Below are 45278 nucleotides of genomic sequence, written 5' to 3' on the forward strand. Positions count from 1 at the left end.
GCGAAAACTTCTCTTTGGCCATCGCTGGTTCCCTGACGCCTGTGCGTGAGATGAGGCTGAATGCGCGGCCCCGATACAGCTCTTTGCTCAGCTCTTCAAGAGCCACCGCGCGCGCGCTCTCCATCGAACCGCTCGCAGGAGCCGCCTTGGCGGACGGGACAGGTCCGCGCCTCTGGTGTATGGCAGAAGCCCATCCAGCCCACCGAGGCCCACGCCGACCCGATGCGACCGACCGCTCTCGCCCTCGTAGGCCTCGTCCTCGCAGCGACCTCCGCGGCCGCCCAGGAGGCGCCGTGCCGCGCGCTCGTCCATGAAGCCGTCGAGTTCCACGTCTGCACCGCCGACCTGCACCGGGACCGGGTGCGGACGTTCTGGCAGGGACCGGACGGCCAGCCCTACGGCACCCTCCCCCGCCTGCCCTCGCGGGACGGCGGCGCCCTCGCCTTCGCGGTGAACGGCGGCATGTATGACGGGCATGCCGCGCCCGTCGGGCTCTACGTGGAGGAGGGCCGCGAGCTCAAGGCGGCGAGCCAGGCCAACGGGCCGGGCAACTTCCACATGAAGCCGAACGGCGTGTTCTACGTCGCCGGACGGACCGCAGGCGTCATGGAGACCGGGCGTTTCGTCGCCTCGCGCATCAAGGCGGACTTCGCCACCCAGTCCGGGCCGATGCTCGTGCTCGACGGGCGCATCCACCCGCGCATCCGTGCCGACGGCACCTCGCGCAAGCTGCGCAACGGCGTAGGCATCCGCGACGGGAACACGATCGTGTTCGCCAACTCGGAGCGCCCCGTCACCTTCCACCACTTCGCAACCCTGTTTCGCGACGTGCTCGGCTGCCGCAACGCGCTCTTCCTCGATGGGGGCACCGCGTCGAGCCTGCTTGCCCCAAGCCTCGCGCGTGCCGACGGCCTGGTGCCGCTGGGGCCGATGATCGGTGTCTATCGCCGGGACCGCTGAGGGGCGCGGCGGTCCGCTCGCGGACCGCGAAGGACTCGGAGCTTCGCGTTAACCGGCTCTCAGGACCATTCTGCGAGGGTGGCCGGATTGCAGGGCCGCTCATGTTTCGCGAAATCCACGACGACAGAATCGAGCAGCGCGCGGCCGCGCCCGAGATCCGGGTGCTGCTCGAAGCCTATCGTGCGTCTCATGCGCGGCACGGCTTCGCGCGCTACGCGGATCTCGGCCCCGAGGCGCGCCCCGATCTTGCCGGCGACCTCGTCGTCCTGCGCCCGATCAACCGCACGAACTTCCGCTACGAGGCTTATGGCGAACGCATCGCCGCCGTGACGGGGATCAGCCTCACCGGGCAGACCCTCGATTGCCTCGGAGGCGAGCTGCGGCGCTTCTACCGCGAGACCTACCACCGCGCCATGCGGTCCGGGCTGCCGCTCTACACGATGCACCGGTCGACCTACGCGCTCAACGTCTATGCCTGGGAGCGCCTCGTCGTCCCGGTGATGGACGAGGCCGGGCAGCGTCTCGTGGTCGTGCTCAACAAGCCGCAGGAGCTGCGCGACAACCTGCTCAGCGCCGTGCTCGCCGCCTCCCGCGACGGCATCCTGGCGATGCGCACCAAGCGCGACGAGGCCGGCGAGATCGTCGATTGCGAGATCGTCACGGCCAACACGCGTGCCGCGGAGATCTGCGGAAGACCCTGCGACGCCCTGGTGGGATCGTCCCTGCTCACGGCCTTTCCGGGGCTCGTCGAGGCGGGCTTCTGGGATCTCTACAAGCGCGTGATCGTCGAGCGTACCACCGAGCAGTTCGAGGCTCCTTATGCCAGCGACGGGATCGACGGCTATTTCCGCGTCACGGCGGTGCCCCTCGACGACGGCTTGACGCTTTCCCTCACCGACATCACGGAGCTGAAATCCGCCCTCCACGTCGCGGAGGAGCGCAACGGGGAGCTCGAACGCGCCGTCGCGGCGCTGGAGGCCGCGCGGGTCGAGCTCGCCCTCGAGGTCAGGGCCCGTCGCACGGCGGAGGGCGAGCTGCGCCGCATCGCGACCCTCGACCACCTGACGGGCATCCTCAACCGGCGCGGCTTCGACCGCCGGGTGCGCGACGAGACGGAGCGTTGCCGCAGGACCGAGTGCGCGCTCAGCGTCATCGCGATGGACCTCGACCACTTCAAGTCCGTGAACGACCGGCGCGGCCACGCAGCCGGCGATGCGGTCCTCGTCCAGGTGGCGGAGATTGTAGGCGAGGCCCTGCGGCCGGACCTCGACGCCTTCGGACGGGTCGGCGGCGAGGAGTTCATGATCCTGCTCGCCGGCACGGGCCCGCAGGCCGCCGCGGCCCTCGCCGAGCGCCTGCGCCAGCACCTTGCGGCAACCCCGGTGCAGGTGGGCTCGGAGCGCTTCACGATCACGGCGAGCTTCGGGGTCGCCTCGCTGGGAGGGGGCTTCGACGCGGAGCGGATGCTCCTCGATGCCGACGGAGCGCTCTACAAGGCCAAGCGCGCCGGCCGCGACCGTGTCGTGACCGCCGAAGCCGCCGGCCGGCAAGCAGCCGCCGTCGCCTGAACCACAGCCGTCCTCAACCGGGCACGTCCCACGCCGAACGGCCCGCCGCGGAGGCGATCCTCCGGGGCGGGCAGGTCGAAGCAGACGCGGCGTCGGCCGCGGGTCGTGTCAGGCCTTCGCAGAGGCCCTGGCGCGCCGGGGCTTCGCCTCGGTGTCGGATCCCGTGGCCGACGCGGCGCGGGAGCGGCCCGCCCGAGCCGGGGCGGCATCCTCGCTCGAGGCGGGCGCACGGCCGCGCTTCGGCTTCTCGGCCGGGGTCTCGCTCTCCTGCGCCGGCGCGGCGGCGGCGCCTCGCCCGCGCCTAGCCTTCGGAGCCGCGCCCTCGGCCGACGGAGCCTCCTCGGCGGTGCGCTTGCGGGAGGGCTTGCGGCCTGTCGTCGCGCTCGTGTCGGCATTGCCGCCCACTTCGGCCGCAGCCTCCGTCCCCTCGTCGGCGGACAGCTCGCGCTCAGCCTGCGCCCAATGGTCTGGGGCGCGTCCCTCGGGGCGGCCCTCGGCCTCCCAGATGGCCTTGGCCCGCGCCCGGATCATTTCTTCACGTGACGTCGTCATCTATGACTCCTCGCCCGCCGGCGGTCCCCACGATCTTTGGCGGGTTACTCGACCCCGGACGGACGCCCAACAACACGGCCAAGCCTGAATCGTTCCCTGCCACAGCGCAGCAAACCGTAAGTGGGCGATATCGTCCTTAACAAGCCTTGGTCAAGCTGCCGGGCCGGATCGCGCCCGGGTTTCGCGCGCCCGGGCCGAGCTGCGCATGGCGCGCCGGCGCTCGTCGAGGTCGGCGGCCCCGGGCAGGCGCCAGCCGCGGTGGGGCGGATCGTCGGACGGCTTGACGCGCGCCACCTCCCGCCAATCCGGCAGCCGCCACCGCCCCCAGGCGAAGACCTCGTCGCGCGGATGGGCATGATCGAAGACGGACGAAAGCGCCTCGTCCTCCGGAATGGCCTCGCCCACGTCCTCGAACACCACGACCCCGAACAGGTCCGTCGCCACCGGCCGGTCGAGGGGCGGCGGATCGCCGAGCGGCACGGGATAGCGGCGCTTGCGTCTTTCCGCCTGGCGCAGTGCCTCCTGCGGATCGGCCGCGCGCTCGGCCTTGCGCTGCCGGCGCGCCTCGGGCTCAGCGTAGCGGGCGGCCTCCTCGATCTCCGGCCAGGCGGCGCGCAGGCGCTCGAAACCCCGGAACGGGATCCGCCAGGCCTTCGCGTCGGCGTCCCAGCGGGCGAACGGCACCGTGCGCAGAAGATCGACCACCCGGCGGGAGTAGGGCGTGCGGACGGTGAGCTCCTCGCCCACCTCCAGGTAGGGGCTCGCCAGGGGCTCGAAGCTGAAGGCGTCGCGGCCCTTGTCGTCGGCGTGTCGGTCGAGGTCGGAGAGCTCGCGCGAGACCCACACGTCGAGCCGCGCCGCCGCCGTGGTGCCCGGCACGAACCAGCGCTCCTCCGACCTCCGCCACCGCGCCCGCGGGAAGGCCTCGCGGAAGCGGTCGAGAAGGCTGCGATCGAAAGGGAAGCGCACGAAGGCGCCTGGCCTCTCGCCGTCGGACGTCTCGATCTCGAACCCGGAAACCGCCTCCATGCCCGGCCTGCTCCGTTCACCGCCATCCACAAGGGGAATCCCTCAGGTGCGATTTCGATCCCGGCCGTCGTCCGGCGGCTCGCCCAGGCGCCGGACCTCGTCGGGGGTGCGCCCCGGACGCGGACGGTAGCGCGGCAGCGACCAGGCGCGCCGCAGCGCCGCGCCGCGCAGCAGCATGGCGGCCGTGAACCCGAGACCCGCCGCAAGCTCCCGCGGAGCGCCTGCCTGGAGGGCGAGCACGAAGGCCGCCGCCCCGAGCAGCGCCGCCGTCACGTAGATCTCGCGGCTGAGCACCACGGGGCTCTCGCCGCCCAGCACGTCCCGGATCACGCCGCCGAACGTGGCCGTGACCACGCCCATCGCCACCGCGACGACCGCCCCCGCCCCGACTTCGAGCGCCGTCGCGGCCCCGCTCACCGCGAAGAGGGCAAGCCCGACCGCATCGGCCCACAGGAGCACGCGGTAGCGCGATTGCGGGATGTGGGCGGTGGCGAAGACGAGGCAGGAGACGGCAACGCAGGTCACCAGCGATCCGGGCGCGCGCACCCAGAACACGGGCAATTGCCCGAGCAGCACGTCGCGCACGGTTCCACCGCCGATCCCCGTGGCCGTGCCCAGGAGCACGAAGCCTACCACGTCCATCTGCTTTCGCGAGGCGACGAGGGCGCCCGAGATCGCGAACACGACGATCCCGCACCAGTCGAGGACGGTGAGAACGGTCTGGACGAGCATGGGACGGCTCCGGCGCCGCCGGGACGCGTCAGAGAACCCGCCCCGGGTTGAGCAGCCCCCGCGGATCGAGCGCCTGCTTGATCGTCGCCATGAGGGCGAGCTCGGGCTCGGTGCGGCTGATATGGAGATAGGGCCGCTTGTTGCGCCCGATGCCGTGCTCAGCCGAGATCGAGCCGCCGAGCTCCGCCACGATGTCGTAGACCACGCCCTCGATCGACCGATAGGTCGCCGCGTCCATGCCCTGGCGGGCGACCGTGACGTGGATGTTGCTGTCGGCGATATGGCCGAAGGCGACATGGACGGCGTCCGGCCAGCGCTCGGGAATCCGCTGGCGCAGCGCCTCGATCGCCTCGGGCATGCGCGCGAGCGGGATGCTCACGTCGAAGCCGATGAGCTTCGGGAGATAGCGGCCGTACTCGTAGGGTGATTCGCGATAGGCCCAGAACTTCGCCCGGTCGGCCTCCGACTGCGCGACGAGCGCGTCCTCCACCGCGCCGCTCTCGTAGACCTCGGAGAGGAAGCCCGCGAAGGCGTCCGGCCCGTCCTCGCCCATGGCGACCTCGATCAGGAGGCAGAGATCGTGATCGGCCGCGAAGGGCCGCGCCAGGCCGCCGGGGCCCGTGGCGACGTCCATGAATTCGCGCCACATGCCCTCGAAGACGAGCAGGCGCCCGGGGAAGCGCCGCTCAAGGGCGCGCAGGACCTTCAGCGCCGCCGGGAAGCCGTTGACGGCGCACAGGGCCGTCTGGATCCCTTGAGGCCTGGGGTGCAGGCCGAGCACCACCCGCGTCACCACGCCGAGCGTGCCCTCCGAGCCGATGAAGAGCTGCGTCCAGTCGTAGCCCGCGTTGTTCTTGAGCATCTTGTTGAGCGAGCGCACCACGCGGCCGTCGGCGAGCACGACCTCGAGGCCGAGCACGTTGCGCCTGGCCATGCCGTAGCGCAGGACCTGGTTGCCGCCCGCGTTGGTCGCGATGTTGCCGCCGATCGTGCAGCTGCCCCGGGCGCCGAGATCGATCCCGCACATCAGCCCCGCCTCCTCGGCGGCCTTCTGGATCACGGCGAGCGGGGTGCCGGCGAGCGCGGTCAGCGTGCCGCTCGCCTCGTCGATCTCCTCGACGCCGGTCATGCGCTCAAGCGAAAGGGCGATCTCGCCCGTCTGCGGATGAGCCCCGCCGGCGAGACCCGTCATCCCGCCCTGCGTCACCACGGGCTGCCCGTGCTCGTGACAGATCCGTAGCGCGGCGGCGACATCGTCGGTCGTGCGCGGCAGGAGCAGGGCCTGCGGCGGAGTGGGCGTGAGGCCGCTCGCGTCGGCGTGGTTGCGGACGGGAATGTCGGAGCCCACCCGCACCCGGTCGGGGCCGAGGGCGGCAAGAAGGGCGCTGGTCACGTCGCTCATGGCAGGCTCCGCATCGCGCGCCGAAACGCCTGGCGCGCGATGCGTCGTAGCGGAGCGCGAGGGCGCCCCGCAAGCATACGATCAGGAATGGCCGCGCTGCTGGCCCGGGGTCGGATTGCCGGCCTGACCCTGGCCCTGGCCCTTGGCACCGCCGCCACCGGCATCGGCCTTCTGATGGCCGGCGTGCTCGCCGCCCTGGCTGTGGTCGGGCGTGTGCCCTTTGCGCTTCTCGCTGCGATTGTTGTGGTCGCGGGTGGTCATGGATGTCCTCCGCGCCGCGGATTGCGGCTTCAGCCGGACAAACACCGCCGGACCCGGGGCTGTTCCGACGGCCGAGCCTGCCCCATGGGCTCGCGCAAGGTCACTCGGGCTTGATTTCCCGGTCCATTGTCGTGAATTGATCGGGATCGGGGAACCGGCGCCGCGCGGGCGACTTGCCGCCACGCCGTTCCCGGCGGGACCGGCACGAGAGACAGGAACGCAGGGATGTTTCCGCAGCGATTGAACCAGGGATACCGGACCTTCCTCGACGGCCGTTTCGCCGACGAGCGCGCCCGCTATCAGAGCCTCGCGGAGACGGGCCAGCAACCCGAGATCATGGTCATCGGCTGCGTCGATTCGCGGGTCTCGCCTGAGGTGATCTTCAACGCGGCGCCGGGGGAGCTCCTCGTGGTGCGCAACGTCTCCAACCTTGTGCCCGCCTACGAACCCCACGGCAACAGCCAGCATGGCACCAGCGCGGCGCTGGAGTTCGGCGTCCAGGCGCTCAAGGTGAAGCACATCGTGGTCCTCGGGCACGAGCATTGCGGCGGCATCCGCGCCTTCGCGGACGAGCAGGAGCCCCTCTCGCCCGGCGACTTCATCGGCCGCTGGATGTCCCAGATCGCGCCCGCCGCCGAGAGCCTCGGGCCCCGCAACAACGGAGACAAGGAAGCCTATTTGCGCCGGCTCGAATTCGCCTCCGTCGAGCTCAGCCTCCGAAACCTCATGACGTTTCCCTGCGTGCGCATCCTCGTGGAGCGCGGCAGACTCGCCCTGCACGGCGCCTATTTCGGCGTGGCGAACGGGCGGCTTCTCGTGCGGGATCCGGGCACGGGACAATTCGAGCCGGTGGTCGCCGACGCGCCCGCGCGGCGCTCGATGATCCATTGCCGGTAGGAGCGCAGGCGATGGCGAGGCGGCGGTCGTCCCTGGGACTGTTCGGGATCTTCGGACGCTCGGCCGACCTGCGAGCGCTCGACGCTGCGCTCCACGCCGTCGACCTCCACCCGCGCGTGGTTCCCGAGGCGATCAAGCTCACGGCCGTGAACCTCCTGAAGGATCACGCGATCGGAGACGAGCCGGCCCCGCAGGCCTACCGGGCGGCGGCCGAGATCGTGGCCTATTGCATGCTCGGGCCCGAGCTGTTCGCCCGCGCCAACGGGCCCGACCTCTCCGGGCTCACGGAGCGCCGGATCGAGGCGGCGCTGGAGACCGGCGACAGTCTCGACGCTCAGCTCGTCCTCCTCACCATGCATGCCGGCACCATCCAGCCGGACGTCGTGGCGCGGTTCGACCTTCGGACCGGCGACGAAACGGCCGCTCCCTAAAGGCGGGTTTCTGCGCTAGACGGGGCCGGCATCCAGCCCCGGGCCGCCGAATGCGCAACGCGCCGCGCTGCTTCAGGCCTCCAGGCGCATTTTTCGTGCGCCACGACACATGACGAAATCACCGTGAAACAATCCCGTCGTACCAAAGCCTCGCCAAGGGAGGCCTGAGATGCTCGTCGCGCAACGTTCCCGATCGCTGATGGATGCGGCCCCGCGGCCGAACGCGTCCCCGCGTGGGCGTCTCGCCGCCATCCTCGTGGCCGACGTCCAGGGCTTCTGCAACCTCATCCGCTCGGACATCAACGGCACGGTCGCGCGCATCCAGGGCATGCGCGACACGGTGGAGCCGATCCTCACCGAGCATGGCGGCCGGCTCGTGAAGTCCACGGGCGATGGCTTCATCGCCGAGTTCACGAGCGCGTCGGAGGCCGTAATGGCGGCGCGCGCGATCCAGGCGGCGCTCGGCGGCGCGGCGGGGCCGGCGCTGGCGCTGCGCATCGGCGTCAGCCTCGGCGAGGTGATCGTCGATGCCGACGGCGAGATCTTCGGCGACGCGGTGAACCTTGCGGCGCGGATCGAGCCGTTCGCGGGCGCGGGCGGCATCGTCGCGACGCAAGCCGTGTGCGACCAGCTCGCGGGCCGCCCCGACCTCACCTTCGAGGATATGGGGCCGCACCGGCTCAAGGGCTTCGAGCAGCCCATGAGCCTGTTCCGCCTCGCCGACGGGAGCGCCGTTCGCGCGCTGCCGCAGGCCGACGCGGCGCCTCGCCTCTCCGCCCTCGCCGTGCTGCCTTTCCGCGCGATCTCGTCCGATCCCTCGGCCGCGCTCCTCGCGGACGCGGTGACCGAGGACCTCACGACCTGCCTTGCCCGCACGCCGGGCCTCACCGTCATCGCGCGCTTCTCCGCCGCGGCCTATGGCGGCGCGGGCCATGATCCCGTGCGCGCCGCGTCCGCGCTCGGCGTGCGCTATCTCGTCGAGGGCGCCATCCGGGGTCTCGGCGACCGGGTCCACGTGAATGCCCGTCTCGTCGACGTGCGGGCGGGCGCGACGCAGGCGTGGTCGGGTGCCTTCGAGTTCGCGGTGCCCGAGCACGGCGGCGTGGAGCCCGAGATCGCCCGGCGCATCGGCGCCCGCATCGGCGTCGAGGCCATGCTCGCCGAGATCCGCGGCGCCCAGGAGGCTGGCCCCGTCGACCGCGATCCCTGGCACCGGGTGCGCAGCGCCTACGCCACCCTCCTGCAGCAGGGCTGGAGCGCCGGCACCCTGCAGGGGGCGGCCGATCATTGCCGGGCGGCACTCGACCTCGACCCCGCCCTCTCGCTCCCTCGCGCGATCCTTGCCCTCAGCCTCGCGCTCGGCCGCCGCTTCGGCGTCGAAGCCGACCAGGCCGGAGCGCCCGACGCCGCCTGCGAGGCCCGCGCCGCCGTCATGGCCGGCCCGCGCGACGCCGAGACCTTGAGCTTCGCGGGCTTCGCGCTGACCGAGCTCGGCCACGACGACGAGGGCGCCGCGATCCTGCGCCGGGCGGCCGATCTCGACCCGGGCAACGCGCAGGCCTTCGTGGCGCTCGGCGCCCACCTCTTCGCCCGCGGCGAGTGGGAAGCGGGGCAGGCCTGCCTGCGCCGGGGGCTCGACATGAGCCCGCAAGATCCCCGCCTCGCCGTCTGGCGCAGCCTGCTCGCGAGCCGGCTCCTCATGGCCGAGCGGGACGACGAGGCCCTCGTCGAGGCCCATGCCGCCATCGAGGCGGATCCCGGCTTCGCGCCCGCCTGGCTCGTCCTCGCCGCCGCCTGGCGCGGGCTCGACGACGACGCGGCGGCGGGCGCCGCCCTCGCCCAGGCCCTTCGCCTGCAACCGACCATGACGCCCGACCAGGCCGAGATCTGGGGCGGACGGCAGGCCGCCGACCTTCTCGGCAGGCGCTGACGCGAGCGGGCACCGGACGAACCATCGCATGAGGATCAGATCGCGAGTCGCCCTGGTGGGCGGCATTCCCATCACGGTCGCGGCGGCCATCGCCGTCGTCGCCTGGCTTCTGCTCGGCGAGGCCGACCGCGCCCGCAGCGGCGCGGCCCATGCGGGCTCCATCTACCGCGACCTTCTGGGCACCATCACGGAGCGCAACACCTTCATCGGCGCGGTTCCGGCAAGCCGCTCGCAGAACTCCCTGCGCTTCGAGGCCTTCGCGGCGAGCGCCTCGATCCGCCTGCGGGCGCTCCAGGAGATCGCCCGCGACACGTCGAACCGCGCCGTGGCCGAAGCGACCGACGTCGCCCTGGTGCGCTATCGCGAGCAGATGCGGACGCTGGCCGACGTCACGGCCGGCAACGACCGGCTGATCGCCGAGATGGCGAACCGCGCCGAGGCGCTCATCCGCCTCACGGATCAGGCCCGCGAACGCCAGCACGCCTCGAACAGCGACATCATCGCCTCGCTGGCGGAGGGCGACCGCAAGCTGCGCATCGCGCGCGACGTGGTGGACCATGCCCACGAGCTGCGCGCGGCCATCGGCGCCGTGGCCCTCGACGACAAGACCGTGGAGGGCGCGGCGCCGGGCGACGCGCGCCGGACGGTCGAGCGCCAGCTCACCTTCTCGGTGGCCCGCATGCGCAACAGCGCCGGCGAGCTCGTGAGCCTCTTGCGCAACGACGGGCGTGAGACGGCGGCCGATACGCTCGAGGGTCTCATCAAGGCTTACGAGGGCGAGATCGCCCGGTGGATGGGGGACGAGCGCGCGCCGCACGACCGCGGCCCCCAGCAGCGTCTCGCCGACTGGGCCGAGCGCACGATCAAGATCAACGCCACCGAGTACCGCGCCCTGCACGAGGAGGTCGCGCAGCTCCTCACCTATTCGGTGTCGGCGGCCGAGACCGAGCAGGCGACGCAGAATATCGCCATCGGCAGCCTGAAGCTCAGCCGGCGCAGCGCCGAGGCGCTGGCGGGACGCGACGTCGCCTCCGTACAGGCGATCCTCGACGAGAGCCGCACGCTGTCTGGCACCGTCTCGGCCCTGCCGATCTCGCCCCTGATCCAAACCGCCATGGTCGACGCCATCGCGAGCTGGCGCGACGGGCTCGCCACCACGGGCGAGGGGCTGCGGCGGCAGAACGGCATCATCAGCGAGATGGACTCCATCGCCGTCGACATGATCGACCGCGCGAGCCGGCTCAACGACATCTTCGCCCACGACGCCGACCGGATCGGCCAGTTCGTGCGCAAGATGCTGGCCTTCGGCGCCGCGGTCGGCCTCCTGCTCGGCGCCTTCACGGCCTTCCTCGTCGCCCGGTCCATCACGGAGCCCCTGAAGCGGCTGCAGGAGCGGATGCTGCGCCTCGCCGAGGATCCCGCCGCCGGCCCGATTCCGGAGGCCTCGCGCCGCGACGAGCTCGGCGCTATGGCCCGGGCCGCGAACTTCTTCGTGCTGGAGCTCGGGCGGCGCGAGAACGAGCTGCGCAAGGCGAAGAACCGCGCCGACGCCACGCTGCTGGAGCTGCGCGAGACGCAGGCGAGCCTCATCCAGGCCGAGAAGCTCGGCTCCCTGGGCCAGCTCGTGGCGGGCGTGGCGCACGAGATCAACACGCCCCTGGGGCTCGCGCTCACCATGTCGACCTCGGTCGACGGCGAGGTGCAGCGCTTCGCCGAGCGCAGCCGCGACGGCCGGCTCACCCGCTCGGACCTGAACCGCCTCGTCCAGCGTCTCACGGAGGGGTCGAAGCTCCTGCTGGGCAACCTCGTGCGCGCCATCGACCTCGTGCAGAGCTTCAAGCAGGTGGCGGCCGACCAGGCGAGCGGCGAGGCGCGGCGCTTCGAGATCGCGGCGTGGCTCGGCGAGATCCTCACGAGCCTCGGGCCGGCGCTGCGCAAGACCCCGCACCAGGTCTCGGTGTCCTGCCCACCCGACATCGTTCTCGAGACCTATCCGGGCGCCCTCGCGCAGGTGGTCACGAACCTCATCATGAACGCCGTGACGCACGCCTTCCCGGGCGACCGGGCGGGCTTCATCGAGATCAAGGTCACGCCCCTGCGCGAGGGAATGGTGCGGATGACGTTCCGGGACGACGGGGTGGGCGTCAGCCCCGCGAACCGGGCTCGCCTCTTCGACCCGTTCTTCACCACGCGGCGGGACAAGGGCAGCACGGGGCTCGGGCTCCACATCGTCTACAACCTCGTGACGGCGAGCCTCCAGGGCTCCATCGCCGTCGAGAGCGAGCCCGGTCGCGGCACCACCTTCATCATCGACCTGCCGCTGCGGGTGAAGTCGTCGGAGCCCGACGGCGCGCGCGCCGGGGAACCGGTCGCCGAGGGAGTCTGAACCATGAGCATGTCCCACCTGCGCAAGGCCGCGCTCGGCCTCCTGTGCGCGCTCTCCATCGGCCCGCTCCAGGCCAAGACGCTTGTGTTCTGCTCGGAAGGCAGCCCGGAATCCCTCAACCCGCAACTCGTCACGACGACGACGGGGATGAACGCGGCCCGGCCGATGTTCAACAACCTCGTCGAGTTCCGGCCCGGCTCCACGGAGCTGACGCCGGGGCTCGCCGAGACCTGGAGCGTGTCGCCGGACGGGCTGGAATACACCTTCCGCCTGCGCGCGGGCGTGCGCTTCCAGGAGAACGCCGCCTTCAAGCCCACCCGGGCGATGAACGCCGACGACGTGATGTTCTCGTTCCTGCGGCAGTGGAAGGAGGATCACCCCTACCACCGGGTCTCGGGCGGGGGTTACGACTACTTCAAGGACCTCGGCATGCCATCCGTGGTGGCAGGGGTCGAGAAGGTGGACGAGCGCACCGTGCGCTTTCGCCTGACGCGCCCCAACGCCCCGTTCCTCGCCAGCATGGCGATGCCCTTCAACGTGGTGCACTCGGCCGAGTACGCCGACGCCATGATGCGGGCCGGCACGCCCGAGCAGGTCGACCTCGCTCCGATCGGCACTGGCCCGTTCGCCTTCGTAAGCCTGCAGCGCGACGTCATGGTGCGCTTTCGCGCCTTCGCGGACCATTGGGCCGGGCGGCCGCCGGTCGACCAGCTCGTCTTCTCGGTCACCCCGAACCCTGCCGTCCGGCTCACGAAGCTGCGGGCGGGCGAGTGCCATGTAATGGCGTTCCCCAACCCCGCGGACGCAGCGCGCATCAAGGGCGATCCCGCGCTCCGTCTCCTCCAGCAGGAGGGGCTCAACATCGGCTACATGTCGCTCAACGTGACCATGAGGCCCTTCGACGACCCGCGGGTGCGCCGGGCGATCAGCATGGCGGTCGACAAGGCGGCGATCGTGGAGGCGGTCTATGCGGGCGCGGGCGTTCCCGCCAAGAACCCGATCCCCCCGACCCTGTGGTCCTACAACGACGAGATCCGGGACTACCCCTACGATCTCGCGGCGGCCCAGCGGCTCCTCGTCGAGGCGGGCTACCCGGAAGGGTTCGAGACGGATCTCTGGTACATGCCCGTGAGCCGGCCCTACAACCCGAACGGCCGGCGCATCGCCGAGATGATCCAGTCGGATCTCGCCAAGATCGGCGTGCGCCTCCGCCTCGTCACGGAGGAATGGGGCACCTACCGGACGAAGCTCCAGGAGGGCGCCGCGCCGATGGCCCTGTTCGGCTGGACCGGGGACAACGGCGACCCCGACAACTTCCTCAACATCCTGCTCGGCTGCACCTCGGCCCGGCCCGGCGGCAACAACATCCCCAAATGGTGCGACCCCGCCTATGACGGCCTGATCACCCGCGCCGAGGCGAGCCTCGACCAGGCGGAGCGCCGCGCCCTCTATCGCGAGGCGCAGGTCATCGCCAAGAACCAGGCGCCCTGGGTGCCCATCGCCCATTCCGTGGTGTTCATGGCGACACGCAAGGAGGTGACGGGCTTCGTCATGGACCCGCTCGGCCGCCACATCTTCACGGGCGTCGACCTCGCGCCTTGAGACGCCGTCTCGACAGAGGACTCACCCACCAACATCGTCCTGAGGTGCCCTGCGTAAGCCCGGCCTCGAAGGGCGCTCCAGCGATCTCCGGACGGCTGTGGCAAGGGGGTGCGTGCTTCGAGGCTCGCCGTCGGCTCGCGCCTCAGCATGAGGGGGAGATCACACGTGCTCCAAGCCGGACCTCTCGACTCGTGAGTTCACGGATCGTTCACCCTGAGCGGCGACTCTCGGGGCCGACGACGAACGATTCTCGGGGCGGATCATGACGGAGCGGACGACGAACGGCATCCTCCTGGCGGGGCGCCTCATCCTGGCGGGATGCCTCCTGCCCACCGCGATCGCGCGGGTGCTCAACCCGTCGGGCTTCGCCGTGACGCTCGCGACGGAGGGCCTGCCCTTCGCGACGGAGGTCGCGGCGGGTGCCGTCGTGATCGGGGCTGTGGGGCCGCTGGCGCTCGCGGTCGGCGTCCTGCCCCGCGCGACGGCTCTCGTGATGGCGGGCCACACCCTGCTCACCACCCTGCTGCTCCACCGCTTCTGGGAGTTCGGCGGCGTGTTCCGCCAAGCCGAGCACGCGGCCTTCCTCGCCGACCTCACGATCGTCGGCGCGATGCTGTTCTACATGCAGGCGGGACCGGGCGACTGGAGCTGGTCCGGCCTGCGCCGCCGCCTTTTTTCCGAGGGCGGCGGAGCTGAGCGCAAGCGGCCCGCGCCCCGCGGCGGCGGGCGGGCGCTCAAGGCCGCCTGACCCGGAGCGGCTTCAGCGCGGGCGCCGCACCACCGGCGCCGGCAGCCCCTCGATCATCACGTTGACGCAAGCCGGCTTGCCGCTCGCAAGCGCGCGCTCCAGGGCGGGCGCGAGGTCCGCCTCGCGCTCCACCAGCTCCCCATGCCCGCCCAGCGCGGCGACGATGGCATCGTAGCGCGTCGGCAGGAGCGTGCAGCCATGGGTGCGCTCCGCCCCATAGGAGCGCAGCTGGATCTGATGCTCGGCGTTCCAGCACGCGTCGTTGCCCACGACGACGACCATCGGCAGGCCGCAGCGCAGGGCCGTGTCGAACTCCATGACATGGAAGCCGAAGGCCCCATCGCCCATGATGGCGACGACGGGAGCGGACGGGTCCGCCCGCCGCGCCGCAATCGCAAAGGGAACGCCGGCTCCGATGGAGCCCGCGACACCATTGATCACGCGGCGGCGCGCCGAGGCGAGGCTCTGCCCCCATTGCCCGATCTCGCCGCCGTCGCAGATCAGGGCGGCACCGGGGTGGCGTTCCAGCACCCCGGCGACCGCCCGGCACATCGCGGCCGGATGCACGCCGCGCTGTGACGCGACACCGGCCCATTCCGGCGGACGGTACGCGACCGCATCCGCGACCTCGTGGCGCCATGCCGCGTCGCCGAACGGCGCTCCGGCCCGGGCGCACAGCTCACGGGCCGCGGGCGCGGCATCGGCGAGCGCGCCGAGCACCAGGCGCTCGCCGCGCTCCCGGGCGGCGCGGGCGATCAGCGCGGGATCCGGATCGAGCACCACGAGGCGGCAGGCGGGATCGACGGCGGGCGCCTCCGTGAACCGGATCGTGAAATCGTGCGGCTTGCCGAGCAGGACGAGGAGGTCGGCGCGCGCTAGCACCTCCGCGAAGGCGCCAAGGCCTGGATCGTTGATCCCGCGGGGGCTCTCCATAGCGAGCACCGGCACGCCGAGCACCCCGCGCAAGTCGTCGAGGAGCCCAAGCTGCGGCGTGTGGCACAGCATGGGCCCGGCGAGGATCAGCGGACGCGCGGCGGCCCGCATGGCGGCGAGCGCCGCGTCGGCTGCGAAGGCGCCGAGCGGCTGGACGGCCGGGGCGAAGGCTGCGGCGTCGGGCCATAGGCCGGGTACGTCCTCAAGGCTCTCCTCCAGCAGGTCGACGGGCAGGCTGACATGGACCGGGCCGGGGCGGCCCGACAGCGCGATGCGGACGGCGCGGGCGATGTCGTGGGCGAGGGTCGCGGCGGATGCGGCGGTCCAGGACGCCTTGGTGACGGGCGCCGCCATCTCGGCCTGGGCGAGCTCCTGGAAAGCGCCGCGGCCGAGCTCGCGCAGGCCCGCATGGCCCGAGAGCAGAACCAGCGGCGAATCCGCTGCCTGCGCCGTGCACAGGGCCGCCACCGCGTTGGTGTGGCCGGCGCCGCCCGTCACGAGGGCGATGCCGCATTGTCCCGTCAGCCGCGCGAACGCGTCCGCCATGTGGACCGCCGCCGCCTCGTGGCGGGTGTGGATCAGGTCGAGCCCTGTCCCGAGCGCTGCGTCGAAGACGGGCATGATGTGGTTGCCCGACAGGGTGAAAATCGTGCGCAGGCCCGCCCGGTCGAGGGCACGGGCGACGAGATCGGCGCCGCGGATGGTGGCAGTCATCGGTGGGGTGCGCTCCGTGCGGGCTTGGGCTCCGGCACGCTTATAGGGACGCGAGGCCAGGGGTGAAAAGCCATTCTGCCCAGACCGCATGGACGCCGATGCACCGGCACGGACCGCGAGGACGAAAACGGCCAAGCTCGAGCTTCGTTCCCGCATGGCGGGCATGCCCGGCCCCAAGGTGGAAAAGGCGGATTCGCAGGGGCCCTCGCCTCGCCGCTGCCCACGGCTGCGCTACAATGGGGATCAACCGTGTCGATCATCAAGGACCTGCATCAGCATGAGCGACGTTCTGGACGCACCGACGAGATCCGACGGGGGCAGCGGCCCGAGCCGGCCCGCCGCCGGGCAGGCGACCATGCGGGCCGCCGTCCTCACCGGCGCCGGGCAGGTGCGCATCGAGACCGTCGCGCGGCCCGAGCCGGGCCCGGGCCAGGTGCGCCTTCGCCTCGAGGGCTGCGGCGTCTGCGCCTCGAACCTCACCCCGTGGGCCGGACCCGACTGGATGACGTTCCCGACGAAGCCCGGCGACCTCGGCCATGAGGGCTGGGGCACCATCGACGCTCTGGGCGAGGGCGTGAGCGGCCACGAGATCGGCCAGCGCGTCGCGGCCCTCTCCTACAAGGCCTATGCCGAGTACGACGTCGCCGACGCCTCGGCCGTGGTCCCCCTCCCCGCCGCGCTCGCAGGCAAGCCGTTTCCGGGCGAACCCCTAGGCTGCGCCATGAACATCTTCCGGCGCAGCCGGATCGAGGCGGGGCAGACCGTCGCCATCGTCGGGATCGGGTTTCTCGGCGCGATCTTGACGCGGCTCGCGACCGATGCCGGCGCCCGGGTGATCGCGATCTCGCGCCGCCCCTACTCCCTCGACGTCGCGCGGGCCTTCGGCGCGGCCGAGACGATTCCGATGGAGGATCACCACGGCATCATCGAGCGGGTGAAGGACCTCACGGGTGGCGCGTTCTGCGACCGGGTGATCGAGGCGGTGGGCAAGCAATGGCCCCTCGACCTCTCGGCCGAGATCACCCGCGAGCGCGGGCGCCTCATCGTCGCGGGCTACCACCAGGATGGCCCGCGCCAGGTCAACATGTGGCTGTGGAACTGGCGCGGCCTCGACGTCATCAACGCGCACGAGCGCGATCCGGCGGTCTACGTGCAGGGTATCCGCGAGGCCGTCGACGCCGTGGCCTCCGGCCGCCTCGACCCCTCCCCGCTCTACACCCACACCTACCCGCTCGACCGCCTCGGCGACGCCCTCGACGCCACGCGCGACCGGCCCGACGGCTTCCTCAAGGCCCTGGTGACCCTGTGACCGCCGATACCCTCCCCGCTCCCGCCCAGGCCGCCGCCACGGCCCGCCCCCGCCTCGGCTTCCTCGGCGTCGGCTGGATCGGCCGGCACCGAATGCAGGCGATCGTCGAGACGGGCGCCGTCGAGGTGGCCGCCCTCGCCGACCCCTCCCCCGAGATGGCCCGCGAGGCCGGCGCCCTCGCGCCCGGCGCCGAGATCGTCTCGACCCTCGACGACCTCCTCGACGCAGGCGTGGACGGCGTGGTGATCGCGACGCCGAGCGCCATGCATGCCGAGCAGTCGATCCGGGCGCTGGAGCGCGGCGCGGCGGTGTTCTGCCAGAAGCCGCTCGGGCGCACGGCGGACGAGGTGCGGGCGGTTGTCGACGCGGCGCGGGCCGCGGACCGCCTGCTCGCCGTCGACCTCTCTTATCGCTTCACCGACGGCATGCGCCGCATCCGCGAGCTGATCGCGGGCGGCGAGCTCGGCGTGGTCTTCGCGGCCGACCTCACGTTCCACAACGCCTACGGGCCGGACAAGCCCTGGTTCTACGATCCCGCCCTGTCGGGGGGCGGCTGCGTGATGGATCTCGGCGTCCACCTCGTGGATCTCGCGCTCTGGGCCCTCGACTTCCCCGAGATCGCCGATGTCTCGGCCTCGCTCATGGCGGGGGGAGCGCCGCTGCGGGACCCGAGCGCGCAGGTGGAGGACTACGCCGTCGCGACCGTGACCACCACCACCGGCACCGTGCTGCGGCTCGCCTGCTCATGGCGGCTTCAGGCCGGGCGCGACGCCGTGATCCAGGCGGCCTTCTACGGCACCGGCGGCGGTGCGGCGCTCGAGAACGTGGACGGCTCGTTCTACGATTTCCGTGCCGAGCGCTTCCGCGGCACCGCCCGCGAGACGCTGAGCACCCCGCCCGAGGCGTGGGGCGGGCGCGCCGCCGCCGACTGGGCGACGCGGCTTGCCGCCGGCGAGCGCTTCGACCCGTCGGCCGAGCATCTGGTCACGGTCGCGCGGGTGATGGACCGCATCTACGGGCGCTGAACGCAGCCCTGTCGAAACGGAAAGGAACGTGGTCAAGGGCCCGTTAACCAGGATCGATCATGGTGAATCCCGGCGCAGACACGGCGCCTTGTAGAGGAAAGCGTCACCATGTCGGTCATCCGTCGGTTCCTGATCGCCCCATCCCTCGCGCGCCTGATCCGCCGGAGCCTGGGCGCGAGCCGGCTGACCGAGGCCCATATGGCGACGGTGCCGGGGCGCCACGTCCACGTGCACGTGGAGCCCGAGGCCGCCCATCTCGTGCTCTCGACGGCCCAGGACACGGAGTGGTTCCCCCTGTCGCCCTCGCAGGCCGAGAGCCTCATGGAAGCCGCGGCGGGCCGGGTCACCTATGACCGGACCGAGATCAACATCGACGGCGCGCTCGTGCGCATCGACAGCTTCGTGGCACCTGGGCCCCTCGACGTCGCCGGGATCGAGTTCGCCGACGCGGCCGCCGCCGCCGCCTTCGAGACGCCGATCTGGCTCGGCCACGAGATCACCCACGAGAAGAACTGCGACAACCGCAGCATCGCGCTGCACAACCTCTCGCTCGCCGTCGAGATGCCGATCTCGGACGCGATCGTCGAGGCGGTTCTCGACCTCGTCGACCAGCAGGAGCTGCGCGCCCTCCTCGGCCGCGCGAAGGTCCAGACCGCCGCCGAGACGCCCTCCCCCGTCGAGGCCTTCGACCACATGGATGCCGCCGTCGCCGCGTGAGCTTAAGCCGGCAGGCGCGAGATCCGCAGCCGGTCGCCCGCCAGCGACACCATCGCGGCGCCGCCGAACATCTCGGCCTCGATGTCGTCGGCGGTCTTGAAGCAGCCGTCGATGGCGAGAAGCTCCGCCTCCAGGCGGCTGCAATGGATCCGGGCGGCCGAGTGGCCGTCCGCCCCCGCGATCACCCGTCCGCGGATCGCGCCGTAGACGTGCACGGACCCGCCGGCGATCACCTCGGCGCCGGAGGCGATGGCGCCCACGACCGTGACGTCGCCCTCCAGGAACATGATGGACTGGCCCGAGCGGACGGGGCCGTCGATCACGAGCGAGCGCACCTTGGACGGGGGCTCGGCGGCGACGCCGGAGGCCTCGGGCGCCGGATGGGCGCTCGGTTCCGCCGGCGTCGCGTCGACCTCCACGAGCTTTCCGCCCTTGAACACGGGCGGCATGTCGGGCCCGGCCAAAGCCGGGCTCACGCCCTCCAGCCCGACCACCCGCACGCCGCGCTGGCCGAGGGATGCCAGGAGCCCCAGGACGTCGGCGCGAGGCACGTGCAGGCGCGTGAGGTCGAGGATGACGGCGCGCCCGTCGAAGAAGCCGGGCGACCCGTGGTGCAGGCGGTCGAAACCCACGAGCCATTCGGCGAGCGGAGCCTCGGGGGCGAGAACGAGCGCCACGAAGGAGCGGCCGCGAAAGCGCAAGGGGGCGTGGCGGAGGGCGGGTTCGGTCACGGCGGGATGGTTTCCGGAACGATCGTGGGCTGGATGAAAGCGACAGGCGGCGCACGCCGGGGCGGCAGGCCGCGGGGCGCCGCTTCTGCGACGCCGGCACGGGCATGGCAAGCCCCGGGGCGGATGCAACGCAAATGAACGGATCGCCCGAAACGGGCGCGTTGTCTCGATCGTGCCGCGGCGTCCGGCCTGAGCCGCATCGAAAACGGCGCAGACCGGACGTCGAGGATGGAAGCCCGGACCTCGATCAGCCGGCGAGCTTCAGGGTTCCGCCCGTGGGGATCTCGATCTCGACCTCGAGGGTCGAGACGGCGTTGCCGCGGTCCATCTTCACCTGGACCTTGTCGCGATCGAGCTTCACGTGCTTGGCGATGACCTCAAGGATCTCCTCACGCAGGAGATTTACGAGATCCGAGCCGCCGCCCACGATGGTGCGCTCGTGAGAGAGCAGGATCTGGAGCCGCTCCCTGGCGACCGGCGCCGTCTGGCGGCGCGAGAGGAAGCTCAGCAGGTTCATGCCGCCGCCCTCCGGCCGAAGAGCTTGTTGAGGAGGGTCTTGCGCTCGGTCGGGACCGCGATCTCGACCGACTCGCCCTTGAGGCGGCGGGCGGCGTCCATGTAGGCGCGGGCGGGCGCGCTCATCGGGCTGTTGAGCGTGACGGGCGCGCCCATGTTCGAGGCCCGCAGCACCTCCTGGCTCTCGGGGATGATGCCGAGCAGCGGGATCGACAGGATCTCGAGCACGTCCTCCTTGGAGAGCATGTCGCCGCGCGCCGCGCGGATCGGGTCGAAGCGGGTGAGGAGCAGGTGCTTCTCCATGCGCTCGCCGCGCTCCGCCTTCTCGGTCTTCGAGTCGAGGAGGCCGATGATGCGGTCGGAGTCGCGCACGGAGGAGACCTCCGGGTTCGTCACGACCACCGCGAGGTCCGCGTGGCGCATGGCCAGCGTCGCGCCGCGCTCGATGCCGGCGGGGCTGTCGCAGATCACCCAGTCGAACTTCTCGCGCAGCTCCGCGATGACGCGGGCGACGCCCTCTTCCGTCAGCGCGTCCTTGTCGCGGGTCTGGGAGGCGGCGAGCAGCGACAGGTTCTCGACCCGCTTGTCGCGGATGAGCGCCTGGGCGAGCTTCGCGTTGCCCTGGACCACGCTGATGAGATCGAACACGACCCGGCGCTCGGCGCCCATGACGAGATCGAGGTTGCGCAGGCCGACGTCGAAGTCGACCACGACCACCTTCTCGCCGCAGGATGCCAGCGCCGCGCCGATCGCGGCGGTGGAGGTGGTCTTGCCGACGCCTCCCTTGCCGGAGGTCACGACCAATACTTTCGACATATGTCTCCCCTTCTTTCAGACTGTGTCAGTCGAGCGCCGTGACGCTCATGGCTTGCCCGTCCACACGGACCTGGGCCGGCTTGTTCCGCAGGCTCGCGGCGATCTCGTCGGCGGTCGTGTAGAGACCGTTGATGACGAGAAGCTCCGGATCGAGGCTGCTGCAGATGATGCGGGCGCCCGAGTCGCCGCCGAAGCCCGCGAAGGCCCGGCCCCTCAGGGCCCCGTAGACGTGGATCGAGCCGCCGGCCACGATCTCGGCGCCGGAGCTGACGCTCCCGAAGATCGTGACGCTGCCCTCGGGGAAACGGATCGACTGGCCCGACCGCACGGGACGATCGATGAACAGGCAGGGCGCGACGTCGCCGGCGGCGACGGTGGCTTCCTCCGCGCCGGCCTTGGACGCCAGGGCCTCGGCCCGCCGCAGGCTCTCGACGCGGCGCAGGCCGTCGGACTTGAGGCTCTGCTCCCAGAGCTCCGCGAAGAGGGCCGCCACCTCGGCCTTGCGGACGTCCGCGAGGGGACGGCGGGTGGGAGCGAGGCGACGGTTCACGGGTGACCGCCGGGGCGGCGACGACTGGATTCGTTTCATGGAAGCGCCTGGTCCTGTGATGGGTAAAATTTGCCGTGCACGTGGTTAATTGCGGGTTAATGCCCCGCGGCACGGCCCACCTTTCGCGAGCCATCGGGGGCGGCTCGCGCGCAAAAACGCATTTTTCGTCCGCAGCTTGGGCGCTTACGCTGCGGGAACCGGGCATTAAGGAAAGAAAACGGGCGTCGGCCGACTCACCGCGGACGGCGCGACGCGTGGCAGGCTCGCGCGGCACGCCGCGCCGAGAGCGGGCGATGGCGCGGGGTGCCGAATCGTCCTGCCGTGGAGAGCGCTCCCGCCCGCCGCTAGCGGGCGAGGTTCTCCAGGGGCACGCTGAGGTCCATCTCGAGCCCGCTCGGGCGCCAGTTGTGGCGTAGCTCGCCGCCGAGCTGGCCGGCGATGGAGCGGGCGGCGAGCACGGTGCCGAAGCCCTGCCGCTCCGGGGCGCCCTTGACCTCCGGGCCGCCGATCTCCTGCCAGCGCAGGTGCAGGACGCCGTCCGTCACCTGCGTGACGATCTCGACGCGGCCCGCGGGAGCCGAGAGCGCCCCGTACTTCATGGCGTTCGTCGCCTGCTCGTGCAGGCACAGGGCGAGGGCCGTCGCGCTCTTCGATCCGAGCAGGGCGTCGGATCCCCGCACTACGATCCGGTCCGCGCGGCCCTGCGCGTAAGGCGAAAGAAGCAGCTCGATCAGCCCCCGCACGCTCTGCCCCTCCACGTCGGGCGCGCTCTCCGGACTGTGGGGCCGGACATATTCATGCGCCTGGGCCAGCGCATGCAGACGGTGGCGCAGGTTGTCGGCGAAGGTCGCCGCCTCCGGCTGGCCGCGCGCCGAGAGGGCGACGAGGCCCCCGACCACGGCGAAGATATTCTTGATCCGGTGCGACAGCTCCCGCGCGAGGAGCTCGCGGGCCTCCTCGGTGCGCTTGCGCGCCGTGATGTCGAGGCTCACCGCGACCGCGCCCGTGACGGCGCCGGAGGCGTCCCGAAGGGGGCTCGCCGAGGATAGGAGCGTCAGCGACGGCCGGCCGTCCTCGAAGACGAGCTCGTATTCCTCGTCCCGCACGTCCTCGCCCCGGACGGCGCGCTGGAGCGGCAGCTCGCTCGGGTCCGCAGGCGCTCCGCGATAACGCATGCGGATGCCGGTGATGGATCCAGCGCCCGTCGTCGTCAGGGACGCCGTCGAGGTCTCGGCCACGCCCATCAGGCCCCCCGCGTAGCCGTTGCGCATCACGCGGCGGACCTGGAGGTCGTCGGTGAACCAGACCGCCACGGGGGCCGTCGCGAGGAGCGCCTGGAGCTGCCCGGTCTGCGCCGCGAGGACGCCGGCCGTCGTCTTCTGCTCGTTGATGTCGGTGCAGGTGCCGTACCAGCGCTCGATCGCGCCGGCTTCGTCCCGGACCGGGAGGGCGCGGCCCAGAACCCAGCGGTAATCGCCGGACCGATGGCGCAGGCGATACTCGATCTCGTAGGGTTCGCCGGTGGCGAGCGAGTGGCGCCACGCGGTCCAGGCGCGCTCCTGGTCGTCGGGATGGAACATGCCATTCCAGCCCTCGCCGTCCGTGGTGCCCTCCGGAACGCCCGTGAACTCGTACCAGCGCTTGTTGAAGTAGTCGTGATCCCCGTTCGGGCGCGTCGACCAGACCATCTGGGGCATGGTGTCGAGGATCGCGCGCAGGCGCTGCTCGCTCGTGCGCAACGCCTCCTCGTCGCGCTTGCGCTCGGTGATGTCGCGATGGGCCCCGACCAGCCGGATCGGCCGCCCCGCCTCGTCCCGCTCGATCTCCGCCACGGCCGCGATCCAGCGCACCTCGCCGTCGCTTGGGCGGATGATGCGGTACTCGGCGCGGTAGGAGGTCTCGCCCTTGCGGACGGCGGCGATGAAGCCGCCCTCGGTGCGCGCGCGGTCATCGGGATGGATGCGTCGCACCCATTCCTCATGGGTCTCGTCGGCGGCATCCACGGGCAGGCCATGGATGCGCAGATATTGGGGCGAGCGCCGGTTCTTGAACCCGCTGCGCAGGTCGACCTCCAGGCCGCCTACGCCCGCGATGTCCTGGACCCGCTCCAGCTCGGCCTCGCGCTCGGCGAGCCTCAGCATCAGGCGGCGATGCTCCAGCTGCGTCATGGCCTGCCGGGCGAGCGCCCGCAGGGTGTCGGCCTGCTCGTCTGTGAGGCCGTCCGGCCGGGGCTGGTGGTCGAGGACGCAGACGGTGCCGATGGGCACACCCTCGGGGGTCTCGATGAGGGCACCGGCATAGAAGCGCAGGTGCGGGGCGCCCTGGACGAGGGGATTGCAGGCAAAGCGCGGGTCGCGGGTGGTGTCGGGCACCACGAAGAGATCGCGCTGCAGGATGGCATGGGCGCAGATCGAGACGTCGACCGGCGTCTCGCGCACGCCGAGGCCGATCTCCGCCTTGAAGAACTGCCGCGTCTCCTCGACGAGGTTCACGACCGCGATGGGCGCGCGGCACACCCGCGCCGCGATCGCGCACAGGTCGTCGAAGGCCTGCTCGGGCGGGGTGTCGAGGATCGCGTAGCGGCTGAGCGCCTCCAGGCGCGCGCGCACGTCGTGGGCCGCTTCCGTGCGGCTGTCGAACGGGAGGAGCGTCTTCGCGGAGGAGGTCACGAGTGGGCTCCGGACGCAAGCAAAGGCGCGATCGCCTCGATGATCTGAGGTCCATGATAGGGCTTGGGGATGAAGTGTACATCCCGCAGCGTCGGCGGAATCTCCTCAGGCCGCGATCCCGAGATGAACACGATCGGCGTCCCCTGCTCGGCGAGCCTCGCGGCGACCTCGTAGGTCTTGCCGTCGAGGACGTCGATGTCGAGCAGGGCGAGGCCCACGGGCTCGGCCATCGCGGCGCGCGCGTCGGACACGGAGGAGCAGATCACGACCTGGACCGAGGGCGCCTGCTTGTGGATGAGGAGCTCGAGCTCGAGGGCGACGAAGAACTCGTCCTCCACGACGAGGACGCGACTGGCATGCACGGCGGCAGGTCTCCCCTTGAGGGCCAGGCGCTATAACGCCGAGCGGCCAAGCCGGTTCCACCGGCACGGACGGGGCGGCCGGGACGGGCCCGCGGTGGTTCATAGTGGGCTCTGCCGCACGGCGCCACCCCCGGCCGGCCCGGTCGGAACCACCCGGGCCGGTGACGTGTTTCAGCGCCGCCCCGTGGCGCCGCTCCAGACGCGCCCGTCCCGCCCCGACCCGTTCCCACCCAGACCGACACGAGCCGGCCTCCGATGATCGCACACGACCTTCCCCGTCCTCGCCGCAGCCGCGGGGCGGAGCCCGACGTCGCCCTCGTGCTGAGCGGCGGCAACGCGCTCGGCGCGTATCTCGCCGGCGCCTACGAGGTGCTGCACGACCGCGGCATCCGCCCGTCCCGGATCGTCGGTGCCTCGGCAGGCGCCCTGACGGCGGCGCTGATCGCCGGGAACGCGCCCGAGGACCGCCTGCCGCGCCTGCGCCAGTTCTGGGCCGAGGCGACGCAGCACACGGCGACGAGCCCGACCCAGATGCTCAAGCCCCGGCAGGTTTATAACGGCCTCCACGCGGTGCTGGCCCTGCTGTGGGGCCGCCCGACCATCTACCGCCACCGCATCCCGGGCCTGTGGTCCGCGCTGCCCTGGGTGCCGAACGACCTCTCCCTGTTCGACCACGCGCCGCTGCGGGCCACCCTGGAGCGGCTCGTCGACTTCCGGAGGCTGAACGAGGGCGAGACGCGGATCGTCGTCGGCTGCATCGACGTGGAGAGCGGCGAGGAGGTCTATTTCGACAATCGCCGCGACACGATCACCGCCGACCATCTGCTCGCCAGCACCGCGATCATGCCCGCCTTCCCGCCCGTGGAGATCGACGGCCGGCTTCTGTGCGACGCGGGCTACACGATCAACCTGCCCCTCGACCCGATCTTCGCGGCCGAGCCGGAGGGGGATCTCACCTGCATCGCGGTCGATCTCTTCGCCCTGCCCGCGCCGAGGCCCGCCTCCCTCGACGCGGTGCTGGAGCGCGCCAACGACCTCATCTTCGCCAGCGCCTCCCGGCGCGCGATCTCGGCCCTGCGGCGGGAATACGGCCTGCGCCAGGAGCTCCGCCCCGACGGACCGGCAGTGACCCTGCTCCACATCGCCTACCAGGCTGGCCCCGACGAGCTCGCGGCCAAGAGCTTCGACTTCTCGCCGTCCTCCATCCGTGACCGCTGGGACGCGGGCCTGCGGGACATGGCGGCCGGCCTGTCCCGGCTCGACCATGCCCCCGCGGACGGCGGGCGCTTCGTCTATCTCCCGCCGGAGCCGCATGCCGCGATGGCGCTGCCCGGGACCGAGCCGGCCCCGGTGGGCTGATCGTCCCGTGCGCCGCCGGATCCGCGGCTCATCCCCGTGGATTCGGGTGGCGTAGCGTCAATTTGCTTGGCAGCCGCCCCGGCCTGCGACTAGGTTTCGCGACCGGCGCCCCATCGGGCGCCCGAAAACGCGTTCTCAAGGGGAACCCAGCATGAGCCATGTCACCCTCGCCCGGCCGGTGGGCCGGCTCCTTCGCGCCGCGACCCTCGCGACGCTGCTCGCCGGCACCGGCGCGGCGGCGGTGCTCGCGGCCACCCCGAAGGACACCCTCGTGGTCGCCTGGGCGATCGACGACATCATCACCATGGACCCCGCCGAGTCCTTCGAGATCTCGGCCGGCGAGATCATGGGCAACACCTACGATCGCCTGGTGCGCCTCAACATCGAGGACCCGTCCAAGCTCTACGGCGACATCGCCCAGTCCTGGACGGTCTCGGAGGACGCCAAGCTCTACACGTTCAAGCTCAAGCCGAACCTGAAGTTCGCCTCCGGCAACCCGATCACCGCCGAGGACGTGGCCTACTCGTTCCAGCGCGCCGTGAAGCTCGACAAGTCGCCGGCCTTCATCCTCACCCAGTTCGGCCTGACGAAGGACAACGTCGAGCAGAAGGTCAAGGCGGTCGATCCCACGACCGTGACGCTCGAGGTCGACAAGCCTTACGCGCCGACCTTGGTGCTCAACTGCCTCTCGGCCAACATCGCCGCGATCGTCGACAAGAAGCTCGTCGAGTCGAAGGCCCAGAACGGCGACATGGGCTATGGCTGGCTCAAGACGAACTACGCCGGCTCGGGCCCCTACAAGATCCGCGAGTGGCGCGCCAACGAGATCCTGGCGCTTGAGCGCAACGACAACTATCACGGCGAGAAGCCGAAGCTGCCCCGCGTGATCTATCGCCACGTGAAGGAGGCCGCGACGCAGCGCCTGCTGCTCGAGAAGGGCGACGCCGACATCGCCCGCAACCTCACGCCCCAGGACCTCCAGGCGCTGGCGGCGAGCAAGGACATCAAGACCACGGACCGGCCGAAGGGCACGGTCTACTACATCAGCCTCAACCAGAAGAACGGCACCCTCGCCAAGCCCGAGGTGAGGCAGGCGTTCAAGTACCTCATCGACTATGACGGTCTCGGCAAGACCCTCCTGAAGGACATCGGCATCGTCCACCAGAACTTCCTGCCGGTGGGCCTGCTCGGCGCCTCGACCGACGCGCCGTTCAAGCTCGACGTCGACAAGGCCAAGGAGCTCCTCGCGAAGGCGGGGCTGTCGAACGGCTTCAAGGTGACCATGGACGTGCGCACGGTGCAGCCGGTCCAGGGCATCGCCGAGAACATCCAGCAGACCGCCAAGCGCGCCGGCATCGACATCGAGATCATCCCCGGCGACGGGCGCCAGACGCTGACCAAGTACCGCGCCCGCAACCATGACATCTATATCGGCCAGTGGGGCGCCGATTACTGGGACCCCCATACCAACGCCGACACGTTCGCGCGCAACCCCAACAATGCCGACGACGCCGCCACCAAGCCCGTCGCCTGGCGCAACGCCTGGGACATCCCCGAGCTGACGAAGCAGACCGACGCCGCCGTGCTGGAGCGCGACGCCGAGAAGCGGGCCGAGATGTACAAGAAGATCCAGGCCGAGTTCCGCGACACGAGCCCCATCGCCATCATCTACCAGATGAACGAGGTCGCGGCGTACCGCACGAACGTGGAGGGCCTGCGCGTCGGGGTGACCTCCGACACGACCTACATGTTCAACGTCTCGAAGAAGTAAGAGACCTTGGCCGACGGGGCATCGACCCTTCCAGGCGGACGCTCACGCGCCCGCCTGGGACCCGTGGCGGGCGCCGTCGGGCGTTTCCTCGTCACGCTCGCGCTGACCTATCTCGGGCTGCTCGCCATCACGTTCTGCATCGGGCGGCTCATCCCGGTCGATCCGGCGCTCGCCATCGTGGGCGACCGGGCGCCCGAGCACGTGGTGCGGCGCGTGCGGGAGGAACTGGGCCTCAACCTGCCGATCTGGCGCCAGTTCCTGATCTATCTCGGCAACATCGCACGGGGTGACTTCGGCATCTCGACGCTCTCGTCGAACCCCGTCATGACCGACATCCGACGTGCCTTCCCGGCGACCCTGGAGCTTGCGACGCTGGGCACGATCATCGGCGCAGGCATCGGCATCCCGCTCGGCGTCATCGCCGCCGTGCGCCGGGGCGGGCTGGCCGACCAGCTCGTGCGTGTCATGGGCCTCGTCGGCTATTCGGTGCCGATCTTCTGGCTCGGGCTGATGGCGCTCCTCGTCTTCTACGCGCGGCTCGGCTGGGTGGCGGGTCCCGGGCGCATCGACATCGCCTACGAGTACACGCTCACCCCCGTGACCGGCATCCTGCTCTTCGATGCCGCCATGGCGGGCGAGTGGGAGGCCTTCGCCAACGTGTTCTCCCACCTCATCCTGCCCGCCTCGCTGCTGGGCTATTTCTCGCTCGCCTATATCAGCCGCATGACGCGCTCCTTCATGCTGAACGAGCTCGCCCAGGAATACGTGGTGGCGGCGCGGGCGAAGGGGCTCTCGGAGGCGCGTATCGTCTGGCGCCATGCGCTGCGCAACGCCGCCGTGCCGCTCGTCACCGTGGTGGCGCTCTCCTATGCCGGCCTCCTCGAAGGCTCGGTGCTCACCGAGACGGTGTTCACCTGGCCCGGGATCGGGCTCTACATCACCAACTCGCTGCAGAACGCCGACATGAACGGCGTGCTCGGCGGCACGATCGTGGTGGGCTCGGTCTTCATCGGCCTCAACCTCCTGTCCGACCTCCTCTACCGCCTCCTCGATCCCCGGACCCGTGCCCGATGAGCGACGCCGCACCCTCCTGGCACGACTGGCTGATGTCCGACCGCCCGGCCTCGCGCCGGCAGGCGGCGCTGGGACGCGCCTATTCGGGCTGGCGCACCTTCACGCGTAACCGCCTCGCCATGGCGGGCCTCGCCATCATCCTGGCCCTGATCCTCGTCGCGGTCCTCGCCGGCGTGCTGGCCCCCTACTCGCCCTATGAAGGCAACCTCACCACCTCCCGGCTGTTGCCGCCCTCCTGGGCCCATCCCTTCGGCACGGACGACCAGGGGCGGGACATCCTCTCGCGGATCATCTACGGCTCGCGCATCACGCTCTTCATCGTGATCCTCGTCGCCGTGCTGGCGGCCCCCATCGGGCTTCTCGTCGGCACGGCCGCGGGCTATGCGGGCGGCTATGTCGACGCCGCCCTCATGCGGGTCACCGACATCTTCCTCGCCTTCCCGCGCCTCATTCTCGCGCTCGCTTTCGTGGCGGCCCTGGGGCCCGGGATCCAGAACGCCGTGATCGCCATCGCCATCACCTCCTGGCCGCCCTATGCCCGCATCGCGCGCGCCGAGACGCTCACGATCCGGCAGACGGACTATATCGCGGCCGTGCGGCTTGTCGGCGCCTCGCCCCTGCGCATCGTGCTGCGACACGTGATGCCGCTCTGCGTGCCTTCAGTGATCGTGCGCGTCACCCTCGACATGGCGGGCATCATCCTCACCGCCGCAGGGCTCGGGTTCCTCGGGCTCGGCGCCCAGCCGCCCATGCCCGAATGGGGCGCGCTCATCGCCAACGGGCGCAACTACGTGCTCGACCAATGGTGGGTCGCGGCCGCGCCCGGCGCCGCCATCTTCGTGGTGAGCCTCGCCTTCAACCTGCTCGGCGACGGCCTGCGCGACGCCCTCGACCCGAAGGCCGAACGATGAGCCCGCTTCTCGTCGTCGACGACCTCAGGGTCGCGTTCCCCAACCGCGAGGGCGCTCTCGTCGAGGCCGTACGGGGGGTGTCCTTCGAGCTCGGGCGCGAGCGCCTGGGCGTCGTGGGCGAGTCGGGCTCGGGCAAGTCCCAGACCGGGCGCGCCATCCTCGGCCTCACCCCGCCCCAGGGGCGCGTGACGGCCAAGCGCCTCGCCTTCGACGGCATCGACCTCCTCACCTGCCCCCCGCGCGTGCGCCGCGACCTGCGCGGCGGCCGCATCGGCATGGTGCTCCAAGACCCGAAGTACTCCCTCAACCCCGTGATGACGATCGGCGCCCAGATCGTCGAGACCCTGCACGCCCACGAGCGGGTCTCGCGGCGGGAGGCGCGGGAGCGGGCGCTCGCGATGCTCGCCGCCGTGCAGATCGACCGGCCCGAGCGCGTCTACGGACTCTATCCCCACGAGGTTTCCGGCGGCATGGGCCAGCGCGCCATGATCGCCATGATGCTGGTCGCCGACCCCGATCTCCTCATTGCCGACGAGCCGACCTCGGCCCTCGACGTCACGGTGCAGCTGGAGGTCCTGAGGATCCTCGACCGGCTCGTCGCCGACCGCGGCATGGGCCTCATCTTCATCTCGCACGATCTTCGCCTGGTCTCGTCCTTCTGCGACCGGGTCCTCGTGATGTATGCCGGCCGCGTGGTCGAGGAGATCGCCGCTGGCGAGCTGTCGCGGGCGCAGCATCCCTACACGCAGGGTCTCCTCTCCTGCCTGCCGCGGCTCGGCGAGAGCCGCCACCCCCTCCCCGTCCTCCAGCGCGATCCGGCGTGGGCCTTATGAGCGTCGGCATCGAGGTCAGGAACCTGCGCGTCGTCTATGACGGCTTCGTCGCCGTGGACGATACGAGCTTCCATGTGGCGCCCGGCGAGAGCTTCGGCCTCGTGGGCGAGTCGGGATCGGGCAAGTCGACGATCCTGCGGGCGATCTGCGGGCTTGCCCCCGTGACGGCGGGCGAGATCGCGCTGGTCGGCCGCGGCGACCGGCCGAAGCCCGGCAGCCGTGGCTTCCGGCGCCTCGTCCAGATGGTGTTCCAGGACCCGTACGGCTCGCTCCATCCGCGCCAGACCGTGGACCGGATCCTCGCCGAGCCGCTCGCCATCCACCGCATGGACGATGCCGAGCGGCGCATCGAGCAGGCGCTCGACGAGGTGGGCCTCGGCACCGGCTTCCGCTTCCGCTACCCGCACCAGCTCTCGGGCGGCCAGCGCCAGCGCATCGCCATTGCCCGCGCCCTCATCCTCGAGCCGCAGGTGCTCCTCCTCGACGAGCCGACCTCGGCGCTTGACGCGTCGGTCCAGGCCGAGGTGCTCAACCTCCTCGACGAGCTGCGCCGCCGCCGCGGGCTCACGTTCCTGATGGTGAGCCACGACCTCGCGGTGGTGACCCACCTGTGCGAGCGCCTGCTCGTCATGGCGGGCGGGCGCACCGTCGAGACCCTCTCGTCCGAGGACCTCGCGGCGCGGCGCGTCGAGAGCCCCTATACCCGCACCCTCATGGAAGCCTCGACGGGTTTCCGCCGCGCCTGATCGCCGGCTCAAACCGCGGGACCCTCCACCTCGGGGTCCGCCGCGATGGCGAGGAAGCGCCGGAGCGTCGGCGTGTCGTCCTGTTTCCGCCAGACGAGCCCCGTCTCGAGCCGCGGCGCGGCATCGACGAGATCGACGTAGCGCACGCCCGTGCGGGCGAGGTTGCGCAGGGACTCGGGCACGAGCGCGATCCCGATGCCTGCCGAGACGAGGCTGATGATCGTCTGCATCTGGATCGCCTCCTGGACGACCCGCGCATGCCCGCCATGGGCCGCGTAGAAGCCCGTCACGAGATCGTGGAACGCGGGGGCGATGCGGCGGGGAAAGATGATCAGCGGCGCCCCGATCAAAGCGGCGGACGCGAGGCGTTCATCATCGAGCGCAAGGCGCCCCTCGGCGAGCCAGGTCTCGGGGATTGCCGCGACGAGGCGCTCCGATCCGAGCCGGCGGTAGCCCAGCGGCTCGGGCAGGCCCTCGCCAGGCGGGATGACGATGCCGACATGGCCCCTCCCCGCCAGGAGATCGGCGATCTGTACGTCGCTCGTCGCCTCCTTGAGCCGGATCTCGACATCCGGGTGGAGAGCCGCATACCGGCGCACGAGGGTCGGCAGGAGGCCATAATCGGCTGTGGTGACGAAGGATAGGTCGAGGTGCCCCGCCGTGCCGTCGCGCAGGCGCCGGGCGACGGCGTCGAGCCCGTCGATCCCGGCGAGCGCGCCTTTCACATGCGGCAGCCACTGCTCGCCGAGCGCGGTCAGCGCGACGCTGCGCCGGGTGCGGGCGAACAGGGGCGCGCCAAGCGACCGCTCCAGGGCGATGATCGACTGGCTGAGCGGCGGCTGTGTCATGCCAAGCCGCTCGGCCGCCCGGCCGAAATGGAGCGTTTCCGCCACCGCAAGGAAATGCCGGAGCTGCCTGACGTCCATCGCTGATATGCCCAACCACTCACTGGGCGCAGAATAAGAGATTTCACAGGCTCGTCGAGCTGGGCTACGGAATGCGCGCGAGAGGATCGACCCATGCCGGCATACCGTTCCAGGACCACCACCCACGGCCGCAACATGGCCGGCGCCCGCGGCCTGTGGCGCGCCACCGGCATGAAGGACGGCGATTTCGGCAAGCCGATCATCGCCATCGCGAACTCCTTCACGCAGTTCGTCCCCGGCCACGTCCACCTGAAGGATCTCGGCCAGCTCGTGGCGCGCGAGATCGAGGCGGCGGGCGGTGTCGCCAAGGAGTTCAACACCATCGCGGTGGACGACGGCATCGCGATGGGCCACGACGGGATGCTGTACTCCCTGCCCTCCCGCGAGCTCATCGCCGACGCCGTCGAGTACATGGTCAACGCGCACTGCGCCGACGCGCTGGTGTGCATCTCCAATTGCGACAAGATCACCCCCGGCATGCTGATGGCGGCGCTGCGCCTCAACGTGCCCGTGGTCTTCGTCTCGGGCGGCCCCATGGAGGCCGGCAAGGTCACCATCCGCGGCAAGACGAAGGCCCTCGACCTCGTGGACGCGATGGTGGCGGCGGCTGACGACACGGTGACCGACGAGGAGGTGCAGGCGATCGAGCGCTCCGCCTGCCCGACCTGCGGCTCCTGCTCAGGCATGTTCACGGCAAATTCCATGAACTGCCTCACCGAGGCCCTGGGCCTGGCACTGCCGGGCAACGGCACGGTGCTTGCCACCCACGCCGACCGGCGCCGCCTCTTCGTCGAGGCGGGCCACCTCATCGTCGACCTGGCGCGTCGCCATTACGAGGGCGACGACGCCTCCGTGCTGCCGCGCGCCATCGCGAACCGCGCCGCGTTCGAGAACGCCATGACCCTCGACATCGCCATGGGCGGCTCCACGAACACGGTGCTGCATCTCCTGGCGGCGGCGCACGAGGGCGGGGTCGACTTCACGATGGCCGACATCGATCGGCTCTCGCGCCGCGTGCCCGTCCTGTGCAAGGTCGCGCCCGCCGTGGCCGACGTCCACATCGAGGACGTTCACCGGGCGGGCGGCATCATGGCGATCCTCGGCGAGCTCGACCACGCCGGCCTCATCCACCGCACCGCCGGCAGCGTCCACGCCGCCTCGCTAGGCGAGGCGCTCGACCGCTGGGACGTGACCCGCTCCGAGAGCGAGTCGGTCCGCACCTTCTACCGCGCCGCGCCCGGGGGCGTGCCGACCCAGACCGCCTTCAGCCAGGAGCGGCGCTGGGAGGCCCTCGACCTCGACCGGGCGGGCGGCGTGATCCGGGATGCGGCGCACGCCTTCTCGCAGGACGGCGGCCTCGCGGTCCTCTACGGCAACCTCGCCGAGGAGGGCTGCATCGTGAAGACGGCGGGGGTGGACGAGGGCATCCTCGTCTTCGCCGGCCAAGCGCGGGTGTTCGAGAGCCAGGACGCGGCCGTCGAGGGCATCCTCGGCGGGCGGGTGGCGCCGGGCGAGGTGGTCATCGTCCGCTACGAGGGGCCGCGCGGGGGCCCAGGGATGCAGGAGATGCTTTATCCGACAAGTTACCTGAAGGCGAAGGGTCTGGGGAAGGCCTGCGCGCTCGTCACCGACGGCCGCTTCTCGGGCGGCTCCTCGGGCCTGTCCATCGGGCACGTCTCGCCCGAGGCGGCGGAGGGCGGGCTCATCGGCCTTGTGTGGGACGGCGACCGGATCGAGATCGACATCCCGAACCGCCGCATCCACCTCGCGGTCGACGAGGCCGAGCTGGGCCGGCGGCGCGAGGCGCAGAACCGGGCCGGCTGGGCGCCGGCCGCGCCCCGCAAGCGCGCCGTGAGCACGGCCCTTCGCGCCTACGCGGCCCTGACCACGAGCGCAGCACGCGGCGCCGTCCGGCGGGTCTAGGCCGGCGTCTCAGGGTTTGGTCCGGAAGGACTTGCTCTTGTCCCCTCATGCTGAGGAGCCTGCGCTAGCAGGCGTCTCGAAGCACGCACGACGGCCGTCGCAGCCCACCAGAGGTCCCTGGAGCGCCCTTCGAGGCCCACCTGCGGTCGGCACCTCAGGACGAGGATGGAGGGTGGACTCTACTTCTAGGCCAGCCTTTCATGTCGCAAGGCGCCATTCCGAGAGGGCGGCGCCCTCCCCGGCCGGGTCGAAGCGCTCGACCGGACGCCAGCCGCCCACCTCCGCCCGCTCGGCCCGGAAGCCTGCGAAGGCCTCCGCCATGGCCCCAGTCGCAGCCCGGCACGCGGCCTCTCCCTGCGCCTGCGCCAGGAGCGCCGGGTGAAGGGAGAGCAGCACGGTGGCGCGACGAGCCCGTGCGAAGGCCGCGAGGTCCCGCGCTACGGCATACTCGCCGCCCTCGATGTCCACCTTGACGAGAACCGGCGCACCTGCGGGAAGCAGCGCTTCGATCTCGGCGATCGTGGCTGCGGCCGCCGTCCAGGCGCCGGGCCCCTCGCCATAGAGAGCGCTCGACATGGAGTCTCCCGCCTTGCGGCCAGGGCCCATCGGCACAGGGGCGAGGGTTGGCGCGAGGGCGCGGTCGAGGACGCGGATGCGGCCGCAGAGCGCGGGATTGAGGGCAAGGTTCGTGAGGAGCTGCGCCCTGGCCGTGGGATCGGGCTCGAGCGCGATCACCCGCGCCCCGCAGGATGCCGCGACGAGCGCCGTCGCGCCGATCCAGGCGCCGATGTCGAGCATGATCGTGCCGGGGCCGGCGCCGGCGCGGATCGCCGCCAGGGTGTGCGGCTCCCAGTCGCCGCGCTCGGCGCGAGCCCAGAACGCCTCCTGACCGCCCAGGACCCGCAGCCCGAGGCCGTCGAGCCGCACGTCGCGCGCGGGCGCCGTGGGCACGTGGTCTGCCAGAGCTTCGCATTCCTGCATTGCCGCGCTCCTTCCGGAGAAGACATGTACCTCCGGCGGCTTGCGCCCGCGCACGCGTTCTTGCGGCGGCCGGTCAGGCACGCTTGCGGAGCCAGAGGCTCGTCTCCCGCGCGCCCGGCACGAGCGGGAGCGAGGCGAGCACCCCCGCCGCGACGCGGTCCCCCATCCGGGTCGCGGCCCAGTGACCAGCAAAGAGGATCTCGTAGGCGCCGCCCTGCAGGAGCGCGCCCACGAGAAGCTGCTCGTTGTAGCCCCGCCAGGCCCATTCCGCCGGGTAGGCGTCGGGCAGGGTGACGTCGTGCACGTGCACGAGGACGCCGGGCGCCAGGCGAGGCAGAATATCGAGAAAGAGGCGGTCGACATCGCTCCCCGGCACGGCGAGGTGGCTCGAGTCGATGAACAGGATGTCTCCCGGATCGAGGCCGGCCAGGAGGGGCCGGTGGTCGTCCCCGAGGAGGCGGGCGTCGTGGGTCACGGGCAACCCGCTGATCGAGCGGCGGGGCTGCGGGTCGATGCAGGTGATCGCGGTGGCAAGCCCACCATCCGCGACGGCGCGGGCGAGAAAGCGCGTGGAGTGGCCGGAGCCGACCTCGACGATGCGGGCCGGGCGCTCGCGGCGGACCATCGCATAGGCCGCCGCCGCATCGAGGCGGGGAAACCACGTCTGGTCGAACCGCGCCGGGCCGCCGCCCCCGAGAATCGCAAGCAGGTCGGGCGCGAGCGCGTCGATCTCGCCGAGGAGACCGGTGAAGCGGGCTTGCGCCCGCTCGAAGAGGGGCGCCAGGGCCGGATAGGCGATCGGGTCGACCCCCGCGGCGTGGCGATAGGGGATGAAGAAGCCCCGCCGCGCCACGCCGAGAACCGTGGCGAGCCCGAAGGCGAGCGAGCGTGCGTTCATGGGAGCCTCTCTCGTTCGGGGATCAGCTGGGAATCGCGCGCCCGCCGAGCCTTGCGCCGCGAATCGACCACGGGTGTCGTCTTTCGCCCGACGCGAGCGCAAGGACGGCGGGGCGACCGCAGGAACGGCATGATCGCACCTCCCCCGATTCGGGGTAAGGTCGCCCCGAGCGGAGCGGACGAACCATGAGCACGCAGCAAGCCATCCTCGCCGACGCTCTGCGTCCCGCCGAGGCCATGAGCCCGTCGGATCCCTATCGCCGGGCCGAGCAGACCTTCCCGCGCCTCAACGCCGACCAGGTCGCGCGCGCAAGCGCGTTCGGGAGCGTCGAGAGCCTGCCCCAGGGCACGATCCTGTTCGAGCGCGGCGACCGTACCGTGGATTTCTTCCTGGTGCAGGAGGGGCACATCGAGATCTTCGAGGCGCGCGCCGACGGCGGCGTCGAGGTCTTCACGGTCCATGCCGAGTTCCAGTTCACGGGCGAGCTCGACCTGTTCAACGAGCGCGAGATCCTCGTCGGCGGACGCATGGGGATCGACGGCCGGGTCGCGCGGTTGAATCGGGCCCAGTTCCGGCGCCTGCTCGCCGCCGAGCCCGACATTGCCGAGATCATCATGCGGGCGTTCATCCTGCGCCGGGTCGGCCTCATCGAGCACACCCAGGGCGCCGCGATCCTCGTGGGCTCCCGGGAGATCGGGGTCGCGGATTCGCTTCGCCTCCAACGCTTCCTCAAGCGCAACGGCTATCCCGTGCGCGTCATGGACGTCGATGCCGAGGAGGAGGCACGCGCTCTGCTCGCCGGCGAGGGGCTCTCGCGCGAGGACGTGCCGGTGGCGTTCTGCGGGCGCGGCTCGGTCCTGCGGCGTCCCTCGAACATGGAGATGGCGCAGGCGCTCGGCATCCTTGAGATGCTGCCGCAGGACAAGGTCTTCGATGTCGCCGTGGTCGGCGCCGGCCCGGCGGGCCTCGCGGCGGCCGTCTACGCCGCCTCGGAGGGGCTCGAGACCGTGGTCCTGGGAGCCGAGGCGCCCGGCGGGCAGGCGGGCACCAGCTCGAAGATCGAGAACTATCTCGGCTTTCCGACGGGCATCTCGGGGCAGGCCCTCGCCGGCCGCGCCCAGGTCCAGGCGCAGAAGTTCGGCGCCCGCATCGGCGTCCCGCGCACGGTCGTTCGCCTGGAATGCGACAGCCGGCCCTACCGGCTCCATCTCGACGACGGGACGCACGTCGACGCGCGGGCGGTCGTCGTCGCCACCGGCGCGCATTACAGGCGCCTCGACGGCGTCGAAAACTTCGAGCGCTTCGACGGCGGCAACGGCGTCCACTACGCCGCGACCGCGATCGAGGCCGGCCTGTGCGCGGGCGAGGAGGCGGTGGTGGTGGGCGGGGGCAACTCCGCCGGCCAGGCGGCCGTGTTCCTGTCCCGGCACGCCTCGCACGTCCACATCCTCGTGCGCGGCCCCAACCTCGCAGCCTCCATGTCGGACTACCTCGTCGGACGGATCTCCGCGTCCGACCGGATCACGCTCCATACGCAAAGCGAGGTCGTGCGGCTCGGGGGCGAACGCCACATGGATCAGGTGACCTGGCGCAATCGGGTCACCGGCAAGGAGCTGACCCGTCCGGTCACCAACCTGTTCCTGATGCTCGGCGCCGTGCCGAACACCGAGTGGCTCGCGGGCTGCGGCGTGCGCGTCGACGAGGGCGGCTTCGTGCAGGTCGGCGCCCAGGCGGGCGGCAGCGCCGCCGACCCGCTCTGGCGGGGCCGCGAGCCGACCCTGTTCGAGACGAGCCGTCCCGGCATCTTCGCCGTGGGCGACGTGCGGGCCGGCTCCGTCAAGCGCGTCGCGGCCTCCGTCGGCGAGGGATCGGCGGTGGTCTCCGCCGTCCATCAGGTGCTCGCCGAAGGCTGACGGGAGGCCATCGCCTATTCGGCGGCGGCCGGAAGCGGGGGACGAACCTCCTCCGGCGGCTTGCGCGGACGCTCGAAGCGAAGAACCACGGCGCGGATCGTCACGTAGAAGACGGGCGTCAGGAAGAGGCCGAACAGGGTCACGCCGAGCATGCCGAAGAACACGGCGGTGCCGAGCGCCTGGCGCATCTCGGCGCCCGGTCCCGTCGCGATGACGAGCGGCACCACGCCGAGGATGAAGGCGAAGGCCGTCATGAGGATCGGGCGCAGCCGCAGCCGGCAGGCCTCGACCACCGCCGCAAGCGGGCTCAGGCCGTCGCGCTCCTCGCCTTCGCGTGCGAACTCGACGATGAGGATGGCGTTCTTCGCCGCGAGCCCCACCAGCACCACGAGGCCGATCTGCGTCAGGATGTTGTTGTCCTGGCCGCGCAGCATGACCCCCGCCAGCGCCGAGAGCACCGCCATCGGCACGATGAGCAGGATGGCGAGGGGAAGCGACCAGCTCTCGTACTGGGCCGCGAGCACCAGGAAGACGAGGAGGACGGAGAGCGCGAAGATGAGCGTCGCCGTGTTCCCCGTCTGGCGCTCCTGGAAGGCGAGCTCCGTCCATTCGAAGCTGACGCCCTGCGGCGACACCTCGCGCGTGATGGCTTCCAGGGCGTCGAGCGCCTGGCCCGACGAGACGCCCGGCGCCGCGTTCCCCTGGATCGGCACCGAGGTGTACATGTTGTAGCGCTGGACGAGGTCGGGGCCCGTCACCTCCCGGATCTCCACCAGCGTGCCCAGCGGGACGAGGGCGCCGGTCGCCGACCGCACGCGCAGCCGGTTGATATCCTCCTGCTCCACGCGGAAGCGCTGGTCGGCCTGGGCGCGCACCTGGTAGACGCGGCCGAACACGTTGAAATCGTTGACGTAGGCCGTGCCGAGATTCACCTGCAGCGTCTCGAAGATCGCGGGGATCGGCACGTTGAGCATGCGCGCCTTCTGCCGGTCGATCTCCAGGTAGATCTGCGGCGAGTTCGCCGAGAACGTGGTGAACACCCCCGCCAGGTTCGGGTTCTGGCGCGCCTTGGCGATCACCGCGTTGGCGGCGGCCAGCACGCGCCCGACGTCGGCGCCCTGCCGCTCCTGCAGCTGGAGGCGGAAGCCGCCCGCGTTGCCCAGCCCCCGGACCGGCGGCGGCGGGATGGCGATGATGAAGGCCTCCTCGATCGATTGAAGCCGCCCGAAGAGCTGACCGATCACGGCCTGCGCGCCCTCCCCCTTCGGCAGGCGATCCTCGAAGGGATCGAAGGCGGCGAAGATCGCGGCGGCGTTGGAGGCATTCGTGAAGGTCGCGCCCGAGAAGCCCGCGAACGCCACGGCGTTCTTCACCCCGGGGGTCCCCTGGATGATCTTCGTCGCGCGCTGGACCACGTCGTCCGTGCGCTGGAGCGAGGCGCCGTCGGGCAGCTGCAAGACGACGATGGCATAGCCCTGGTCGAGGGTCGGGATGAAGCCGCGCGGAACCGCGCCCGCGATCCAGACGGTGGCCGCGAGCAGGCCCGCATAGATCGGCAGGACGATCAGCTTGCGCCGTGCCACGACGCCCACCGAGCGCGCATAGCCGTTCGCCGTGGCGTCGAACCCGCGGTTGAAGCCGTTGGCGAGGCGCCCGCCGAACCGGGCGAGCGGGTTTCGCGGCGTCTCGTGCGTGTGGGGCTTGAGCAGGATGGCCGCGAGAGCCGGCGACAGGGTGAGCGAGTTGAAGGCCGAGATGACGGTGGAAACCGCGATGGTCAGCGCGAATTGCCGGTAGAACTGTCCCGTGATGCCGGGGATGAAGGCGGTGGGGATGAACACGGCCGAGAGCACGAGGGCGATGGCGATCACCGGCCCGCCCACCTCGTCCATCGTCCGGTGCGCGGCCTCCTTTGGGGACAGGCCGAGCCCGATGTTCCGCTCCACGTTCTCCACGACGACGATGGCGTCGTCGACCACGATGCCGATGGCGAGCACCATGCCGAAGAGGGTGAGCGTGTTGAGCGAGAAGCCCATCAACGACATGACGGCGCAGGTGCCGACCAGCGACACGGGAATCGCGATCACGGGGATGAGCGCGGTCCGCCAGGACTGGAGGAAGACGAGCACCACCAGGACCACGAGGGCCACGGCTTCGAAAAGCGTGTGGTAGACCGCGTTCACGCTCTCGGCGATGAACTCGGTCGGATTGTAGACGATCTGGTAGGTGACGCCGGGCGGGAAGTCGGCCTTGAGCCGCTCCATCGTGGTTTGGATCTCGGCCGCGGCGGCGAGCGCGTTGGTGCCCGGGCGCTGGAAGATCGCGAGCGCCACGGCGGGCTTGCCGTTGAGATAGGAGTTCGTCACGTAGTCCTGCGCGCCGAGCTCGACGCGCGCCACGTCCTGCACGCGCACCAGCCGCCCGTCGGGCGTGGAGCGGACGATCACCTGGCGGAACTGGCGCGGATCGTCGAAGCGCCCTTGGGTCGTCACGATGAGCTGGAAGGCGTTGTCGGCCGCCGTCGGCGGGGCCCCCAGCGCGCCGCCCGAGACCTGGACGTTCTGCTCCTGGATCGCCTTCACGACGTCGCCGGAGGTCAGGCCGAAGACGGCGAGCTTGTCGGGATCCAGCCAGACGCGAAGGCTGTATTGCCGCTCGCCGAAGAGGATCAGGTCGCCCACGCCGTCGAGGCGCAGGAGCTGGTCGCGCACGTTGTTGCGGGCGTAGTTCGAGACGTAGAGCTGGTCGTAGGTGTCGTCGGGCGAGAGCATGTGGACGACCATCATCAGGTCGGGCGAGCTCTTGCGCGTGGTGACGCCGAGCCGCCTCACCTCCTCGGGCAGGCGGGGCGTCGCGATGGCGACCCGGTTCTGCACGAGAACCTGCGCGGTATCGAGATCCGTCCCGAGCCGGAAGGTGACGGTGAGCGTCATCTGGCCGTCGCTGGTGGCGTAGGAGGACATGTAGAGCATGTTCTCGACGCCGTTGATCTCCTGCTCGAGGGGCGTCGCGACCGTGGCCGCGATGGTCTGCGCGTTGGCGCCCGGATAGGCAGCCCGCACCTGGATCGTGGGCGGGGCGATCTCGGGATATTGCGCGATCGGCAGGCCGAGATAGGCGATGCCGCCGACGAGGACGATGAGCACCGAGATGACGGTGGCGAAGATCGGCCGGTCGATGAAGAAATGAGCGAATCGCATGATGCCCCCCTCAGCTGCCGGCGCGTTCGCGCGTGGGCGGCAGGGTCGTCTCGTGCGGCTGGACCTTCTGGCCGGCCCGCACCCGCATGAGGCCGTTCACGACGACGGTCTCGTCGCCCTTGAGCCCCTCCCGGATCACGCGGTAGCCGTCGATGCGAGGGCCGGGCCGCACGGGCCGCGCCTGGACCGTGCCGTCCTCGGCCACGAGAAAGACGACGCGCCGGTCCTGGTCGTTGCCGATCGCCTCGTCGGGCAGCAGCACGCCCTTGTAGGGCTGCGAGCCCGGGATGCGGATGCGCCCGAACAGGCCCGGCGCGAGGAGGCTGTCGTCGTTCTCGATGAGGGCGCGGGCCCGGATCGTGCCCGAGGCCTGGTCGATGCGGTTGTCGATGAAGTCGAGCCGGCCCTTGCGCGTGGGATCGTTCTCGCCCGTGAGCGCCACGGTGACCGGGATCGCGCCGGCCCCCGCCGTCGCGCCCGAGCGCGCTCCGGACGCGGTGCGGGCGTAGGCCAGGTAGGAGCGCTCGTCGACGTCGAAGTAGAAATAGATCGGGTTGGTCGAGACGACGTTCGTGAGAACCGTCTGGTTGGCGTTGACGAGGTTGCCGAGAGAGACGAGGCGCCGCGAGATGCGGCCCGCGACGGGGGCCTTGATCTCGGTGAACTCCATGTCGAGCCTGGCCTGCCGCCGCGCGGCCTCGGCGCGATCGAGCTCGGCGCGGGCCGTGAGATAGTTCGTCCGGCGCTGGTCGAGCACCTGCTCGGGAATATTGCCCGTCTTGCGCAGCGTCTCGGCCCGCTCGAGATCGTTCTCGGCGAACTCGACCCGGGTCTGGGCCGACGCGACGGTCGCCTCCGCCTGCTCCAGGGCCGCCTTGTAGGGCCGCTGGTCGATGGTGAAGAGAGGATCGCCCACCTTCACGGGCGTGCCGTCCATGAAGTGGATCTTGTCGAGATAGCCGGACACCCGGGCGCGGACCTCGACCTCGTTCACCGCCTCGAACCGGCCGATGAAGTCGTCCCACTCCTTGATCTCCTTCACCACGGGCTTGGCGACGCTCACCGGAGGCGGGCCGGCCGGAGCCTGGGCGTGGACGGCGCCGCTCGCGACGGCGGCAAGGGCCAGGGCGAGGACGAAGGCGGGCGGCTGACGCATGTGGGGCTCCGGGCGTGGCCATGGCTGGAAGAGGCGACGCGACGAGCCCGGGCATCGCCCGGGCCACCATCCCCACCGTGCCATCCGCACCCGTCGGCCGCGCTCGCGTTCTTGCTCGGCTGCGCACGATCTTGCGGCCCGAACGCCCCAATGCGTCCGCGGGCGCCTCCCGTCGGCCTGCGGCAGGATCGTTCCAGAGGTGGCAAGATCCGCAAATATCGCCTTTGGGGCGGGTGCTACGACGAAGACCTCGCGAAGACGGTTAGGGCGGCCCCCGTCCATCCCTCTGGTGAGCGCGTCAGAACCGGAGACATCCCATGCGAACCCTCATCCTCATCCTTGCGGCGGCGACGATCGTCGGCACGCCGGCTCTTGCCCAGGGCACCACCGACCGCAACGGCGTCCCCAACTTTCAGCAGGGCAGCAACCAGCGGGCCGGCGGCCCGGCGAACGAGCTCAACAGCCCCACGGGCGGTGTTCCGATCCGCGACCGCAGCGTCGCGGACCAGCAGGGCGTGCTCGCCTACCAGCGCGGCAGCAACCAGCGCGCCGGGGGCCCGGCGAACAGCCTGATTAGCCCCACCGGCCGCTAAGTCCGCTGGCAGCCGCCACGGGTGCCCTTGCGCCCCGTGGCGGCTGCCGCATCGGTGAGCCCTACCCGGGGCAGCTCGAGGAGGGCGGCGCGTATCGGCGAGGTCCTCCGCTCGAAACGGAGCGCACGCGCCCGCCACGAAGGCGAGCGTCAAGGCCGGCCCGACGAAACGTTGCGCAGCAACACCTGCTCGGCGGGGTCAGCCACAGGCGTGCAGAGATACCCGGCTCCTCGAAGAGACCAGGAAGCCTGAGATCGAAACCCGGCACGGACAGGCGGAGCCTTGCGCTCTCGCCGCGTTGCGCCCTCTTCGTTCACTACGAGGCGGCCCCATGAGGGCTGCAGGCAGCAAGGCGCGCAGGGCCACGCGCCGGACGACCGGCGTGAAGGCCGCCCGTCAGCGGCCCGAGCGATAGACGCATTCGCGCCCGCGATCCTCGAAGCCGCCCGGGCAGACCGCGACGCAGGCTCCCGCGGCCCATTTCAGGGGCGGCGAACAGGAGGCCGCCTGCGCCGCCGCCGGCGTCCGGCCGGCGAGCGTCGCAAGAAGGCAGAGCGCCATCAGGGCGCGTGTGCTCGACATGGCGTGTTTCCCAATCGAGGCTCAGCCGCGACGACCGCGCCTGGGGCGCATCGGCGTGTCGGACATGCGGGGCATCACGGCACGGCGAGGCTGGCTCGGGGTGCCGGGCGGCAGGAGCCGGAGCTGATCGGTTCTCGCGACCGCAAGCGGCGGGATCGCGTCTGCAGCCCGCAGGCGCTCGAACGCGAGCACGTTCTCGCGTGCCGCCCGCATGGCGGCCTCGGCCCGGCCGTCCTTGAGGCGCTGGGGGTCGTCCGCGACGAAGGCGGCGTTCCGGGCGATCGCGTTTCCGTCGCCCTGCTGGCCGAAGGCCATGTCGCACGTGCCGATCAGGGCAAGGGCAACCAATCCGATCGTGCGCATGACAGGTCTCCTGCTGGCGACGAACCCTCGTCCATCGCATTCCCGCAGGATGCCGGCTCACCGGAATCGCATCTTGACCGCTCTTGCGCCGCTTCGTTCGATCGTGCCCTCACCGAGGCGAAGGCCCCTGAGCCACCCCCGTGCAGGTCGGCGGGCCTGCGGCCACGGGGCGGGTGACCAGATGTCGCGACGGGCCGAGGCGGTCCGCACGGAACAATGGCAAGGCAATTTGAATTCCCAGTTCGAAGTCGAGGCGTCGGCGGCGTCAGTAATGACGATGATACGCCCCACATCTACGCGTGACGACTTCGCAACACGACAACTTAACCGTATTTTTACGGAGGACAGATGTGAGCCGGTGGAACGACTCGAGCATGTACTCCCCGAATTTCAAGCGCCCGAAGCCGCCGGACGACGATGGATGGCGTGCGACGTTCCTGCTGATGTTCGCGATCATCGTGCTCCTCGGGGCAGGCTCCATCCTGATGATCGCGCGCACGGTTGGAGTTCTCGACCCTGCGGCAGGTAAAGCCGCAAGCGCCACGGAGGAGCCGACCGTCGATGCCGGGCATCAACGGCTGGCTTCTCTCGGGAGAGGGTTTCACTGATCTTCGGAGAGCCCAGGCGCCGAGGGCGGCCAGGGCTTCCGGCGGGGTTAGGGCACCTTGTTGCCCGAGGCGTCGAAGGACTTGAGATAGGCGACGAGGTCGTTGATGCGCTGCTCGTCCTTGAGGCCGGCGTAGACCATCTTGGTGCCAGGCACCTTGGCGCGCGGGTCCTTGATGTACTCGCGGAAGGTCGCCTCGTCCCAGGTCAGCCCTGAGTTCTTGTTCGCGGGCGAGTAGTTGTAGCCCTCGACGATTCCGGAGTGCCGGCCGATCACGCCGTTGAGGATGGGGCCGACCGCGTTCTTGGCGTTGGGGCCGATCTGGTGGCACGCGCGGCACTGCGCGAACACCTTCTCCCCGGCGGCGGCGTCCTGGGCGGAGGCCGTGCCGGCGGAGATGAGGAGGGCCGTCAGGGTAAGCACGACGTGGCGCATGGTGATCTCCTTGGGATCGCCCCCAGCTCCGTTCAGTCCGGCAGCTTATGTTGCGGCCTATCGTTCTTGTACGGCCAAGCCGCCCGCGTGGATCACCTCCACGGCTCTAGGCTCGCCGAACCGGGCGAGCCTCTTCGCGGCCTAGGGTCTCGAACACCTTGGCGACG

The 45278-nt window shown here is 71.0% G+C and carries 41 protein-coding genes; 21 read left to right on the forward strand and 20 right to left on the reverse strand.

Going from position 1 to position 45278, the window contains the following annotated elements; genetic code table 11:
* Positions 1-222: 222 nt before the first annotated feature.
* A complete protein-coding gene (locus F0L46_RS06430) occupies positions 223-960 on the forward strand; it encodes a phosphodiester glycosidase family protein (RefSeq protein ID WP_149816235.1) in 738 nt (245 codons plus the stop codon).
* Positions 961-1061: 101 nt separating this feature from the next.
* Positions 1062-2528 (forward strand): sensor domain-containing diguanylate cyclase, encoded by a 1467-nt coding sequence (locus F0L46_RS06435; protein ID WP_149816236.1) that lies wholly within the window; start codon positions 1062-1064, stop codon positions 2526-2528.
* 108 nt (positions 2529-2636) lie between these two features.
* Here the strand turns inward: F0L46_RS06435 and F0L46_RS06440 are convergent, their stop codons facing one another.
* From F0L46_RS06440 to F0L46_RS06460, 5 genes are all read right to left on the reverse strand, one after another.
* Positions 2637-3080, reverse strand: coding sequence for a DUF2934 domain-containing protein (locus F0L46_RS06440; protein ID WP_149816237.1), 444 nt, complete (start codon positions 3078-3080; stop codon positions 2637-2639).
* A 150-nt stretch (positions 3081-3230) separates the two neighbouring features.
* Positions 3231-4109, reverse strand: coding sequence for a hypothetical protein (locus tag F0L46_RS06445; RefSeq protein ID WP_149816238.1), 879 nt, complete (start codon positions 4107-4109; stop codon positions 3231-3233).
* Positions 4110-4151: 42 nt separating this feature from the next.
* Positions 4152-4841 (reverse strand): trimeric intracellular cation channel family protein, encoded by a 690-nt coding sequence (locus tag F0L46_RS06450; RefSeq protein WP_149816239.1) that lies wholly within the window; start codon positions 4839-4841, stop codon positions 4152-4154.
* 28 nt (positions 4842-4869) lie between these two features.
* Complete coding sequence (locus F0L46_RS06455) at positions 4870-6243, reverse strand: FAD-binding oxidoreductase (RefSeq protein WP_149816240.1); 1374 nt, start codon at positions 6241-6243, stop codon at positions 4870-4872.
* An 81-nt stretch (positions 6244-6324) separates the two neighbouring features.
* Positions 6325-6504: a hypothetical protein gene (locus tag F0L46_RS06460; protein WP_149816241.1), complete on the reverse strand. Its 180-nt coding sequence runs from the start codon at positions 6502-6504 to the stop codon at positions 6325-6327.
* Between the two features lie 225 nt (positions 6505-6729).
* Between F0L46_RS06460 and F0L46_RS06465 the strand changes: the two genes are divergently transcribed.
* The 6 genes from F0L46_RS06465 to F0L46_RS06490 all read left to right on the forward strand — a co-directional run bounded on the left by F0L46_RS06465 (position 6730) and on the right by F0L46_RS06490 (position 14498).
* Positions 6730-7401 (forward strand): carbonic anhydrase, encoded by a 672-nt coding sequence (locus F0L46_RS06465; RefSeq protein ID WP_149816242.1) that lies wholly within the window; start codon positions 6730-6732, stop codon positions 7399-7401.
* Positions 7402-7412: 11 nt separating this feature from the next.
* Positions 7413-7832 carry a hypothetical protein gene (locus F0L46_RS06470; protein ID WP_149816243.1) on the forward strand — a complete coding sequence of 140 codons (420 nt, stop codon included), beginning with the start codon at positions 7413-7415 and terminating at the stop codon, positions 7830-7832.
* 199 nt (positions 7833-8031) lie between these two features.
* A complete protein-coding gene (locus F0L46_RS06475; RefSeq protein ID WP_188311876.1) occupies positions 8032-9762 on the forward strand; it encodes an adenylate/guanylate cyclase domain-containing protein in 1731 nt (576 codons plus the stop codon).
* Positions 9763-9790: 28 nt separating this feature from the next.
* Entirely contained in the window at positions 9791-12148 is a 2358-nt protein-coding gene (locus tag F0L46_RS06480; RefSeq protein WP_149816245.1) for a sensor histidine kinase, read from the forward strand.
* Between the two features lie 3 nt (positions 12149-12151).
* Complete coding sequence (locus tag F0L46_RS06485) at positions 12152-13750, forward strand: ABC transporter substrate-binding protein (RefSeq protein ID WP_240539894.1); 1599 nt, start codon at positions 12152-12154, stop codon at positions 13748-13750.
* A 262-nt stretch (positions 13751-14012) separates the two neighbouring features.
* Positions 14013-14498: a DoxX family protein gene (locus tag F0L46_RS06490; protein ID WP_149816246.1), complete on the forward strand. Its 486-nt coding sequence runs from the start codon at positions 14013-14015 to the stop codon at positions 14496-14498.
* A gap of 12 nt (positions 14499-14510) precedes the next feature.
* On the opposite strand, the gene F0L46_RS06495 is transcribed toward F0L46_RS06490, so the two are convergent.
* On the reverse strand, positions 14511-16145 hold the full coding sequence (locus tag F0L46_RS06495) for a thiamine pyrophosphate-binding protein (RefSeq protein ID WP_149816247.1): 1635 nt from the start codon (positions 16143-16145) through the stop codon (positions 14511-14513).
* Positions 16146-16500: 355 nt separating this feature from the next.
* On the opposite strand from F0L46_RS06495, the gene F0L46_RS06500 reads away from it, so the two are divergent.
* From F0L46_RS06500 to F0L46_RS06510, 3 genes are all read left to right on the forward strand, one after another.
* Positions 16501-17454, forward strand: coding sequence for an MDR/zinc-dependent alcohol dehydrogenase-like family protein (locus F0L46_RS06500; protein WP_149816274.1), 954 nt, complete (start codon positions 16501-16503; stop codon positions 17452-17454).
* Positions 17451-18479 (forward strand): Gfo/Idh/MocA family protein, encoded by a 1029-nt coding sequence (locus tag F0L46_RS06505; protein WP_149816248.1) that lies wholly within the window; start codon positions 17451-17453, stop codon positions 18477-18479. Before F0L46_RS06500 ends, F0L46_RS06505 begins: the two co-directional genes overlap by 4 nt.
* A gap of 108 nt (positions 18480-18587) precedes the next feature.
* Positions 18588-19196 carry a hypothetical protein gene (locus tag F0L46_RS06510; RefSeq protein ID WP_149816249.1) on the forward strand — a complete coding sequence of 203 codons (609 nt, stop codon included), beginning with the start codon at positions 18588-18590 and terminating at the stop codon, positions 19194-19196.
* Positions 19197-19198: 2 nt separating this feature from the next.
* Here F0L46_RS06510 and minC (F0L46_RS06515) read toward each other — a convergent pair whose 3' ends face one another.
* The 6 genes from minC (F0L46_RS06515) to F0L46_RS06540 form a co-directional block, all read right to left on the reverse strand.
* Positions 19199-19927 carry a septum site-determining protein MinC gene (gene minC, locus F0L46_RS06515; protein ID WP_149816250.1) on the reverse strand — a complete coding sequence of 243 codons (729 nt, stop codon included), beginning with the start codon at positions 19925-19927 and terminating at the stop codon, positions 19199-19201.
* A 247-nt stretch (positions 19928-20174) separates the two neighbouring features.
* On the reverse strand, positions 20175-20444 hold the full coding sequence (minE, locus tag F0L46_RS06520) for a cell division topological specificity factor MinE (RefSeq protein WP_149816251.1): 270 nt from the start codon (positions 20442-20444) through the stop codon (positions 20175-20177).
* Positions 20441-21259 (reverse strand): septum site-determining protein MinD, encoded by an 819-nt coding sequence (gene minD / locus F0L46_RS06525; protein WP_149816252.1) that lies wholly within the window; start codon positions 21257-21259, stop codon positions 20441-20443. Before minD ends, minE begins: the two co-directional genes overlap by 4 nt.
* Before the next feature lie 25 nt (positions 21260-21284).
* Positions 21285-21848 carry a septum site-determining protein MinC gene (gene minC / locus F0L46_RS06530; protein WP_149816253.1) on the reverse strand — a complete coding sequence of 188 codons (564 nt, stop codon included), beginning with the start codon at positions 21846-21848 and terminating at the stop codon, positions 21285-21287.
* A 305-nt stretch (positions 21849-22153) separates the two neighbouring features.
* Positions 22154-24418: a PAS domain-containing protein gene (locus F0L46_RS06535; RefSeq protein WP_438646663.1), complete on the reverse strand. Its 2265-nt coding sequence runs from the start codon at positions 24416-24418 to the stop codon at positions 22154-22156.
* A 56-nt stretch (positions 24419-24474) separates the two neighbouring features.
* A complete protein-coding gene (locus tag F0L46_RS06540) occupies positions 24475-24840 on the reverse strand; it encodes a response regulator (RefSeq protein ID WP_188311878.1) in 366 nt (121 codons plus the stop codon).
* A gap of 255 nt (positions 24841-25095) precedes the next feature.
* On the opposite strand from F0L46_RS06540, the gene F0L46_RS06545 reads away from it, so the two are divergent.
* The 6 genes from F0L46_RS06545 (at position 25096) to F0L46_RS06570 (ending at position 31534) form a co-directional block, all read left to right on the forward strand.
* On the forward strand, positions 25096-26199 hold the full coding sequence (locus F0L46_RS06545) for a patatin-like phospholipase family protein (protein ID WP_149816256.1): 1104 nt from the start codon (positions 25096-25098) through the stop codon (positions 26197-26199).
* A 151-nt stretch (positions 26200-26350) separates the two neighbouring features.
* Positions 26351-27970 carry an ABC transporter substrate-binding protein gene (locus F0L46_RS06550; protein ID WP_149816257.1) on the forward strand — a complete coding sequence of 540 codons (1620 nt, stop codon included), beginning with the start codon at positions 26351-26353 and terminating at the stop codon, positions 27968-27970.
* Between the two features lie 54 nt (positions 27971-28024).
* Positions 28025-29044: an ABC transporter permease gene (locus tag F0L46_RS06555; protein ID WP_149816275.1), complete on the forward strand. Its 1020-nt coding sequence runs from the start codon at positions 28025-28027 to the stop codon at positions 29042-29044.
* A complete protein-coding gene (gene nikC / locus F0L46_RS06560) occupies positions 29041-29955 on the forward strand; it encodes a nickel transporter permease (RefSeq protein ID WP_149816258.1) in 915 nt (304 codons plus the stop codon). Before F0L46_RS06555 ends, nikC begins: the two co-directional genes overlap by 4 nt.
* Positions 29952-30788, forward strand: a complete 837-nt coding sequence (locus F0L46_RS06565; protein ID WP_149816259.1) for an ABC transporter ATP-binding protein — start codon at positions 29952-29954, stop codon at positions 30786-30788. The genes nikC and F0L46_RS06565 overlap by 4 nt, the downstream gene beginning before the upstream one ends.
* Positions 30785-31534: an ABC transporter ATP-binding protein gene (locus F0L46_RS06570; RefSeq protein WP_149816260.1), complete on the forward strand. Its 750-nt coding sequence runs from the start codon at positions 30785-30787 to the stop codon at positions 31532-31534. The genes F0L46_RS06565 and F0L46_RS06570 overlap by 4 nt, the downstream gene beginning before the upstream one ends.
* 8 nt (positions 31535-31542) lie before the next feature.
* On the opposite strand, the gene F0L46_RS06575 is transcribed toward F0L46_RS06570, so the two are convergent.
* Positions 31543-32460 carry a LysR family transcriptional regulator gene (locus F0L46_RS06575; protein WP_149816261.1) on the reverse strand — a complete coding sequence of 306 codons (918 nt, stop codon included), beginning with the start codon at positions 32458-32460 and terminating at the stop codon, positions 31543-31545.
* A 93-nt stretch (positions 32461-32553) separates the two neighbouring features.
* Between F0L46_RS06575 and ilvD the strand changes: the two genes are divergently transcribed.
* Positions 32554-34383: a dihydroxy-acid dehydratase gene (gene ilvD, locus F0L46_RS06580; protein ID WP_149816262.1), complete on the forward strand. Its 1830-nt coding sequence runs from the start codon at positions 32554-32556 to the stop codon at positions 34381-34383.
* A gap of 198 nt (positions 34384-34581) precedes the next feature.
* Here ilvD and F0L46_RS06585 read toward each other — a convergent pair whose 3' ends face one another.
* Both F0L46_RS06585 and F0L46_RS06590 read right to left on the reverse strand, forming a co-directional pair.
* On the reverse strand, positions 34582-35364 hold the full coding sequence (locus F0L46_RS06585) for an FkbM family methyltransferase (protein WP_149816263.1): 783 nt from the start codon (positions 35362-35364) through the stop codon (positions 34582-34584).
* A 73-nt stretch (positions 35365-35437) separates the two neighbouring features.
* Positions 35438-36262 carry a class I SAM-dependent methyltransferase gene (locus tag F0L46_RS06590; protein WP_149816264.1) on the reverse strand — a complete coding sequence of 275 codons (825 nt, stop codon included), beginning with the start codon at positions 36260-36262 and terminating at the stop codon, positions 35438-35440.
* Positions 36263-36447: 185 nt separating this feature from the next.
* On the opposite strand from F0L46_RS06590, the gene F0L46_RS06595 reads away from it, so the two are divergent.
* Complete coding sequence (locus F0L46_RS06595; protein ID WP_149816265.1) at positions 36448-38175, forward strand: FAD-dependent oxidoreductase; 1728 nt, start codon at positions 36448-36450, stop codon at positions 38173-38175.
* Between the two features lie 14 nt (positions 38176-38189).
* Here the strand turns inward: F0L46_RS06595 and F0L46_RS06600 are convergent, their stop codons facing one another.
* Entirely contained in the window at positions 38190-41375 is a 3186-nt protein-coding gene (locus F0L46_RS06600) for an efflux RND transporter permease subunit (RefSeq protein ID WP_149816266.1), read from the reverse strand.
* A 10-nt stretch (positions 41376-41385) separates the two neighbouring features.
* Positions 41386-42531 carry an efflux RND transporter periplasmic adaptor subunit gene (locus tag F0L46_RS06605; RefSeq protein ID WP_149816267.1) on the reverse strand — a complete coding sequence of 382 codons (1146 nt, stop codon included), beginning with the start codon at positions 42529-42531 and terminating at the stop codon, positions 41386-41388.
* A gap of 317 nt (positions 42532-42848) precedes the next feature.
* Between F0L46_RS06605 and F0L46_RS06610 the strand changes: the two genes are divergently transcribed.
* Positions 42849-43124, forward strand: coding sequence for a hypothetical protein (locus F0L46_RS06610; protein ID WP_149816268.1), 276 nt, complete (start codon positions 42849-42851; stop codon positions 43122-43124).
* 396 nt (positions 43125-43520) lie between these two features.
* Here the strand turns inward: F0L46_RS06610 and F0L46_RS06615 are convergent, their stop codons facing one another.
* Positions 43521-43706, reverse strand: coding sequence for a hypothetical protein (locus F0L46_RS06615; RefSeq protein ID WP_149816269.1), 186 nt, complete (start codon positions 43704-43706; stop codon positions 43521-43523).
* A 21-nt stretch (positions 43707-43727) separates the two neighbouring features.
* On the reverse strand, positions 43728-44069 hold the full coding sequence (locus F0L46_RS06620) for a hypothetical protein (RefSeq protein ID WP_149816270.1): 342 nt from the start codon (positions 44067-44069) through the stop codon (positions 43728-43730).
* 374 nt (positions 44070-44443) lie between these two features.
* Between F0L46_RS06620 and F0L46_RS06625 the strand changes: the two genes are divergently transcribed.
* The gene (locus tag F0L46_RS06625; RefSeq protein ID WP_149816271.1) at positions 44444-44677 is read left to right on the forward strand and encodes a hypothetical protein; all 234 of its coding nucleotides are present in this window, start codon (positions 44444-44446) and stop codon (positions 44675-44677) included.
* A 47-nt stretch (positions 44678-44724) separates the two neighbouring features.
* Here F0L46_RS06625 and F0L46_RS06630 read toward each other — a convergent pair whose 3' ends face one another.
* On the reverse strand, positions 44725-45111 hold the full coding sequence (locus F0L46_RS06630) for a c-type cytochrome (RefSeq protein WP_149816272.1): 387 nt from the start codon (positions 45109-45111) through the stop codon (positions 44725-44727).
* Positions 45112-45278 lie beyond the last annotated feature (167 nt).

The sequence above is a fragment of the Salinarimonas soli genome (assembly GCF_008386575.1).
Lineage (GTDB): Bacteria > Pseudomonadota > Alphaproteobacteria > Rhizobiales > Beijerinckiaceae > Salinarimonas_A > Salinarimonas_A soli.

Excerpts from the sequence above, each read along its gene's own strand:
- F0L46_RS06465 (WP_149816242.1), top strand. The coding sequence starts at position 6,730 with ATGTTTCCGCAGCGATTGAACCAGGGATACCGGACCTTCCTCGACGGC.
- F0L46_RS06435 (WP_149816236.1), top strand. The coding sequence starts at position 1,062 with ATGTTTCGCGAAATCCACGACGACAGAATCGAGCAGCGCGCGGCCGCG.
- F0L46_RS06440 (WP_149816237.1), bottom strand. The coding sequence starts at position 3,080 with ATGACGACGTCACGTGAAGAAATGATCCGGGCGCGGGCCAAGGCCATC.
- F0L46_RS06485 (WP_240539894.1), top strand. The coding sequence starts at position 12,152 with ATGAGCATGTCCCACCTGCGCAAGGCCGCGCTCGGCCTCCTGTGCGCG.
- F0L46_RS06460 (WP_149816241.1), bottom strand. The coding sequence starts at position 6,504 with ATGACCACCCGCGACCACAACAATCGCAGCGAGAAGCGCAAAGGGCAC.
- F0L46_RS06575 (WP_149816261.1), bottom strand. The coding sequence starts at position 32,460 with ATGGACGTCAGGCAGCTCCGGCATTTCCTTGCGGTGGCGGAAACGCTC.
- nikC (WP_149816258.1), top strand. The coding sequence starts at position 29,041 with ATGAGCGACGCCGCACCCTCCTGGCACGACTGGCTGATGTCCGACCGC.
- minC (WP_149816253.1), bottom strand. The coding sequence starts at position 21,848 with ATGAAACGAATCCAGTCGTCGCCGCCCCGGCGGTCACCCGTGAACCGT.
- F0L46_RS06495 (WP_149816247.1), bottom strand. The coding sequence starts at position 16,145 with ATGACTGCCACCATCCGCGGCGCCGATCTCGTCGCCCGTGCCCTCGAC.
- F0L46_RS06475 (WP_188311876.1), top strand. The coding sequence starts at position 8,032 with ATGGATGCGGCCCCGCGGCCGAACGCGTCCCCGCGTGGGCGTCTCGCC.
- F0L46_RS06500 (WP_149816274.1), top strand. The coding sequence starts at position 16,501 with ATGCGGGCCGCCGTCCTCACCGGCGCCGGGCAGGTGCGCATCGAGACC.
- F0L46_RS06545 (WP_149816256.1), top strand. The coding sequence starts at position 25,096 with ATGATCGCACACGACCTTCCCCGTCCTCGCCGCAGCCGCGGGGCGGAG.
- F0L46_RS06590 (WP_149816264.1), bottom strand. The coding sequence starts at position 36,262 with ATGAACGCACGCTCGCTCGCCTTCGGGCTCGCCACGGTTCTCGGCGTG.
- ilvD (WP_149816262.1), top strand. The coding sequence starts at position 32,554 with ATGCCGGCATACCGTTCCAGGACCACCACCCACGGCCGCAACATGGCC.
- F0L46_RS06445 (WP_149816238.1), bottom strand. The coding sequence starts at position 4,109 with ATGGAGGCGGTTTCCGGGTTCGAGATCGAGACGTCCGACGGCGAGAGG.
- F0L46_RS06550 (WP_149816257.1), top strand. The coding sequence starts at position 26,351 with ATGAGCCATGTCACCCTCGCCCGGCCGGTGGGCCGGCTCCTTCGCGCC.
- F0L46_RS06600 (WP_149816266.1), bottom strand. The coding sequence starts at position 41,375 with ATGCGATTCGCTCATTTCTTCATCGACCGGCCGATCTTCGCCACCGTC.
- F0L46_RS06605 (WP_149816267.1), bottom strand. The coding sequence starts at position 42,531 with ATGCGTCAGCCGCCCGCCTTCGTCCTCGCCCTGGCCCTTGCCGCCGTC.
- F0L46_RS06625 (WP_149816271.1), top strand. The coding sequence starts at position 44,444 with ATGTACTCCCCGAATTTCAAGCGCCCGAAGCCGCCGGACGACGATGGA.
- F0L46_RS06480 (WP_149816245.1), top strand. The coding sequence starts at position 9,791 with ATGAGGATCAGATCGCGAGTCGCCCTGGTGGGCGGCATTCCCATCACG.
- F0L46_RS06615 (WP_149816269.1), bottom strand. The coding sequence starts at position 43,706 with ATGTCGAGCACACGCGCCCTGATGGCGCTCTGCCTTCTTGCGACGCTC.
- F0L46_RS06455 (WP_149816240.1), bottom strand. The coding sequence starts at position 6,243 with ATGAGCGACGTGACCAGCGCCCTTCTTGCCGCCCTCGGCCCCGACCGG.
- minE (WP_149816251.1), bottom strand. The coding sequence starts at position 20,444 with ATGAACCTGCTGAGCTTCCTCTCGCGCCGCCAGACGGCGCCGGTCGCC.
- F0L46_RS06430 (WP_149816235.1), top strand. The coding sequence starts at position 223 with ATGCGACCGACCGCTCTCGCCCTCGTAGGCCTCGTCCTCGCAGCGACC.
- F0L46_RS06565 (WP_149816259.1), top strand. The coding sequence starts at position 29,952 with ATGAGCCCGCTTCTCGTCGTCGACGACCTCAGGGTCGCGTTCCCCAAC.
- F0L46_RS06585 (WP_149816263.1), bottom strand. The coding sequence starts at position 35,364 with ATGCAGGAATGCGAAGCTCTGGCAGACCACGTGCCCACGGCGCCCGCG.
- minD (WP_149816252.1), bottom strand. The coding sequence starts at position 21,259 with ATGTCGAAAGTATTGGTCGTGACCTCCGGCAAGGGAGGCGTCGGCAAG.
- F0L46_RS06510 (WP_149816249.1), top strand. The coding sequence starts at position 18,588 with ATGTCGGTCATCCGTCGGTTCCTGATCGCCCCATCCCTCGCGCGCCTG.
- F0L46_RS06610 (WP_149816268.1), top strand. The coding sequence starts at position 42,849 with ATGCGAACCCTCATCCTCATCCTTGCGGCGGCGACGATCGTCGGCACG.
- F0L46_RS06490 (WP_149816246.1), top strand. The coding sequence starts at position 14,013 with ATGACGGAGCGGACGACGAACGGCATCCTCCTGGCGGGGCGCCTCATC.
- F0L46_RS06470 (WP_149816243.1), top strand. The coding sequence starts at position 7,413 with ATGGCGAGGCGGCGGTCGTCCCTGGGACTGTTCGGGATCTTCGGACGC.
- F0L46_RS06630 (WP_149816272.1), bottom strand. The coding sequence starts at position 45,111 with ATGCGCCACGTCGTGCTTACCCTGACGGCCCTCCTCATCTCCGCCGGC.
- F0L46_RS06620 (WP_149816270.1), bottom strand. The coding sequence starts at position 44,069 with ATGCGCACGATCGGATTGGTTGCCCTTGCCCTGATCGGCACGTGCGAC.
- F0L46_RS06570 (WP_149816260.1), top strand. The coding sequence starts at position 30,785 with ATGAGCGTCGGCATCGAGGTCAGGAACCTGCGCGTCGTCTATGACGGC.
- F0L46_RS06595 (WP_149816265.1), top strand. The coding sequence starts at position 36,448 with ATGAGCACGCAGCAAGCCATCCTCGCCGACGCTCTGCGTCCCGCCGAG.
- F0L46_RS06450 (WP_149816239.1), bottom strand. The coding sequence starts at position 4,841 with ATGCTCGTCCAGACCGTTCTCACCGTCCTCGACTGGTGCGGGATCGTC.